The organism is Pedobacter sp. WC2501 (assembly GCF_052682415.1).
On the sequence record NZ_JBQZFI010000001.1, the window covers coordinates 4,841,835 to 4,899,505 of the forward strand.

Below are 57,671 nucleotides of genomic sequence, written 5' to 3' on the forward strand. Positions count from 1 at the left end.
CCTGAAATGATCAATATAGCTAACAATGAAAATACGAATAGCCCATCATCTATTTTACGGTATGATAGGCATCTAGCATATTCTTTGGCAACCCGAAGAAAACTTTGCCTTAGCAGAACTTCTTCAAAAAGCCTTTCGTAATGCAAGTCAAGCCACCCTCCACGTTGGAATGGGGCGTTAGGCATTCATCGACAAATTAAACGTGTTCCAAAATAAAGTTCGCATCCACTTTAAGCTCAGTATGCACCGCCTTTAAAAAATCCACATCCGCCTTCTGCTTACCGTTAAGAATAAGCGAAAGCTTGGCCGGGCTAACCCTGAGCTTTTTCGCAAGATCCACCTGGCGAAGTTTCATTTCGAACATACGCATTTCGATCATCCCCGAAAGAGTCGAAGGTGCATCTACCACATAAAGCTCCTGCTCATAAGCCTGCGCTGAAAGCGCAAGCCTGCGGATTTCAGCCAGCTCATCAGCAGAAACATTCCCACTTCCCTTGGCCATTAGGCCATCTATTTTTGCCATCACCGACTGATAGCTGGCCTCAGTATTAATCTTATTCACCTGTCCCATAGCTGAAGATATTAATTAGTAATAACGGCTATTTTCACCCAAGCCACAAAAGGGTTTCGGACCCCGCCTTAAACAAGCGAACAGTCCTTCAGCTTATCATATTCGGCATGAGTGCCCACAAAGCGCACATACACGGTTCTCACATCAAAAAAAATCATGGCGATCAGCCTAAAGCTGTTCCCCTTGATATTGAACACAAAACGGTCATTTCCAACCGCATCCACGCTACCAAACATCTGCTTCATCTCATGATAGTCCGACCAGTCTGCAAGGCAGACCGCTCTACACCAATTGTTGAGCGCATCCATAGCCCCTGCGTGCACAGTGAAAAATTCCTTAAGCGTTCCATAACTGATGACGACCATGGTAAATTGACTTGCTTGAACGAATATACAAATAATTTAGAAATCCTAAATAATATTTAGAAAAACAAACATTCAAATAATATCCGAATTGTTTCCCAGAAATTGAAACAGTCAAACCGATAACGATGAAATCCATTCCACTCAAACTGCCGATTATTCCAGCCGAGTGTCCGCAGGGCGCGAGGCTTCCGGTCGTCCAGTGGACAGCCGCCCCAGATTTTCACAGTTCACCTTAAAACAACCAGTTTCTGATAAAAATCCTCCCAATATCCACGCAACCTTTTGTCCAGCTCCGCAAACATTGGATCTTCGCAATACTGGTTTCTAAAACGTCTGCCTGCTTAATTGCTGCTTCCTGATCGTCTACCCTGATCGGACTGCCTGCAAGATCTATAACTTTTAACATCATTTGCATTTTTTTGTCTCTGTACGGGAAAGTTCAAAACATTGATTATACTATTTAAATTACCCACAGTTTTTTCAAGCTAAAATGGATTGTATCGAAACACCTAATATCAGTTAGGCCAATGACGACCTAACTGATTGCATCGTCCTAACCCTCCACAAACGGTTTCAGCGCAAAGCTACCGCTTGAAAGCCGTCCTAAGCTTCCACCGTTCCAGCTATAACCCTGCCCCAATAAACTGCATTGTTACTGATGTGCCGTTGCCATGCCCCCTCAGACCTGCACCAACGGAAGCCATGCTGTTTTAATTGGGTGATTACCTCCTGCACGGGCTTACCACCGAAAAAAAGCTGCAAGCGGTTCGCCTCCCTGTTCTCCAAAATACGCACCCCGTTGATCACCATATCAACTGCCACGGTCTGCCCCTGTTTCTTCAACGCCACCACCCGTTTTTCAATGCGCCTGATATTGGCACTATTATTTGTTAAGGTAAAATGGGCAAAGCCCTGCCCGCCAAACTTAGGCTCTATCAGCTCTTCCCACATACGGTCATTCCCAAACTTTAACTTTAAAAAAGCATCCTTATCATCCTTTCTGATACACTTATTGGCCGCCTTCATAAAGTCCTGCATCTCCTTTAAACTGTTCAGCTTCTCTTCCAGTTTCGCCACCGCCTCAGGGTCATCCGAGAAAATGGCACCATTATTTTTGATGCTCTCTGCCTTATCCGCATAATAGGCAGCCTTACTGTCCGCCTCAACCGACCGTCTCATCGCACCCGATATCTTATCCCTATACCTGCGGTCAGACTTTTCGGAATGGTGACCAATAAGGATAGGCTGTCCCATCGGGATCGCATCTGCCATTTTCTGGCTTAACTGATATAACCTGTCCGATTCCGCTTCATTCTTTAAAGCTTTTTCTTCCGCACCTGCAATGCGGTTTTCCCTGCGTTGATGAAAATCATGTTTCATAATCCAAAATGCAATTCTTCGGCTGCACCATACCGTTTCTAAAATAAAAACCCTATTCATTATCTTCTTCCCCTTCCTTTCCCAAAAAATCTTTTCAAAAGAAAAAACGGAAAAAAAGAAAGTCCAGAAAAACGGGTGCAGAGAGAACGGAGAGCTATAAGTCCCGGAGGGTGTTCTGGTATATCCAGAACATTATGCGCTCGCAGAGAAAGGAGCGCCCGAAATTCACGGCCTTTTTATCCGTTTCGATTGGAAAGAGTACAAGCGCGTTTAATCGGTCAACAATTGAGAATTTATGTGTTAGGTTAAATATTTGAGAAAACAAAATACTTGCCTCAATAAATTGTATCACCAATCTATCTTTCCTATATTCATATGACAGACGTTTTTATATAGGTTACGCACGAGTTATCACAAAAGACCAAAATTTGGATTTACAAATAGATGCCTTAAATAAAGCAGGTTGCGAAATTATTTTCCAGGAAAAAAATTCCAGTAAGTCTAAATAACGGCCAGAATTGATTAAATTATTTGAAAAGTTAAGAAAAGGTGAAACTGTTCTTGTCCTTAAATTGGGTAGGTTGAGCATTAACCGGGGAACTTGCTCGAGATACCTTAAATTTATGATGGGTTAACAGAAAAACAAAAATCTAAGTAAATGAAAGATTATCTATTGGAAATAAGCGGCTCAATATGGCTTTTGGCTCTTGTTGTGGCTTTTATCTTTTGGCCAAAGAAACGCTAAACAAGAACGGTGATTAATATATCAGGCTTAATATCTGACCTAAAATTAGGTAACCATACCCAGTTGGGACAAACCCTACTTTTTGGATGTAAACAAAGTGAAGAGGGTCAAACCAGAGGTTTACAGAAGTCTTATTAGCGGTAGGATTGCACTGAGAGATGGAGATTCATTGATTTTGGATCTTTTGGTGGCAGATGAATACGGTGAAGCTTGTTACAGATCTTATTAAGGTGTACATCTACTCCATTATATATCTGGGATATAAATTTAATGCTGGTTCGATAGATCCATACCTTGTTCTGGTACATATTTATCGTATTCTATTTGTTTGGCAACTGCTTGCGCTACCTCTTTACCTTTCAGTTTTGAAACCAGGTGCAGCGCTCCATCTATACCAGCCGATATTCCTGCGGTAGTAATTACTCTTCCATTATCAACATAGCGAACATTTTGAAGCACTTTAGCTTTAGGTACAGCCCTTTGAAGATTTGTTATGCTTTTATGAAAGGTGGTAACGGTAAGCTGATCAAGCAGACCTGCTTTCCCAAGGATAAACGCACCGGTGCAAACAGAAAAATAGTTTTTAGTAGCACTGTCCCTGGATTTTATCCAGGAAATAACTTCGGGATCATTTGTTGCCACCTCGTCTGAACCACCAAATACTGCAAAAATATCTGCCTGAGGAGCATCCTTAATGCTATAATCCGGGATTATCTTTAAAATTCCCTGAGACAGAAGAGGCTCTTTGGTTTTTGCAACAGTGATAACTTTGAAGCCTGCATAGGAAAATACTTCCATAGGCCCCGCAAAGTCAAGTACCTCTATTCCCTCATATAAGTAAAAGCAAACAGTTATTTCTTTGTCCTTTTTTACCTGAGGGTTTTTCTTCACTAACCTCATTCCGCAACATGTACAAACACCCGATTGATCATAAGTAATGGTATCACATGGATGGTTACAAGGCCGGCATACATATGTGTTTGCGTAGACTTGCGTAAATGCCAGGCAAGGGATAAAAAATATCAGACGTATTAACTGTTTCATATATGTATTATTGAAATCCAAAATTAACTGGATACAGCTAACAAATCAGGACAGTTGCAATAACAATCCGGCCATTCTACAAATACAATATTTTAATCTTATACATCTTTGACCAACTTTCTTAGCTGAGCAGGGCTGCTAAAACCACATTCTTTTACTACCCAGGCTAACTTATGTTTGGTTTTAAGCAAATGCTTTGCCTTTTCCTGTCTTAACGACAGGATATATTGACCGATTGTGGTTCCTGTAGCAGACTTGAATACACGCGTGAGATTCCGGGGACTGACAAAGACCAGTCCTGCCAATTCTTCTATTTTTAATTTATGATGTAAATGCTTAATAATATGGTCCTGAACCTGATGGATATGATGGTTAATGTGTTGCCTGTTTTGCAAATAAATGCTGTTTTGTGCCTCCGTTCCGTCTCTTCGAACGTAAACAACCATGTCTTTTGCTACGAGGCATGCAAAAGCAGCTCCGTGTTGCTCTTCAATAAGGTAGAGTGCGAGGTCAATACCCGTAGCAATTCCTGCACTGGTAAATATCCTGCCACTTTGCACAAATAATTTATTCTCCATTACTTTAAGCAGGGGGTATTTTTGTTGTAAAGTGGTTGTCCACGCCCAATGCGTCGTGCAATTATGCCCATTTAAGAGCCCGGCAGCAGCAAGTGCAAAAGCCGCTGTACAAATTGAAGACACGGTAGCACCGGTTGCCGCAGCATCCTGTAGCCATGGTATCCAAAGATGATCATCTGCCCTGTTCCATTTTTTAATTTCCATTCCGGCTACAATAACAATGTCATCTTTGTTTACTGTTACCGAACTGAGTGGCTCAACGTTTGAAAATCCAATACCAGATGAGGTAGCCGGATTTTGATATGGGGAAACATAACGCATATCGTAATGCTTTCCGCAGCACCCGGACTCATAAAAGACGGTTACAGCACCAGCCAGATCCAAAAGGTGAACGCTATCAAATATGAAAAATATAACACGATCGGAGCCCATTTTTCAAAGGTAAGAGATAGAAGGTAAATTATACATAGTCGGACAGGATATATAGTATCGTCCCTTACGAGACGCAAGTGATCAAACTTGTAAAAAGAACCAGGTAAATTTATCCTGGCAACTATTCTCAGCATCCGGAAAATAAGGCGGGTAAGATGGTATTGAACGTACCATTTATCTCCAGCGATGTTCCGGATAAAAAATCCATCAGTAGCTTTTCCCCCGAAATGTATCATCAGCAGATTCGCCAGTAGGGAAAAATCTTTTCCTGTCAAATTGGAATGGCTATTCCATATTCCTGGTCAACACTAAGAACCATACTGCTAAACCAGTATTCAACCCTGGAGACGAAACAATCCGCACGAGAGTATCCAGGCAGGGATATGTTGCAATTTTCACACCCCGTGTCAAAAAGTTCTACTTACTGAAACTCTATAAATCTTAACGATTATGAAATACAAATTTTTCCTTTTTTCCTGTGCTGGCTATTATTGCTTTTGTTGCCTGCTGGCGCCTGATTCAGCCTCAGCAAATGCAATGGAGCGCTCAATCGATACCGGCCTCCGATAATTTTTGGATCGTGGTATATTGATGGGACTTACATTGATTCCTCGAAGTTTACGAGCAGAAGAGAGTAAGACCAAATTTGATAATGATGATGAAATACGGCTAACTACATGGATGAAGACTAATTTAATAATGCTTTGCTTATCAGTAACCAACTGCATTAAGATAGAGTTAGATTTGATTGCCAAATATCAACCTCCACTTAATATTAAAAGTAACAAAAGCCCTGATAACATCTTGTTTAGACAAGATCTCAGTCTGTTGAGGAACTTAACAAAGTTAGGTTCTAAATCCTAAATCCATTCTACACCCTCATTCGGTGGCTTACCAAGGGACATGGAATGGTTTAGTCTTTGTTCTCATTCTGACGCTTGAGTTCGTCATAAATCCCCTTCAAAATCTCGTTGCGTTGGTAATTAGATTTACTGATATTATCCAATCTGCTTAATATAAAATAAATGATAGTTACAACTACAAGAATTTGAATAGTTATAATAGCGACATACATAACGAGAGTTAATTTAATTTTGAACTAATACAAAGAATAATATCATCCTAAACCAAGCCTTTCCTCAAAAGCGGTTCATCGCCATTTTAAATTGCCAACGGAATGTTTATATTTGATCAAAACGCGATCTATATGACAAGGCAAATCTTACTCACCCTCTCACTCTTAATCCTGATTATTATCAGCCAAAAAGCCAGAGCCCAGGATAGCCTGAAAGTAAATCCCCCGGTCGATACCACCATCTACGATGATAAATTGTCTTCTGAAGGACACCTATACAAGTTCCCATTATCACCCCTTAGTCAGGTGGAATATACACAGTTCATGAACAATTAATATGCAACCTCGGATGTGATTAAAAAAAACAAACTCTACACCAAACTAGAGGTAACCACAATAGTGGAAAAAGACGGCAGTGTTTCTAAATACACTGTAAAAGGAACAGGCACCGAGGCCATGAAAAATGAAATCGTCAGGATCCTTAAACTCCTGCCAAAAAACACGCTCGGCACTAGAGATGGGAAAGCGGCAAGGTTTCGGCTACACCAGCCTTTTGAGTTTAAATATGAGTGAGGGTTTGGAACTCCAAGCGCTTATCCTAATTTCGAATTACCTAAGGAACTTTCAAATTCATCTTTACGCTTTTGTTCATATTTATACTTATCTTTTAATAAGGAAATCTCACGTAATCTTTACTGGTATCCATAAAGCTAAAAATACGAAACCGATTGTACTGTTTGGCTTCACAAAATGCCTACCCTACTCTATTTCTTCTGTCCATGATACTCTGGATGGCTTATTTACAAAAAGCCGTTTTCCCGGGTACTGACCAGGTGCAGGGAAAAGCGATCCAAAATCCTGCCCTAATTCATAAAGATAAAGGGTGGCAATATTATCTGGAAAATGGATAATTGGTACAACTATGATTGAATTTTTATAATTCTGGAACAGATCTTTCTGACTTTTACAATAGGCCGAAATTGCAGTTGGATTAATGAAGTCTTCCAACTGCAACGGATGCATAATTTTCGAAAACGCTATAGAATCAGCCCTCCCTTTTGAGTCAACTGATATCCATACAGAAAACAAAATCGTCTTTTTGTCAATTGGCTTTTTATATGTTGCGATCATTGAATTTATAATCACCTTATACAGCTTGTCAATCTGTATGGTTTGCGCCCGGCTACTTACAGAAAGCGAGAGGAGTATAATAGCCCCGAATGTTCTAAATATTGTTTTCATATAGCTTAATTGCAATAAGTCCCCATTTTATCAACGCGTGTTTTATCCTGGTGTAGAGTGCTAATTGTATTGATGGCAAGTTTCTCATCATCGGTTTTAAGATTCCAGAGAGATGTGTCTTTCAGCCCTCCCCACGCCAATGCATTTGCCTCTGTGAAACTCATTCCAAGGAACTGGCTCGTGAGGGCCGCAGTCATCACAGTGACGAAATTGTTCGCAATGTACTCATGCTGGGATGGAATTAATATACGCCCCTGTTGATCCGAAGGAAACATCTTACGAAGATAGGCGTGAAATACTTCATGATAAACTGTTGCGACATTGTATTGTTCTGACTTCTTATTAAAAGACGCAGAATTGAACTTAATATAGATGTCGCTTCCTGCAGCTGTAGTCGTTCTAGTTTTTGCATCTATAGCATCTGACATTACCGTATCCTGCATAATCACATTGCTGCCTGGAAGCTGGAATGCATATTGGAACATAATTCTGATATCGCTTGGTGCTCCGGTAAATAACGCTCTTCCCACCGCAGATTGTGTGCAGGGATTTTGGACCTGATTACTGACATTCATATTGGTATTACCTCCATATGCGCTACCTCCAGTCGTCGGTGTAGTATTAATACCATCTGTATTCCCTCCTGTGTTGCCTCCTGTATTACCACCGGAATCCCCACCAGTATTGCCTCCTGTATTACCGCCTGGTATACCTGTCGGTGAGCAATTGCCTTCAAAATATAGAAATTGGTAATTTTCATTAAAGATCGTACCATCAGGAGCAACCTGCCAAGTGTACCAATATACCAGTGTACATGGTCCATTCGAATTGATTGAGGTCGAACCACCTGTATCGCCACTTCCACTTGAGTCTCCGCCAATCGATGTGCTTGTACCCGAACCAGATGCCGCTTTATTGGCGATAAGCTTTGGATCAATATTCTTGAAATTCCCTTTTAAATCGCTAGGTTGTCCATTTCTGTACATCTTGCTGCTTTTAAAATAATAATTAAGGTCATATCTCAAAATAGCTCCTGTAAAGTCGCAAATATTCGTCTGATCAAATGATGAAACCACCTCTTGCAACTTTTCATTAAGGCGATATTCCATACCTACGATTTCTATTATTTCACCATCACTAACAGAACCACCAGAGGTATGAAAAACAAAGAAACGCCTAATATTTAACTTCTTACTATTGATTTCTTTCTCGGAACTTGGAACAACAATAACCCTGCCATTACGGGTATCCAAACTTTTGGCTTCAGTCCAAAGTGGCTTGAGCCTAACTATTTTTTTTCTACTGGGTCTGCTCCGAAGCTTCAATACTTTAACCTCATATTGTCGATACAGATCTTCTGTCATCGTTGCATGACTTAGGTAATAGACTTTTGCACTTTCAAGGGTATTTTGAGGTATGCTGTTTTCGCCGCCCACCAATGCATTGATTTCTCTACGACAAGAAAAAATAATAAGAGATGCTAGTAAAAGCACAGACCCGACAAGAAGGGATTTTTTGTTCATTGAGCATTAATTAAAGAATTTATCTGTCCCAAAAATATCCTGTATCGAATAAAAAAACTAAAAATCACAGTAACAATTATATTACTAAAACATTTTAGTAATCCCAAAAACACAACATCCTGTAAAGTAACATGTTTTCCCAGTGTTAATAATGGCCTTACATAATAATATTCAACATATTTCACAATTCTATTTAGATGGAGCGGTTCGACGAAAAAGCAGGTGAATTTTATACCCTATGCAAAGGAAATAAATTTTCATTAAAATTGCATCCCGGCGATATTCAAAATGCTTTCACAGCTGTTAATATAATGAGAAGCTCAATCAACGAACTAGATCAATTTTTAAAGGATTCTGCCAACAGAAATTTTTTCTTGGTTTCCTTGATTTCATTTTTCATCTATTGCTTAACAGCTTATTTTAGTAGCGGCTACCATCAGGCTGATGAACATTATCAAATTGTACAGTTTGCAAATTTTAAAAGAGGCCTTATCCCTAGCAGTGAACTTCCATGGGAGTTCGCTGCAAAAATAAGATCTGGCTTACAACCCTTTATATGTTATGTGATATTTATTTCTCTACAGGCAATAGGTATAGACAATCCATTTATCGTAACTATAATTCTTAGAATTGTAACTGCTTTTTTATCAATATTTGCCATTAGTCGACTAATAGTCGCCTCACAGATACAATTGAAGGTTAGGTTCAACGTATTCTGGTTCACCATGTGTTATCTCATATGGTTCCTTCCTTATGTTAATGTCCGTTTTTCATCAGAAAGCTGGTCCGGAATCTTTTTCATACTGGCCTATTCTATGGCAATCAGATTGAAAAAAGCAAAGCCATCCCGCTATATAGCCATTGGGATTTCCTTGGGAATATCAGTCCTTTGCAGATATCAGTGCGCATTTCTTATGCTTGGATTGTTATCATGGTTGTACTTTATCGAAAAAAAAAAGTGGGAAACACTTGCAACTATTATCAGCAGTACTCTAATTGTATTAATTTTGGGTATTTTTTGTGACAGGTGGCTTTACGGAGTCTATACATTATCAATGTATAATTATTTCAATGCCAATATCGTGATGGATATCGCTTCCAAATTCGGAACCTCACCATGGTATATGATAATAGAATATATCTTTTATAGCCCTTGGTGGCCAATTGGCGCTACCTTAGTCACCTCTTACATTTTTCTTGCATTCAGGCTGCCAAAATCTCCCATTATATGGTGTACTTTACCCTTTTTGGTAATCCATATGCTCATACCCCATAAAGAACTCCGTTTTCTTTTTCCGGTAGCCAATTTTTGTCCCCTACTGGTAATTTCCGCCTACTATCGACTACCTAAAAAAATCAAATCAGCACTGTTATTCAGATACTTATCAGTCCTTGTCTTAATTACTGATCTTACACTTTTGTCAGTATTCAGTAGCAGAAGCACCAGGAAAGGTGAAACAAAAATAGCTCAATATATTTATACACACTATAAAGACAAAAAAGTAAACCTTCTTACTTCTTTTGAAACTGATCCTTATGACCCATTTATGGAGTACTCCCACAATTTTTACAGGGAACCGAATGTTGAAGTAACCAGGATAACCTCGATCTGGCAACCAGATTTCATTACTAAACTCCAAAATGGCAGTGTCAATCTCCTAATCCTACCCAATTCAGAAATAATTGGCAATAAAACCACCGAAAAGCTAAAAAAACTACATGCTATTCCTTTAACATCGCAGCAGAACAGATTCCTGTATTTTTTTGCAAGGTTTTATGATTCCTCTCTCGAACAGGATGATCTTAATCTCTTTCACATAAAACCATAACATCACTGACAAATATATCGACTATGCGCATTTTCTCAAATCCTATTAACGAATATGTATATATCTTCCTTCTAACTCTGATTGCTTCAATCTGTTATTTCAAGCTTCCATCGTTTGATTTCCAGACTGGCTGGGATGATCATTGGGTTGTCATCAACCATTATACAGAGAAGGGATTGACAGCAGATAATTTTATGGCAATCCTTCAGGATTTTTACCACGGCCAGTATGCTCCTGTCAACCAACTTTATTATACTTGTATTTATTACTTATTTGGATATAATGCCGGCGTATTTCATCTTGCGGGACTGATCGTACATTCACTAAATGTTGTTGTAACATTTTATTTTATTGCTATGCTCTGTAGGCTCGCGTTCAGAAAGAGCATGATTGAGTCTCAAAAAATTGCTTTCGTTTCAGCAGTGTTATTTGCGGTTCACCCAGTTAACATTGAACCAACAGCGTGGATATCAGCTTCAAAAATCCTACTATACTCTTTTTTTTACCTACTGGCACTTCTTGTGTATCTAAAATATCTTATTTCCAAAAATACCTATGTCTTCTACCTATGTATAATACTATTTGTGATTTCATTTGGTGCTAAGGAACAGGCTGTTTCTTTGCCCCTATGCCTTTTGCTGCTTGATTATATCTGTGGCAGGAATCTGAAGAATCAGATCATTTGGTATGAAAAGCTTCCTTTCCTGATTTTTTCTACATATTTTGGGATTGTTTCCATTTCCTCACAGGAAACTGACGGAACACACTTTTACTATACCTATGCAATCTTTGAAAGATTTGCCCTTGCAGGATACACGGTGACTGAATATCTTACCAAGTGCATAATGCCTATAAAACTCTCTTACCTTTATCCATTTCCTTTTGATCCGAACCAGCGATGGCCTATCTGGATATGGGTCTATCCCTTCACGATCCTTATCTCCCTTATTTTGGTTAAAAAATACCTCAGAAAAAAATGGATTTTATTTGGTTTTCTTTTCTTTTTCATACATATTTTAATTGTTTTAAACTTGCTCAATCTTAACAGGTATGCGGTTGTCGCCGACCGATATGCATATCTTTCCTCAATAGGCATCTGCTTTCTCTTTGGTTATGGCTACAATATGTTAGGTTCGGGTTCTTTTGGTTTAAAGAAAATCGCCAACTATGCTCTGGGGATAGTAGTGGCTTATTTTACACTATATGCTCATTTTCATGCTGATGTCTGGAAGAATACCCAGACACTCAAAAGTGATTTTAGGACTATTATATCTGACAGAAAAGACTTTTCAGAGTTAAAAAACAAAATAAATTCCAAAGATGAATAAGGAAAAGAACAAACTTATAATAGGAGCAGCAATCATAGTTTTGACGCTTATGTTAAATTTATCAATTAGTTTAACTGATTACAGGCTTTCCAATATCACACTCAGCGATTTTTATATGTACCAGGCGTTGGGCAACTGGGAAGGACGCCCTAACGAGAAAAGAGCGACCTACCGTTCAGGCGTGGAAGAATCAATGCAAGTCTTACAATCTCTAAAACAGGACGCCACAGGTAAATCTGAAAAAATCAGAATAATAAAAAGAAAGAGATCTATTCAGTATTTTAAATATCCAAAAAAAATTAGGCTGTGAAAATAAAATTAATCATGTTGTCCATTCTTGCCACGGCCATTTTTGCATTTTTGATAAAAATGGTTCACAAACAGAAGACAAAAGTACTGGTGATCAGCCATGATCATTCAGTAAATCTAAAAGTAGATTTTATTAGAAAAACATTCAACATCGATAGCCTTATAGATTCGGTATCGTTTGTTCAATTGGAAGGATGCCCAGATGGGATCGAAAAAATTGAAAGGCTTGAGTTTTCCGCAAGTAGGATTTTTCTTCTTAACAGTGACCATAATAAAATTTATGCCTTTGACATAAATGGAAAGTTTAAGTATCTGATATCGCAAACCCCTATTGATAATTTTCAGATTATTAAAAATAAACTTGCAACTTTTGACCATGAAGAAGGTAGGTTCAATTTTTACACTTTAGACGGCAAATTCCTTTATAAAATAAACATCGGCTTAGAAAGCCTTGACTGTATGGCCATAAGCGATTCGACCTACATCTGTTATACTGCTGGGCTCAAACTAAAGGATAACGGACAGAAACAGCACGAGTTTACCATTGTAGACCAAACATCCAAAATTACGGGGTATCTTCTACCAGTACCGCAGGAAAGAGTTGACGCGGATTATTATCCGGGAAGGAGGCTATATTCGGTTGGCAGCAAAATTTATTTCATTCCAACGTTTAATACCACCCTTAATTCAATTTCATCAAAAGGTGCGCACCAGATTCTGCGTCTGGATTATGGAAATTATGGTCCTTCAGAGGATGACCTCGCGTCAATACTCGGAGCTGGCAATCTTTACATTTTCCCATATATTTTCGACTCACAATTACTCGCAGAGACAGAAAAACACAGGTTCTACACATTCGTCTATAAAAGTGAAAAAGGCTATCTTATCGAAGATAAAGATGCACACCAAATTACCGCAGGCATAGGTTTATCAAGTGGAAAATCCGCCGGCTTTAACGATATCATGCCTATAGGAACCATTGGAAACCGATTTGCCGTACCATTATACCCTGATATCAATAAAAAGGAAATCCCTAATAAAACCCTTACCCTGATGTTATACCACTGCCGGTAATTAATTATTATATCTTAATGTCTTCCACTTAATTTATCTCCAGTTTTTAGGAAATGAGTGCAATATCACAAATTAAAAAATAATGCTTGGTACACCAAGATTTTCAAAGTGCGCCTTATCCCTATCATCCGGAAAAAAAAGATTTTTGTGACTTGTGACAATGCAAGATCGGTACAGCTCAAAGCTCAGTATGTTGAAGAAAAATCGCCAGGAGACTAAATCCCACGCGGTACTATTTACTATATAGAGATTACTTTTGAACCCTTTTGTTAAATTTTCTTATCAAAAGGTTCTCCAGCCGTCCTTAATCTGTATATTTTTTGCGTTTATCTAAGAGCAAAGACAATAAATCAAGCAGAAACAAATCCATCTTCAATCTGCCGATTATTCCAGCCGAGTGTCCGCAGGACGCGAGGCTTCCGGTCGTCCAGTGGACGGCCGCCCCCGATTTTCACAAATCAACTTAAAACAACCAGTTTCTGATAAAAATCCTCCCAATATGCACGTAGCCTTTTGTCCAGCTCTGCAAACCTTGGATCTTCATGATATTGGTTTCTATAAAGGTCTGCTTGCTTAATTGCTGCTTCCAGGTCGTCCACCCTGATCGGCCAGCCTGCAAGATCTATAACTTTTAACATAATTTGCATTTTTTTGTCTTCGTACGACACAGTCAAAACATTGATTATACTATTCAAATTACCCACAGTTTTTTAAGCTCAAGGAGATGACATCAAAACGCCCTATATCAGCCAGGCCAATGACGGCCTAACTGATTATAAATTCTTAATTGTCTTAAATGCTTAGTCAGCGCAAAGCCACCGGCTTGAAAGCCGTCCTAAGCTTCCACCGTTCCAGCTATAACCCTGCCCCAATAAACTGCATTGTTACTGATGTGCCGTTGCCATGCCCCCTCAGACCTGCACCAACGGAACCCATGCTGTTTTAGCTTTGCGATTACCTCTTGCACGGGCTTACCACCGAAAAAAAGCTGTAATCGGTTCGCCTCCCTATTTTCCAAAATACGCACCCCATTGATCACCGTATCAACTGCAGCAGTCTGCCCCTGTTTCTTCAACGCCACCACCCGTTTTTCAATGCGCCTGATGTTAGCACTATTATTTGTTAAAGTAAAATGGGCAAAGCCCTGCCCGCCAAACTTAGGCTGTATCAGCTCTTCCCACATACGGTCATTCCCAAACTTTAACTTTAAAAAAGCATCCTTATCATCCTTTCTGATACATTTATTGGCCGCCTTCATAAAATCCTGCATCTCCTTTAAACTGCTCAGTTTCTCCTCCAGTTTCGCCACCGCCTCAGGGTCATCCGAGAAAATGGCACCATTATTTTTGATGCTCTCCGCCTTATCTGCATAATAAGCGGCCTTACTGTCCGCCTCAACAGACCGTCTCATTGCGCCCGATATTTTATCCCTGTACCTGCGGTCAGACTTTTCGGAATGGTGGCCAATAAGGATAGGCTGTCCCATCGGGATCGCATCCGCCATATTCTGGCTCAACTGATATAACCTATCCGATTCTGCTTCGTTCTTTGAAGCTTTTTCTTCCGCACCTGCAATGCGGTTTTCCCTGCGTTGATGAAAATCATGTTTCATAATCCAAAATGCCATTCTTCGGCTGCACCACACCGTTTCTAAAATAAAAACCCTATTAATTATCTTCTTCCCCTCCCTTTTCCAAAAAAATCTTTTCAAAAGAAAAAACGGAAAAAAAGAAAGTCCGGAAAAACGGGTGCATAGAGAACGGAGAGCTATAAGTCCCGGAGGGTGTTCTGGCGCAGCCAGAACATTATGCGCTCGCAGAGAAAGGAGCGCCCGAAATTCACGGCCTTTTTATCCGTTTCGATTGGAAAGACGCTTAAAGAAGATCGAATAACGACCACTTCTTAGCGTGGGACAATAAAGCCTACAAGATGCTTGTTTGGCTCACACTCATAAACTAAAAAAATTAGTATTTTTCAATTACTTTATTTAACTTTGTGCCATGCAAGGATTTAACGTTGATAAAAACAAAACTTTGAATGCTGCGTTGTACGTCCTGAACAACCTGGGTGAAGCGGACTACCACAAAACCTTCAAAATCCTTTATTTTGCGGATCAGAACCATCTCAAAAGCTATGGCAGACCGGTGACCGGTGATACTTATCAAGCTATGAATTTTGGTCCTGTACCCTCTTTCCTTTACGATATTTTCAAAGCCGCTGAAAAGGGATCGCACCCTTTTCAGGAAGCCATGGATATGTCTGGCTCATTTGCGGTGCGCCGTGAGGGTAATGTGCCAATCGTAACTGCTAAACAGCAAGCTGATGTGGATGAACTGTCTGATTCAGAGATTGGGGTGCTTAATGCATCGATCGAAGAGAATAAAGGGCTTAATTTTGAGCAATTAGTGGACAAATCCCATGATGATGCCTGGACTGAAGCTGCTGAAAAGCAGGACATCGAAATGTCCTATTTAAAAATTGCAAAGGCGGCGGGCACGAGTGATGATATGATTACCTATATAACACTCAACGCAGAAAACGATCAAAACATTTACTAAATGTCATTTGCGGATCTTATACCTGATGAACTTAAAGAAGGTTTCGCTGAGCGGAACATTCAGATCGGTTCTGTAATCAAGGTATATGTCACTGACACCAATCCTCCAAAAGAGAAACGGCTGATTTTAGTGGGTGCTTCCTGGGATAAACTGCACTTCGCAACCGTATACATCAATACAGCCATCAATCCCAATATTTTTACCACCCATGAGCTTATTGATCTGAACTATGAAATAGCTTCAGAGGGTTGCGATTTTCTTGACTACGATTGTTTTGTTGACTGTTCGAAGCTCAAAAGCCGCCCGGTCAATTGGCTACAAGATATTTTAAATAACGAACCAACAAGATTATTGGGTACCGTACCAGAGGATGACATGAAAGAAATCAGGAAACGGATAAAATCAGCACCAACAATCAGCAAGAACGAAAAAAAGAACTTCGGTTTATCCTTATAGATACCTAAGTATTTAGATTTCGCTTATGGTTAGGGATAGCGAAAATTGACCTTCTGAAAGAACAGTGGGAAAAATCTGCCCCTTGATCTAAATATTGCAATAGAGCTAGATATTCCAAAATGGTAAAAGTATTATTGCACGTTGACAGTGGTAACCAGCCCTATCTAAACCAAAAAATAATGAGCCAGATAAAAAACAATATCCCAACGGTTAAAGATGCCGGCAAATATCTCGAGCAGATTGCAGCAAAACGGACAGGTGGAGCAATAAATCTCCGCGGAATCCATTTTCAGGTATTGTATTCGGCCCATACCATCCTCAGCCATCTGACCCAACAAGGCAGTATGGCATCAGTAAGGCTCGAGGGCATTGAGGATATTGATGTGAATGGAACGAGGCTCAACCTGAACGAGGATCTCTACATTCAGCTGAAAACATCACAGAACAAACTCAATGCATCATCATTCTGGGACATGGGCGTGTTGCAAAACTTCCTGGAGGTGTTTATCGCAGAACCCCGCAGCTATTTTAAGCTTGTCCATAATATGGGAATCGCTGAAGGGCATCTTGCTGCACTGGCAAACCAGCGGCTTGATGAAAAAGCTTTACAGTATTGGGACGAGAGATTAAAGTCACTGAAAACTTATGGATCATATAATACCAGGGACTTTCTTGATGCAATTACCTTCCAGCGCAAAGATATAGAGGGATTATACAAAGATATATCATCGCTTTTGCTAGGCGCCTGGAAAGTGAACAAAGGCACAGAAGCTGTTTTTCTCAGAACATTGTTCTATCACATTTTCGATTGGTCCACCAATAGAAAAAGGATTTTACATGAAGATTTATCTGCACTTTTTACGGAGATAACGGACAGCTTTTCCAAAACGCCGAGCAATTCGGCCATTAAACACGAGTGGATTTCCCTGATCGATTATGGCGTAAACAGGACCGAAAATCTAGAGGGTTATTTTGACGGTAAGGCCTGTAAGCCTGTCCACATCGCAAATAGCCTCCCTGCAAGAAGGAAGAAATGGGAAAAACTGGTCTGGGAAAGCCTGAAAACAAATGATATAACCGTTATCCGTTCCTCGAGCGGACAGGGTAAATCTACCATCGCCTGGCAGGTTGGATTTAATTCTCGTAGCGAGTATACCATTTACCAGCTCAATACCTGCAGGAACTGGGAAGAGGTTAATTCACTTACCGAATTTATTACTTCAAGGGTACTTTTGGGTACAGTACCGGTTATCATATTAGATGGCTTACACGCCCAGACAAAGGAATGGGGCGCTTTGGCTGAAAGAATAGCCGGGCTTCCGGTGAAATTCATTGTAACCAGCAGGCATGAAGACTGGCAACGCTATGGAGCAGATATCTCCAGATTGGGCATCCAAATTATTGATATTTTTCTCACCCAGAGCGAAGCGCATGACATATTCCTGCAATTGAAATCGAGGGGAAAAATCAATCCCGCGGTGAGATCCTGGGAGCCAGCTTGGGAAAGCGTACACCGCAATGGACTGCTCATCGAATACACGGTACTGCTTACCAGTGGACAAATGATCGAGGATAGACTACGCTATCAGATCAATACACTATCATCAGATAACTCAGCAGCCGCAAAACTGGAAATTCTCCGGCTGGTTTCCCTGGCCGATCTGCTACAGCTATCAATCAAAACCGAACACCTTATCCATTATATAAAACAGGAAATTGGTTTTGAAACAGACCGAGAAATCGTGCTTAATTTTCTGGAAAACGAGTATTTTATCAGTTTTTCTGCGCAGCACATCGTGGGCCTTCATCCTGTGCGCTCCAAATACCTGAACGAACTGCTAAACCGACACAGCGGTGCGCTCCCAAGCCTGGCCAAGCTTTATGATATCCTCCAAGAAAGCCAGTATCACGAGTTCTTTGTTAATGCCCCACTGTTACTAGCCGGCGATGAAAAAAAAGATTTTTACGCTTCATTTGCGGAGAAACTGGCCGATGGAAACTGGTCGGAAATGGTTACGGCAATGGATGGGATCGTTCACGGTGAGCCCCAACGCTACTGGTTGGACAATAGGGAGGTTTTTGATGAGGCTTTGAAGGCAGGGGGCATTGAAATTTTTATTATCGAAAGTACACCGTTTTCCAATGTGAGTGTTACCGAAGATCTTGCTAACTCCCTGAGCGAAGAGATGGCGCCTGCATTCAGGGCTTTTACAGAGCGAAAAAAAAAACTTGGTGACTTTAGTATTAAGGATACCGATGTATACCATTTCGCACAGCAGCTTGGAAAGTCGCTCCGTAAACGCACAGACATGCCGGATTCGGTCAAAGGGATGGAGTTTCTTGTACGCTGGTTTGATTTGCTGGAAATCGACTTTGATTTCGAGTGGTCATACAACAGCCACGAGCTATTGGCCTATCTCGAACAAAATGACCTTCAGGATTCCAAAGACCTATTTGGATTTCTGCAACTCCGCAAGCCAGATACCTACAATAGATTTGCTTCGGAACATGGTGGGGCTATTATGAGCCTGTTAAAGGTCAAAACAGATTGTATCCGTATTTATGAAAATGGAAAAAACCTACATATTGAATATATACTATCCAGTAAGGATGTTGGTGAGGCCAACGACTTGAGCGTTCAGCGGATTACCGACATTTCGCAAATTCTGCCGGGATATGAGCGTTATTGTACCGATGTCGAAATACTCCCCTATCCGAGTATGGAAATCGTCAAGTATTCAAGGGACAATGCACATAAAACCATGCCTCCACAAAACATTAGCAATGCTTTTGATGTCCACCTCAACAAAATTTGGATTTCGGTGATATCTTCCAATTATCAGGCCGCATCAGCATTTGAATGGCAGGTGCAATTATTGGAATTGCGAAGGGCAAACCTGGATTTTATTATGGATACCAATAGATATATTGATCTGGTCTTTGAAGGGAAGGGGGAAAAAGCAATGGCCTATGGCAAAAAGATTGACCTTGCAACAAAAGACTTATCTGGCCGATATGCAACCAGGGGAAAATACCCCAACTTCAATCGGTTCGTGGATCAACTTGCTAAGTTTTCGGCTGAACAGCGTGTTGTCGACAAATGGCTTTCATCTATGAGCAACGTCTGGACACAGATTCCGAACCTTTTTCTTTCCGAGGATGCCCACAAGAAAAAACTCGTCCTGATTAACTTTAAGGAGGTTTTTCTGGATCTGAAGAAAATGCAGACAGCATTTGCAGAAATTGAGATTGGATCACATGTCTACTTCGAAACTTCAGAACTGATTTCAAAGGAACTTGAGGCATATGAGAGACTTTATCATGGAATATGCTATGTACTGGAACATCCCCTACACCTGCAGCAACCTGTTGCAGTGGGCAAGAAAGCTATAGCAGAATGGTGGCAGCAAAGCCAGAATCTCATCTTAGGCAGTTTTCAGCGTTTATTTGCAGAGATCGAAAAAACCGGAAAGTTCAAATTCTATCTACCAAGCAGTTTCAGGGAAACCCAAACCCTGACGTATGTGACTTTTGGTGTAGAAAGCAGTGATCTAGGCGACCCTGAAAATATTAGATTGTTGCTGATGTACATTAGTCCCTTAGCCCATTTTCCTGCGGATTTCTTTACGATTGTTAATGTCGTAAATGGAACTTCAAAAGGGGCTTTCCGTGTACAAAGGGAAATGCTGACTGAGCTAAATAAAATAATGGATGAAAAAGAAGGTGATATCTCACATTACATGCCATTGCCCATCGCAGTTGACGAGCAGACAATTGAGTTACTGCCAGGCGTATCCCTTCCACTTGTCGATCCGAATGCAATAATTGAATCTATAGCGATGGCTATTTCTGAACTCTGGGAGTTAAATACTTATAGAAAAAAACTGGACATCTCATATCCAGCTGAAGATAGGTGGTTAAAAAAGCTTGAGAAAAACATCGTCCGATCATTGAACACAAAATTGGCGAAACTTTCCCACCCACGTTACCTGGATTTTATTTCATGGATCAATCTTGGCCTGAAGGATAAATCCGTTTATCATGAACAGGAATATGCAGAAAAGATTATTGAGATGGCTAAAGGCCATGTCGAAACAGTGAGTTAAAACAAATAATTTCAAATGGAAGATATAAACTACTACAAAGAATTACTCAATAGCGATTTGGTCAGCGGAGATGGATCTCTAATGTTCACATTTGAGTTCACCCGCCACATGGGTGGCATTATCAAGGTGAAGGTTAACGCAAATGATGATGTTAAAAACGCCACTTTCGGGTTGAAAGAGAATGATGGCAAATATTTTTTAAGGATTATTACTAAAGATTTTTTGATTGTCTATCCCAGCGGCTCGACAACGGAGATAAACATGGAAATACACGCGGTAATAGAACTCATCACAAATGGCCTGTTCTCATTATCAGAACATTAAATATAGGATAATACAATTTAGAAGGGTATTTTTATCCAGTTTCAAACTGATCAGCTTGAAACCGTGCATTTTAAAATCAGACAAGGCAATAGAATTGAGAGTGAATAATTATATTGTTAAATGTAGGATTTTACGCCCGTAAAAAAATAGCTCTACAATTGTTAAAAAATATCGCAACGAAATAAATGTTCCCGAAAAGGAACACAGTTGACAACTATACCTTATCCCCCAAGTCTTTTTATTCCGCGGATAGCACTCGAACCATAAAAAGAATGACCAATCCTCAACTTGTAGTATCTGAAATTGCAAAATTCTTTTGCAAACACTTTGGGACTTTGAAATTTAGCTGAACCTTTACATAGCACAGTTAAATTAAAGCTGATAAATAATATTTGGATTATGCGCATAAACAGAACCATATTTCTCCAGTATATCCTGCACCAATCATTTGTGGAGTATTTGGGCTTGCGGGAATTCTCCTAACAGGAGTATTCACTATGGAGGCGGGCAAACTTGCTTCCCGTGAGATTACGGAAACCAGAAATAAGGATGGTTCGGCAACGAAAAGATCAATAGAGGTTTTTAAGTAAGAAATACTAAACATAAAAACCTGATAAATAAATGAAAAACTTTAAAAAATTTTCCTTCAGTTATTTGTTTCAATGGTCAACCGTATAAGAAACAAAAAGCAAATACCGACTTATGAAGCCTAGCTTTCCCCAACAGTATGACGCTGTTGAACAACATCCCATATCATTCCTGAAGGATAAAAAAATATTCTTTTGGAATCCAGGAAAGGCAACACAGTCAAGAATCCCCCTGACGCTTTAACTCCGCCTGTTCCTATTTTTGATAAAGCCATAAAGATCCTCGACTATCAACTTTAACGTCGACAATGTTGCGAGTTCATCCCAGGAATATCTTCCAGACAAAATGTTTTCATGTACAAATTGGGCCAATTTTGATTTATAGGCGGAGGAAAGTGTCCCCCCGGTCCTTGCCATTATCTGGACGGGCTTTTTATTGCGCATAACACCAGAAAAGATCTTTCCAAGCTTTGAGCTATGTTTGATCGGGAAAATCCCCTCAAGCGACCCCGGATCACATTTCACGGCTTCCAAAAGAAAATCTTTCAATATACTGTCTGGTAAAAGATTCTCTATTTCAGGCAGATCGGTTTTTCTGTACATAAAATTTTCATCCTGTCTCTCTTCATACTTGACATGTTTTGCAGAATCAAAATCTGAATCTGCCAGTAAAAACACATTTGAATTGATAAAGTACGCTGCGATATTATTCTCGGAACTGCTGTCAAAATCATAGTGCACCAGGTTCTTTCCTCCATATTCGACAAAACTAAAATCGTAGCCCTCGCTCGGCGCATAACTTCCTGATGCTAACTGCTGGACAAATGCATGTAAAAACGCCCGGAGGTAAAAACGATCGGTCACCCCTTCCACCCAGACACTACAATTGGTGATCAGTACCGAGGTATTCATTACACCTAAAAGCTCAAGCGTCTTGTACTGATTTTGATCAAAATAGGCAATATTGGAAGCATTCTCATCTCTTTTTGAGAACACGAATATTCCCGTACCACTTCCTGAAAGAAAGGATTCAGAAAGGATATGGTTGGAATGTGTATTAATGAAATAACGGAGATTCTTTGCCTTTAAGTATTCATTTTGCGTAATTGCCTTGACAAAAATATTCTGAAATCCTGGATGCAGGTGATTTTCCGGCTCATCGATATATATCCATTTTCCATCCTCCGCCGTAAATATGGGAAATAGCAGATTGATGATGCTCTGCACCCCCTCGCCCAGATCATACATGGGAATGTCCTCAAGTTCATCCGGTAAACTTATCTTGATTACATCACTTCCCCCACTTCGTGCCCTGTAGGCAATAATATGGATGTCGTCCGAGTCAAAAAATGTCTGACCGATAAATTTTTCGAAGGCGTGAAAATTCCGGATCTCATCCCTATTACCATTCCTTGCATAATTGATGTTCTGGTAAAGCTTTAACCCAGTCTCAATCTGGAGAATAGCTTTTGTTCCCTTAAAATAATTGTCCCTAAGGATATCTTCAAAAACGTCACTCGAAGATACCCCGGTAAGTTGCCGGGAACTGCGCAACGCAGGAATATAAATATTCTGGCTGTTGTACTTCGACCAGCTTAGATCATCAATCGCCTTAGTCCAGTCCAGCACCTCTTCCAATCTGGACTGCACTTCATCCAACTTATCCAAAGGCACTGAAATCCCCATTGCAGGCATTGAGGGGCCTAAATCTCGCAATTGAGAGGCTGGATAGGAATTGAAGTGAACTACCTTATTACCATTGTTCCTAAAATGCGCATACATATAAATCGCCGATCGTAGTATTGTATCAAGCTGTTTAACCTTTCTGACAATTGTTTCGAATGTTTTTCCTTCAGTAAAACTTAGCAATTCCTCAGAGATCGAATTTACTAAAACCATAATCTCCTGATAAGTTACGATCCGGTTATGTTTCTTGAAGTCACCTAAAAAATCATTAACCTGGTTTCCATCATCAGACTGTCCATGAAATGTTTGAAACTGGATCATACCCTGAGGGTAATGTTTGTCGCAGAACTCAATATCAGATAGAATTTCATCTTTTTTGGAAAGCACCACGTTGATATCGGATTTGGATTCGATGAGTATCTTGTGTCCGATATTGATTATTGACCTCAAAAACCTGCTTTTTCGGGTATTATTTGCACCAACTATGATATTTATATTCTGTAGGCCAGATAAAAATGAAACAGGAACATTACCGGCATAAAACTCGTGGATTTTCCCAGCTTGTTCTTCAGTATTGATTAATCGTAAGTTGACCATTTAAAATAGAGTCATTAATTTTTCGATGAAGCTAAAGAATTTCTGTTAAAAATCTTCACTGGAAAGTAAATCAGAAATAATATATCCAGGATGCAATTCTTTTTTGCGGATATTTTAGGGCTGCAGCATCGTTTTGAGAAGTTAGGTAGCTGTCAACGAGACTGATGAAACGCAAATCATATCCAGACTATTAGCTCAGAATTAATTGTTTGGTTACTAAATCACTGATTTGCAATTCTGATATTTATGGATAAATTTGGTTCACTACAATCGCTCTCCGATTGGACGTTAAAAGAAAATGGATCCAAAAAAGAAAATATCGCCGCAAGCCATACTTGCACTCAGTAATATTTCTTAATTGAGTAGTCAACCAAGGTGAAGACGACTAAAATGTCTCGAAAAATTTTGTATCTGTTTCTTTCATAATCTTTAAAAAAATCAGCAAATTAGGCTAGCATAATCAAACTGCTAAATCGTTAACGATGAAAGAACTTCTCATTTTAAGATTATTCAACTGCGACAATGGACTCACAATAACTATAACAGATCCCCAGCAGAAAATTTCCAAGGTGTCTCCTATTTGGTTTGAAGGAGATCCAAAGCTTGATCTAGAGCTCATCCTTCAGGAAGTGGCGATTAGTGAATCTCCAACAGCTCCCTACTCTTTCTATATAACTGGATGGAGCACAAGGATGACAAAAGCGAAATTCTATTTCTATCTAGAACAAAGAATTATTGACGTTGGTGGATCGGTAGTGGAAAACAATATTATCGGTAAATTCTACGCACACTCTCTCATAACCAATAAACTTGATAGTTCTCCTGTATTTAACGATGCATATATTCTGTTTAATTTTAATTATTGTCATAAATTCTGGGACAGTAGTGGTTATCAATATAAGCTGAATATAAACAACATAAAAGAAGACTTCAATATCTTAACCAATTATAATTCTAATGACTTCCTAAAAACAGCTGATCTGATATACTACAATCAGATTCCAAGTGTTATTAGGTTGCTAAGAAAAGATGATTTCCCCCCGCACCAACTAGACTTTACGGATAAACTTGTTAAAGGAAATAATAAGGTTTTATTCACTTGCAATCAATATGGAGATAGCTCCGCAGATACAACAACGAATGTAGGAATTGGAAAAACTTGGTTTACATTATTTCGTTATGGCGATTCAATGATATGCAATGTTGAATATTATGCAATGACGGTAGGTTATTTTTTGGCATACGAGAGCTATTTAATCAAATCATAATACGCCAAAAAAAACATCCTTCTTAATTCAGAATCAAATACTTCTAATAAAGCTGCGCTAAAAAGAAAAGTAGCTTGAAAAAAAAACTAACGGCCTTTCGGAAGTACGATCTTTGATGCTTTCCATTGTATAGGCTCATCTTTGGCTTTTTCAATGCTATAGAATGGCCTGGTTCCCAGTACAATTGCTTCGAGTATCACCACATGGCCTGTTGGAACACAGGTAAATGCCGAAAAACGTGTTCCTTCCTCTGGTGAGATATTTAACAACCTGTTACCAGCTTCGGGCTGCCATGTTTGGTCATGTTGTAAGGTTCTGTTTATACCCACCGGTCTGATCAGAACCGGGTTGGTGCTGGCAGCATGGATTGCCATTTCGTCGGGTACACCCGGACAGGTTTTAACGTTAATCACAATATCTTTAAGCCACACGCTGTCTGTACGGCCTTTTGATAATAGTACGTGGACAGCTAAATAGTCGAGCCCATTTTCACCAGTGATTCTTTCGGTTTCCAGATCGACCGTCAGGTTGATAATAAGCCAGCCTGTAAATAGTTTATATATGAAAAACCAGAATGCCGCGTATAAAGCGATGACCTTGAAGACAGTTTCCAGATCATTGAATTGATCGGTCTTGTCTATGAACAAGCATACAATGCCCAATAGAAAAACAAGTGGAATGAAAAATATCAGAATGGCGCTGATTGATCTCGAATTTAGTTTCATGAGTGATTGGTTAAAAGTTATTGGCAGCATTGATTACTATTACAAGATACTAATAATCAACCTAAATGACTTTGGTTTAGATGGTAATAACCTATGCTGGTGGAACGAAATTAAAAACTGACTTCTTATTAGAAATTTAATTCGTTAAGAATTCTAAAGGCGTCATTTTTATCAGATTAAAGAAAATGTATCTTCAGTTCAAAACAAAAACCCAATTGGCAATTGAACATGTCCGCCAGTCCGGGAACGCTCAGTACAGGAACAAGGTTTCCAGGCCCAGATGCGGAAAGAAGCCCAAGCTCCCTCGGCAAGACCTCTCCACCACAAAAGCTGCCGGAAAGATCAAATATCAGCCTGGTAAAGAGCCATATACGGAATAACCACCGGCTGCCCATGAAAAACAAAGCGCCCAGAAAAAGACCGATCGCAAATCCAATAAAATTTCGATCTTCACCTCAATGAGGACATTCTGAACCTTACCTGCTCCATCGGGGAAACTGCTCCCGCGCCAAACATCGAATACAGCGAGCAAAAAGATCAGCCGCCATGCCAGATCAAGGCAAACCATCTAATTCAGGCATCATCTATGTTTTGCAACTTCTAGGTTTTCCGGACTTTGTCTTGGCAGCTTCCTTTTCCTGATTATACTGACAATGAACCACACACACATTGCAGAAAAGACAATGGTAAAAAACATCCTATATTCGTATATTACACTTTTAGGTGCTTGGGACCAGGGTAGCGCTACAAGGAGCGCCATAAGAACAGCGGAGAAAAAATCTGATTTGTCGACGCCCTTATTCACATAGATCTCGTCCAGTCCTTTTCGGATCTTCCTCTCGATGTCATCGTAGGTATCGTTGTAAGGAGCCGAATCGGCCGGTGATGCTTCTTTCAGACGCTTAAAGATTTCCAGATCGTCTTTCAGTTTGGCCCTCCGGCCCGCTGAGCGGAAATTGACAATGGCGATAATCGCAGAGCTGATAGCTGCAAACGCAGAGATAAGTTTGGAATAATCGGTGGGTTCTATCATTTTGAAGGTATTTAGATTTGGTATACACGGTTTCAGTACGCTGAATAAATTTAATCTGATTAGCTTCGCCATCTCTCCGGTTAGGGAGGGATGCATCACTATACAGCTGTTATGTAGTAATTTTGCTTAACGATTACGACTGATAACGGCCACGGGAACTATTTCTTTCCCGAATCTCCGGAATAGGCTTTGAGTACCTCTGAAACCATATTCGTCGACATAATGGTGGATGCTGTTCCTCACCTCTTGTTCAATATCATCACTAATGGTCTGCACCCAATACCTAAGATAGGGCTCAAGTTCCTTTTCGCTAATGAGCCCTGCCTCAATATATTGTTCAAATACCTCAAAGTAATTCAGGAAACAATCGAAATGGTCGCGGATCGCCACCTCTACCGGAGTAAAGCGCCGCTTTGTGGTGTGGGACTGCAGGGCAGACCGTAAGCCCCCCCTGGTCACCTTGGCAAAGCGCTCCGCGTAGACAGGGCTCTCGGGAAACAGCTCGACATACCTTGAGCCCCAGTCGAGCATGTACATGGTATTGCGGACCAGTTTATCCGCATTAAACTCCTTGGCCTGCGCGGCCACAAATTCGTTCCGTTTCCACTTTTGGTCTTTTCCATATCGCTTTAGGCCGATCAGAAAAAGGTAGAAGGCTCCGATGCCGCCTAAAAGCTTTAAGATAAACTCCAGTAAAGGAAGCAGTTCTGTGTTGTTCGATTCGATAGCCAACATATTTGGGTTGAGTTAAGGTAACGTTGTCTGCTTAAGGCTGGCCAACTTTGCATTCTGATCCATCAATGTCTCCCATAATGTGTGTTATAGGTGTCCACACGTGGGACACCTTGGCCGTGCGATGCGAGAGAACCTACCACTGGACACAGAACAATCCCATTTTTTAAACAGCCCAGGCCGCAATCCTTAGATCCAGGCTGGATCGTTCCATTCTACCTTCGATTTTTTCCATAGCCGGCGCAGATTCCAGACTTAAAGGAACACATGTGCACCGCTTGGGCCATCGCCCTGACCATCGCCGTGGACATGCTGCAGCTCGGACAGCGGCATTTTACTCGGCAACGCCTTGCCGTCCACGCCGTGGAAGAATTCGTCATAGTAGCCACCACTGCTATAGACCGCATGGTAGCGGTTCCATACAAGCACATGTTGCATCCGCGACAGGGCAGCTATGGAAACATCAGCGACCTGTGTCGCCGGAAGCCCCAAAAGCCTATGGACTTCATCTGCGCCTTCGGATTTGTTCAAATCATTGATCGCCCTTTGATAGCGCCCCCAGCCGTACATCGTTCGTTTAACCTCGGCCATTACCGCAAAGCAAAACCTGCCGAACTCCAAGATCGCTCCCGCATCCCCTCCCTGTGCGAAAGCTTCGAAGGCGGACTTCTCCACCCCAGTGCGATAGTCCTCGAAGGATAGCGTATTCACCTGCCCATCCCTGAGCCCTACCAGATACCGCTCGTTGGTATAATCTACTCCAATCGACCTGAACACACCATCCAGACCGTAACTGGCGATCGCCACCTTGACCAGGGCGACCGACGCGCAGTTTCCACCCCCGCCAATACGCCTGGGGAAGGGAAGGGCCACTGTTCCCTGCTTGAAGGCATCAAAGATCTGCTCCGGTGAAAAACGCTTTCCATGGAAATCCCCGGCGTTAATAGCCGCTATCAGTTCATTTATTTCTGTCATACTATAATATCTTAAAGCCTTAACATACGATCATCTTGGCATAACAGAGGGCTTCTTCCCCCTACCAAGCCCAAAAAACCCTAACCCGGTTCCGAGTCCAAAATGGCCCAGGTCTTGGGTCCCACGATCCCATCGGCAACAAGCCCTCTCCCCGCCTGGAAGGCACGAACGGCAGCTTCGGTCTTGGGGCCAAAGAATCCATCAGGCTCTACACCCAATTTTCCCTGCAGCTGTCTGACCAGTGTAGGGTCATTAGCGGTCCCACGCCGCAACGTGCCCCTTTGCATCGCACCAGGTTCGGACTTTGGAATGAGTATGGGTGAAGGTGCCCGGCCCTGCAGAATATCCTCAACAGCCGCCCTAAAGCCCACCATATCAAAATTGGGATCATTCTTTATCCCCTTGGGCAGCCGGTACTCCTTGTGTCCGGCACAAAACTCCGCTCCCTTTCCCAGGTGCCGCAAAATTGCCGCAACCCCGCGCCTATAGGCATCCATCTGGACTTCGCTCCAAGATTCGGTCCGCTCGTCGCCGGTATTTTCCGCTTCGATCCCGATGAAATGTGAATTTCCCGCCGTAATACCTTTCCAGTTTCCAGGACCGGCATGGTTGCAGATCCCGGCAGCGATGATATAGAACGTACCGTCCCGGCCCAGTCCCAGTTGGGCCAATGGGCCGGAAAGCGGGTTCTTCCCCGTCCTTCCGTGGATCAGGGTATGCAGCGAAGGCATATTCCCCTTAAGAGTCGTCGTTGCGGTATGGTGGCAAAGCACACCCTCTATGCTCCCCATCTTCCCCTTCCCCAGGGTTTTCCATCCAGGACACTCGGCGACCTTCAGTCCCGCCGCCTTGAGCACATCCGGTAACCAGTTTAATGAATCGCTCATGGTTCCACCCCTCCTTTCGATGCGGGAAGATCCTCATCGGGCGTATCGTCCCCGCTCTGTATCCCGCAGCAGTCCCCATGCTCCTCTATTGCGCCACCGGCCTCTGGCAGTGGCGCAGGCCCAGTACCGAGAATGATCGTCGGCGTCGCCGCCTTATTGTCCTTTGAGCCCTCCTCGCCACTTTTTTCATTGGGTTTGACCGTAGACCTGATCACCATGAATTTATTGAGCAGATCAAACCAGAACGGCGCACCCAAAGTTGCCGCCAATGCGGTGATGAGCCAACCGAAAATCGATTTCAACACGGCTACGGCCACCGTGGAGCCTTTCATCTCTGGAAATTCAAAAGAAAAGTCCGTAGCCTTCCAACCTATGGGAAGTGCAAGTTCCCCTAACTGACGGTTCGCCAGTTCATAGGATAGTTTCATGCTTGCGGAATCTGCCGAAACGGACGAAGCCTTTTCCACCAGCACCTTCCTGGCGGTATCATTACTGGAGAGATAATCGACAATGGTGATCGTATTGACGTTCAGCAGCACCGCCACCGACAGACCGATCCAAAAGATCACCCACTGGGTCGAACGTTTGTACCATCCCGAAATGCGGTCCATACTTCCCTCGAACCAGCTCTCCAGGTTGTCCTGGGCAACCTGGATGTCCCCTTGGGCCAGATCTATGGCATTGAGCAGGATCCGCTGCACCTGTGGGTTCCCGATATTGGAGATATTGGAACGCATCTCAGCTAGAGAAAGTACCGGCGTACTTTCACTGTTGTTCAGCGCGATGTCCTTGCCGTTGGCGGCAATGTCCATCATTGCCCGGGCAAAGTTTTTCGCCGGAATGTAAGAAGGCAGGTTCCCCCCCCTTGCAAAAAGATCAAGGGAAGCATTGTTGCCGGCTGTATATGGCCCGTTGAACAATCCCGAAATCAGTGGATGCCCGTAAAGGGTCGAGGCGAGCCCGGCTCCCCCAGGATCGGCCAGCAGTTGCCGTAGTCCCTGTTCCAAATAGGCGGCACGTGTCTTAAATTTTGCCTCTATCCCCTCCCGGATAGCGGTGCAGATGGTACTGACTACCATAAAGACCAATATCAGGCCAATGGCGATTTCGATGGTGTTGGATCCGAACATAGTTAGAGCGTTATAAAGAATATATTAGTCAAAAATTTAAAAGGGCCGCTGGACATTCCCGGCTGCGATCAGCGCGCTGTTAAGACTTATCCCGTCAAGTTTTAATAGTCTCGCGACAACCGACAACTACTGACCGATCTTGCAGGCAAGGCCCGGACCATCAAATTACAGGATATCCAGCGGATCTACCACTTCGATGACAAAGGGATTTTTTTCACTTGTGTCCTTGGACAGGTCCAACGAAAGCGCCGTGCCTTTCGTTGCCGAGAACTCCCGGTATTTGCTGAATTTTTTCCTGAACCTGACCAAAGCAAAGAATACCGGCACATTGCTCGACCAGTCCTTGATGAACGAAGCCTCTTTGTACCTCGATATCTTCAGGTCTAGACTCGCATCAATGTCCCGTACAACTTGTCCGGCGGGCACCAGCCCATTGACCTTTCCACCGACCTCAAGACTCGCTGTCTTACTATTGGACTGCATGATAAGTGCCCTTGCAGCGGTAGTGACCGAAACCACTACAAAATAGTCGCTCCACTCAAGGGTCCCCTGGTGCGGCACGAGCTTTGCCTCCAGACCAATGATGCTCTTAAAGCGCTGCTCCCTGCAATCAATTGCCGAAAGATAGGTCGAGCCCACCTTGCTAAACCCAATGGTAAGATTTCCCTTACCGACCGAACCCTGCGTGAGATCGGCTTCGAAACTAACGCTCACCGCACCTTTGCTTGCATATACATACGAATCCAGTGAGTCTACCGGCTCGTGCTCCGTCTCCAGCACTACGCCCAGGTCAGAGAGGTTGCCGTAAATGGAAAACTCCCCAAAAGGTTTTGGCACCCCGAAGATGTTCCGGTAGTCAAATTTGATGATATCTCCCGGCTTCACGCTTGAGCCGGGCATGTAGACAGCATTCTGGCGAAGCTGCGTTGCGATTTCCTTGCAGTAGTCGATAGCTAATGACATGATGTTTGGTTGGTTAAAATTTGTCTTCAACGAAAATTTTCGCACGGTTAAAAACTAAAAAACCTGAAAATATCGCCGTTTTCCTACGTCCAGCGCTAGCAGGGACGAACAGAGACATAAGATAGCCAAAGACAACAGCCGGGAAAAATATTTGGTACCAAACCCGCCTGTTTTGTTACAAAGGATACCTTTCCCCATTACAAAGACAGGACTTGTCCCAGTCGACAATTTTAGGTAAACTTGTATCGCTAAACACCTCTCCTTATGCCTCTTAAATGCGTCATCATAGACAACCAGCAATATGCTGTGGATGCCCTTTCCGGCTACATCGACCGAATGTCCGTACTTACGCTGCATTCAACCTACACCGACCCGTTATTAGCGCTCAGCGAAATCGACAGCGCCATGCAGATAGATTTCATCTTTATGGACATTGAGATGCCCGGCATCAGCGGCATAGACCTGGCCAAAAGCCTTCGCCCCATGACCAGGTTCTTGGTTTTCAGCACCAACCATCCGCACTATGCAGTAGAGGCCTTCGAAGTACGGGCCAGCCAGTTTTTGCTCAAGCCCTACACCTTTTCTCATTTCGCACTAAAGGTGCAGGACCTGATCAACAGCCGCCAATTCGGCACGGACATACCGACTAAATCCAGCAGCACCACTCACCGGTTCATCAAGGGAGAGGGCAAGAACAGTTTTATATCGATCGACACCGCAGACATTTCCCATCTCAAGGCCGACCGGAACTATGTAGAAATCTATACCCGTGACAAAAACGGACCGCAGGTACTTCGACTGGGCATCAATCAAGCGCAGGCACAATTGGGCTCACATGACTTCATACGGATCAACAAGTCCATACTCGCCGCCAAACAGCAGATCGCACGGATAGAGGGAAATACCGTCACCATGTCCAACGGAACGAAGTTTTTTATCGGTCCGAGTTACCGACGGACATTTATCGAATTTTTAGAGCATAGGCTTTTGCGTTAACGGCCAGAGGCCAAATTAAAAAAATCGGAAGTAGAACAATCATTTGAGCAAAATACTATTATATTAGTAACCAATAAAGGATAACTAATTATTATCATGCTTCTTCAATTAACTTCTGCTCTTCCTGAAATTGACAAGACCATTCTTGACTACCTCGATGCCGTAGGAAAAATAATTGTCATCTTAGGACTGCCATTGGCCTATATTCAATATAGGAGAACCAAAAAAAAGGAGAAAAGAGATCGGGAATACGGAACATATAATGCCCTCGATGAAAAATATCTGGAGTTTCAGAAACTTTGTTTGGAGCACCCTTATCTAAATATATTCGATATTCCAGATAAAAACCCAAAAAAATTGGATGAAAAACAGCAAAAGGAAGAACTTATCCTCTTAACGATGCTGTTTTCGATTTTTGAACGTGCCTATTTATTGTATTCTGACCAGTACTCTGAAATAAAAAAGAAGCAATGGATAGGCTGGGATTCTTATATTCGTTCCTATTGTGAAAGGGATAATTTTTTAAGGGCATGGGATATTAGTGGAAATACATTTGATACCGATTTTGAGCTATACATGAATGAGTATATCAGTAGTGGTAAAAAGTCTTCGACCGCTAAAAGTAGCTCTGAAAACTAACGCCTTCTGAACAAGTTTGGCATGTATCGGTGTAATCGATGAAAATTTCTTCACCTATTTGTATGTCGACGGACGTCGTCGAAAACTGGACAATACCTTGACTATCAAAATGATTTTTCGTATTAGGATTATCTGAGTGGTTAGTGAACCTAGCATTGTCTCCACATAAGTACCAACTTCCATTAATTTCTAAAAACCCATGATACATGACATAATCCTGCACAAGTTGATCAAACTTGGCCATTTGATCAATATCAAATATTCTATCAAATCTATCATTTCTTTTCCAATAGACTGTATCCTTGGGAATGAAGTTTTTGGCGAATAGACCGATGCCACGGCTAGGTGATTTTTCGAGAAACGTTGCGACAAGAAGCATGATAATAATTAGTTATCCTGCATTCATATTAGATAGCCATGGAAAAATCCATCCTCGGATGCTTGTCCCTCAAAATCTGCTTCTGCTTCTCACTGTTCACTTGGGTATAAATCTGCGTTGTGATGATCGAGCTGTGGCCCAAAAGGGATTGGATATACTTGATGTCAACGTCGTTCTCTAGTAGCAGGGTCGCAAAGGTGTGGCGGAACACATGGGGTGTAACCTTTTTATCTACCTTCGCGACCTTTGCAATCCCATCTATCATGTTCCTTATGGACTGATCTGAGAGTTTGTTATTTAGTCTATTTACCAAAAGATAACCGCCTGAGACCTTGATCCTCTCGTCAAACAGAGAAACATAGGTTCCTAACAACGCCAAGGCATCAGGATTGCATACCTGAACGACCCGCTCCTTGTTCCCTTTGCCCTTTAGCAGCAGAGCCCCTGATTTCAGATTTAAGTCCGTTTTTTTTAGATTAGCAATCTCCGATACCCTGGCCCCACTGGAGAACAACAGCTCTAGCACTGCTATGTTCCTTATACTTTCAAAATACGCATAAGATGTACGTGGCGCTTTGGAAACGAGCCTATAGGCCGCATCGAAGATCGAAGCAGCTTCGATCTTTGTTAATGCCTTTGGAAGAATAACGGGCTGTTTCAAACTCATTTTCAGCCGTCTAACCGGGTTGACCAAAATCAAATCCTCATCTTCTAAATAATTGAACATCGCTTTCAGTGTAGCCACCTTCCTTTTTACCGTTCTTACCTTCCAAGAGGAAATCTCCCTTATGTAATGTTTTAGCTCGGTTTTGGAAATCTGCTCCACATTAACTGGATATTTTTGGGTTTCGATAAAAGCGTAGAACTGAAGCAGATCAATCCTATAAAAATAAATAGTCTTCTCGCTTAAGTTTTTCTCGTAGCGGCAGTACTGCAGAAAAGTGTTGACTGCTTGGTTCAATGTGGTCATGGGCTCAAAATTTAATTGGAGCGAAAAGTCGTTCTTTCCAGCTCACCAACCAAATAATTTTGAACCCAGCTCTAGTTAACATTTTCTAATAGGGATCCATAATCAATATTCGATTGACTTAACAAAAGCATTTATCCGCATTGCGTTCGAGGTTCTTACCCAAGGCATCCAAGTTGCTGTTCTTGTAAATTTCAACCCACCGTCTGTCATTCTTTTACAGAACTCGCTTTCTGCAGCCGTAACCTTACAGTAAGCTGTAGATGTTTCGTCGGGTTTATAATATGTATTATTCAAAATGATGGTTTTGAAGCGATCCAGGGAGCAACGCCAGATTCTGTCAGGTAACCAAAAACATCATGTTTGTTTTTCACTTCGTTAAAGCACGGGTATACAAAGGAGCCCCATAAAGCGTCCCATTTTGCCCCGCCGTTTGATCCTTGGCAGTTCCAAGCAAATAATATCATAATTAAAAACAAAAAGCCAGCTTTTGACTGGCCTTGATATATTTGATCTGCTTCTCATTAACTTGTTGGTGGGGAGCGGTTAGTTTAACCTAATTCAGCAATGATTAACAACCTTAGATCGAGGATGAATATTGCTTTTCCAAATTGCTCAAAATATTGTTGGTCGTTGGCATCTGGCCTGACAGGTATTTCTCAACATCAGCAATTGCGGTTGTGTTGCCGTCTATTGTTTTTATCACTTTTGCCTCCGTTTTTTGGGAGCATGCCATTACCGGATAAAAAGCCGCCAGAAAAAGCTGTAGGATCACAAAGCCAAAAGCTTTAACCTTTCCTATTGTTTGATCCACATGAGTTGACTTAAGTTCAGCACCGATATTTTTGAATTTTTGTCCGTGAGAAAATTATAATTGACCTCATGCCCATTCAGCCCGCTTGACTTTAACGAATTATTGCCTGAAAAAATCAATGGCTGCAGCGGTAAAACATCCGCGAGGTAGGTAGAGTACAATTTACCATCCTTTAAATACAATTTGATGCTGTCCGCGCCGCCCACCAGCGAATACGTTCCTACATACTGGTTGGGATCGGTAACCGGTTGTTCGGCAAACAGTGGCAATATCAAACTGGAGACATATTCATTGATCCTGTTAAAGTCAAAATCGGTCACATTGGTCAGTACAGCCCAGCCCAGTTCCAGTTTAGGGTGAATCACAATTTCAGTACGCGCACCGAGCATCGCCCCTTCGTGCTTCACGTAAGGATAAGAACGTTGCCAACCGATACCAAGTGATTGCATCATCCTGATGGATTTTTCTGAAAGTACGCCGTTTTCTGTATTAAACTGTGCACTGATGAATTTGGCCAGATCTGTTGCTGTTGAATATATTCCGCCCGCCGGTGCCATCGCATTTGCATCATAATCGGGGGTTTTAATGAATTTCTGCGCTTCATTTGAGTAAGAATATCCTGTTGCCAACACCTTATCCTGATCGCTGACGGTGCCGAACCCGGTATTATTAAGATGGAGGGGTCCGCAGATCCTAGTTAAAACAGCCTCCTGGTAACTTGTTTTTGCCGCTCTGCCCAAGCCGAGACCAAGTAGTGCATAGCCCATGTTGGAATATTGACGCGAATCCTGGGGCTTTAATTCGTATTCAGGATATTCTCTTTTGGCCAATCTTAATGATTTTAGAAATCCATCCATAGAAGGCGCCTTGATGGAGGCCATTTCCCTGTTGGTAAGCATCCAGGTGTCCGCCTGCTTAGCAAACCCAACATCCGCCTGCGAATTTCTCGGGAGCCCGGAACTGTGTGTGGCCAGTTCTAAAAAAGTGGTTTTACCAGGTTTGCCTTCAATATCCGTAATCCTGTATTCCGGAACAAATTTCCCGACATCACCATCCAGTTTTATAATCCCCTTTTCCCACAAGTTCATGGCCAGTGTCGCTGTGAATAGCTTAGTGATCGACTGAATCTGATATTTGGTATCTACGCTTGCCGGAACCTTCTTCTCCAGATCGGCATATCCCGATGCCTCACTGAAAATCACCGTTCCTTTGTGGACAACTATCAATACCAAACCTGGCGAGTGGTAACGGTCCTGAAATCCTTTAACACCTGCTTTCAATTGACTGCTGATTGAGTCACTGAGCGTTGTTTGTGCCGATAGGGCATTACTGCCAAGTAGTAATGCCAACAGCAAAATTGATCTGTAACGTTTAATGGCCATAGCTAATTTTTTTTCACAAAGGTATCCTGCTAACCTAAAAATAATCTCGCCAGGCCAACGTCAATATTACGCCATCTTTATGCCAACTCCCCTTAATATCGTTTAAATGATATTGGGAATAAACGGGATAGGGTCTTTGCCCATATTTAGCCGGGCAGCAGCTAACATTGTAACCAGCAGGTGTGAAAATAGCAGCACCAGGTATATCCAGATAAATAAGGGGATTTCCAGTACTTCTCCGACATGCAAAAAACAATAGTCAATCAATGGCGTAAAGATCAATATGAATAGCGTGGCTACTGACCATATGATCTGAAGACTCAGCATTTTCTGGGCAGTGGCCCGGTCGTTCGGGAAAACAAACTTTTTTTTAAAGATCAGATAGGTTCCGGTCACCACCACTACATTTAAAAATGGGAATAAGAGCACAGAAAGTGAGCTAAGGTTAATATACTTCAGGTATCTGTCCGGGGGAACGGACCCGATAACCTCCTGAAATGCCCTGGATCCCTCATGATCTGAACTTTGCGAAAGACTATTCGTTTCAATACCGAGCGTTTCGCACAATGTCCGTATGACGTATGGGCTACCCGGTGATTCATTTTTTTCGACCCTTTGTACAGTCCTCAAAGAAATTCCGGAACGGTCGGCAAGCTCCTTTTGTGACCAGTGTTTTGCAAGCCTATGTTCCTTAAAGTTTTTTTGTAGCATTTCAGAAAGAGCTAAATAAATAATGCACACGTATCTCCGGACAAGCTTTCAGTTCTTTATCCCTTTGAAGTCGTTTTTTAAGTTTCGGGCCGGCACCAAATTCAGTTGTCATATACGTATCCTATAGCTAATATACAGTAGCAAAAAGGATTACCCAAATTGGCGTGCTTCAAAACAACACCCAAGAATTAAATGCATTGATATAAAAGTACACCAGTGTGTACATTTTGGTTAAAATATACACATCAAAAGATACACATAAAGTTGGATTAAGATTATTTTTCAGGCTTGTTCTTATTCAGGTAACCACACCCATACATCTCGTAAATCTTTGATAGTGGAAACTCTGGACTTTCTTTCTGGGTAAGTCTACGCTGATACTTTTTCTTAAAGTCCATACTAAGTGGGTCTGTAACGGAACCACCACCCAATGTCTGGGCATTTTGGATCCCCCACGCTCTTGCCTGTTACTATTCGTATTTGATGGCCTTTACAGGATCAGATTTCGCGGCATTGATGGCCTGGTAACTCACGGTCAGGAAGGCTATTAAAGTGATCGAGATTGCCGATAAGCCCATGATCCAACCATTGATCCTAATGTGAAAATCAAACTTCATCAGCCAACTGTCCATTAAATACCAGGTAAGCGGCGCCGCGATAACTATCGAGATCAGTACTAGTCGGATAAAACTCCAGATCAGCAGTCGTACAATGTTTACGTTGCTTGCCCCCAGAACCTTGCGAATCCCGATTTCTTTGGTACGCAATTCTGCACTATAAGCAGACAGGCCCAGCAGCCTCAAGCATGAGATGAATATTGACAACCCGCCGAAGATATTAGACAGTATGGACAAAGTCCGCTCCCTCTCAAATTTTTGCTGATATAGGGCATCTACAAACTTAACTTCCACAGGATATACCGGGTTGAGTTCTTTAGTAATCTTGTTAACTGTTGCCAGCGCGTCCGCGGTTTTCCTGTTCGGATTTAGCCGCACGGTAATTAGATCTGGAATAAAAGATACCCAGGCAATCACCATAGGCATTTCTCTTTTACTCGGATCCGCCCAGATGATGTCTTTAAATACCCCTACTACTGTTCTTTGAATGACAGCAAAGAATATCCGTTTTACCCGATAAAGGATCAAATTTAAAGTTTTGCTGTTGCAGATCGGAAATCTCGATTGCCTTTTGACCTGGAAAGACCTCGAACATTTTAGCAGTCAAAACTTTTCCCGGTGAGACGAAAGAAGGTACCTTGTCCTGCCCAATGGAATCCAGGGGTCTTTTGAGTCCGAGAAAGTGTGCCATATGGCTTTCTTCGGCGCTAAAATAATTGTTGCAAATATCACATTCGAAATCAGAAATGCCGTAATTCATTTCGAAAAGCTTGGAAATAACGTGTGGATCAGATCTAAAGCTCACCTGCGGCATAACTCCGCCACAAAACCGGCAAGACATATCCGTCCTATGCTTTCTTTTGGGTTTTTCATTTGCCTCTGGAGGAAGGTAAAGCTTCTGTATTTCATAAACAGAAGTGAAAATTTTCCATTTCTTCTGCAAGCTTGGTAAAGGTCTGAAATTGGAAAGAGGCTGGCATAATCTAAGCTGGGTTTAACAAAATAGCTTTTCAATAGTTTTGTGCATAATATTTCTTAATTATTTTGGATTCATGGTCAAACCCGTTTTCCGTTAAGAGTTGCTCCAGTTGCTTTTTTTAAGTTTTTAACAGCAAAAGGACTTTCTTATCAGGATACCCCATTATCGCAGTTCGGAAAAAACGAAAAGAAAACCTGCAGAAAAAAGAAAACTTAGTTTTCTATTGCATCAATCTTTCTAATAGGTCTTTCCAGCCACTTAATAAAAAGGCCTACAGTAGCATATAATGGTTAAAATTAAAGAGGTAGCGTAAAATAAAAGGTCGATCCTGATCCGATTTCACTTTCAACCCATATCGTCCCCTTATGCAGATATACAATTTCTCGGCTAAGGTACAATCCGATCCCAAATCCGGACACATATCTTGCATCAGGGCTTTCCACACGATAATAACGGTCAAATAGCTTGTCCTGGTCCTTCGGGTTGATACCTATACCTTCATCCCTAATGCTTACCGTTACTGTGCTGCTGTCTGCAGAACAGTTGATATGTATTGGCATGCCCGGATCAGAATATTTGATTGCATTATTGACAAGGTTTAACAAAACGTGTTCAATTTTCTCCCTATCCATTAGCAAGGAAATATCATCGTAATCACTAACTAAAATCCTAACACCTGGATGGATTTGATTAACATCAAAAACAACATCTTTGATGAGGGATGACATAGCTACTTCTGTTAGATTTAAGTTCAATTTGCCCGATTCGAGCCTGGACAGATTTAAAAAGTCATTAATCATCCTGGTCATTTTAACAACCTGCTTGCCAGCCTGTTTTAATAAACTATCGTCTTGTTCGCTCTTTCCTGCCTTTCGTTCAAGGATCTGAAGACAGGCCAAAAGTGAGGTAAGCGGAGTTTTAAGCTCATGACTTGCCATAGCAATGAAGTCATTTCTGAGCTGTTCCTCATGCTTTTTATCGGTAATATCCAGTACAGAACCGATAAACCGTACAGGTCTGTCATCGCCGTCGAAATAAACTTTGCCTTTAGCTCTTACCCATCGAACTTTATTGTCTTGAACTCCGACAGTTCTGTATTCGACATCATAATTGCCATTACTCTCTTCCTTATTGAATAAGGATGTGATTACGGCCTGTATCCTTTCCCGGTCATCCGGATGTAGGCCGGTAAGGAAATCCTTGTCATAGGTAACCTCCGAATCATGACTAATGCCGAATAATTCACGACAGCGTTGGTCCCATTCCATGGTACCGGTTTTCAGGTCCATATCAAAGGTACCTAGTTGTGCTGCCAGTTTTGACAGGCTGACTTGATCATAGGCGCGCTCCAGTTCCTTAAGGGCAATAACTTGTTCACTCACATCAATTGCTGACACAATAATTGCGGATACCTCGGCTTTTTCATTAAAAACCGGATTTAAAAAGATACGCGCATAATTTTCTTTTTGGCCTTCTGGTGCATTTAATGGATATGCCACTTCATATTGCTTTTTTATACCCGTCTTGAAAACAGTATTAAGTAAAGCTAAACGCTGAGTATACAGATCAGGAAATGCATCGGTCAATTTTTTACCTATCCAGTAATCTAAACTTGTACTTTAGGTTCCTGATTGGTAATGTTTACCCCAGAGTTTAAGCATTTGTGGATTGGCAGCATCTATTATCAGGTCCTTTCCCACTAATAGCGTTTTGGCTATAGGGGACTGCTCTATTAGTCCGCGGTACTTTGTCTCGCTTGCGACGAGGCCTTCGGTTCTTTCGGCTACCAGTTTTTCTAATTTTCGCTGAATATGTATTTTTTCCCGCTCTTGTCCGATACGTTCTGTAATGTCATTTGTTGTTACCAATAAGTACTTAGGCTTTGGCCCATCCCCACCGACAGGCATTATTTCTAATTGCCACCATTTCTCTACCGTCCCTTTACCTTCGGGTGCACTCATGTCGTAACGGAATGGCGGCATGAGTACCGTCTTATTTGTCTCCTGTGCTTCGGTTAAGGCTTCGCTGAGCAGCACTCCTCCATTGCCTCCGGATTCGTTCGGATCGAATATTTCCCAAACAGATTTCCCTGAGATATCGCGCCCGGTAAGGTTGGTGACGGCCTTGTGCGCATCATTACTCGTTAAAATTGTAAAGAAAGGAGCATCTGCCAAGACGATAATCCGGGGGACAGGCGAATTAAAAAGTGCTTGAAAAAGTGGGTTGGTAAACAGGTGTTTCATAATGTTCGCTAAAGATACTCATTGGGCTACGATAATGTTGGGTTTTTCAATACAATATAAACGGTAGCCAAGGAAACGGAATAACTGGAGGGGTCCCATTTATGGGGAGGAAACCGTTTATGCCGTCCCTTTTGATTGGAAGAGTGTAGTGGGTGGCCGCAGTATCTTGGCTGCCTTTTTATCCATTTCTTATGAAAAACTTTTTCATTCCAATTCCCATTTTAGAAAAACCAGATTAAAATATTATCGATAAGAATGACGCATGTTTACCGGGCGGAGGGCTACATTGGAATAATAAAGAATGAATAACGTGATTAGTGAAGGTTTTACAGGATAAAAAATAGCTATATAAAAAGAGTTGGTTCTGCTTATGTATCCCTGACAATGTATCCCTGGAAAAATACCATAATAAAAAAGTGGTAAATTTTATTTTTACCCTATAAATATTTAACTTTTTGCAGGTTACATAACAAAAAATTAATATACACTATGTTGTGATATGTGTTATTTTAGACAACCAAATCAGATAATGAAATTACCATTATACACAACCATTTTAATGGTATGCCTCATCATCACGGGGCTATCCTGTAAGAAAAAAAGTGATAACCCTATCGCCAATACTTTCGGATGCCTGGTTAATGGCATGGCATTTTTACCAATGGCCGCTGGCGTCAGTGGTAGAGAACCTTTAAACTTTTCGTATGGAGTTGAAAGTGGTAAACATAGCCTTATTATCAGCGTAGAAAATAGTAGATCGAAGAGCTCAGCCTATATTCGTCTGTTCATTACTGCAGCAGTGATTAAGCAGGGTGAAGAATACACCTTGGTAAAAGGTAATCCAAAGGACGATACCCCTTATGCGTATTATAATTATAGCGGTGCTAAAGAGTCTTATGGTACTGACTATAATACAAATAATCAGTCGATAGGAAAAATACACTTGACCTATCTTGATGAGAAGATTGCTTCCTGAACGTTTTGGTTCGATGCAGTAAGCGATAATGGGGATAAAGTGGAAGTGAGAGAAGGAAGGTTTGATCTCCGGCTTAGAAATTAGTAGGCTCAATATTACCGGTAGGGTCGCCTTGATGTAGGATATAAAAACTAATATTAATTAATCATGAGAAAATTAGCAAAATCGAAAAATCGTCATTATTTAAAGAAATTAACATTGTTCATTGTTTGTCTAATTTCCATAATGATCTGTGCACAGTGTAAAAAAGGCCGAAATCTTGATCCAGATGGTTTGCCAAAAGCTACTCAAATTGGGGCAATGGTATTTGCATGTAAGATTAATGGTCAAAACTGGGTAAGCAAAATGTCTCGTGACAATACTGGCGGCGGTCTTCAAGGTGATACGCTAGCAGTTCATGGAACAAATTATCCTGAGGGCGCCCCCTTTGAAATTTTATCGATTGTCATCAAAGGTTTAAACAGCCGGAGCACTTTTGCGCTCAACGAGCCCCAAAATCAATATGCTGAATTTATCAGCGAAAAAATTTGCTCAAATAGTACTACCGGTAACGATTTAAAAAGACTAAAATCAAGTGAAGGTGAATTAGTACTCACACGTATTGACCGTGACAAAAAGATTGTGTCAGGTACCTTCTGGTTTAATATTCCTACCGATAAATGTGGCAACCTGAAAATTACCGATGGCCGTTTCGATATACAGTATAACTAAATTTTATTAATAATCATGAAAAAATTAACGCTTCTCTTATTAACATTTTTTTGCTGCATTTGTACCTATGCTCAGCAAGACACCTTAACCTACTACGGTAAATCTAATTATTACTTTGAAAAATTAGACAAAAGCCAGATCACATCGGGTTTGATGAGTGATTATGGAATTGAATTTTTGGATTTGGAGAGCTATAATGGCGCGACAAACAATACCGGTAATTTCGTTGGCCTTCAAGAATTGCGTTTGCTTTATGCGAGTTTATATAGCTCGCAAATTAATGGCAACGCAAATCTGCAACCTCTGGAAAATGTAAATTCCATACTTTCTAACAACATTGCACTAAACAAACCTATTACATTTGCCGTCCTGCTTTACAATTACCAAAACATGAGGACAGATGCGGTGAGTGCCAATTTAATTACCGTTAGCAACGACCAAATGTATGATGTGCCAGGACGGCAGCAAAGCCCCTACAAAACCAACCAGGTCTTTGCTGCCGCCCCGATAAGGCAGGCCGTTACCTTAGGAAATAATCAGATACTGTTTAAATCTGATTTATTTTATAGTAATAGTGGTAAGACATTGCAAAGTGCAGCTGTTGATATTGGTGAAACAGGATCTTACCAAACTGTGCAGTTAAATTCTCCTTCCACCGTTAATTTTACTCAAACGGGCTTTGTATCCATTGCTATCAGGATGACATTCTCTGACGGAACGATTTGTAACGGACATACCAAGGTTTTGGTTTATCCGTTACCAGATTCTTCAACCAGCAATACCGCAAGCAAAAACACTGGCAACCAAACACAAAGATTTGGTTTAGGCAGAACTGTTACGAAGGAGACCGTTGTGGCAACAAAGAGCTATCTCGGCAAGCAGGGTAAGGGAGACATTACGATACAATTATCTCAGAATAATTATACCGGACAAATACGCAAACCCTTGATAGTTGTAGAAGGGTTTGACATGGATAACACCTATGAATTCGAGGACTGGGCAAGAAGTACGCTGATTGACCAAAGCGGCAATAACCCGCCACAATATATCAGTTTAAATGACGATCTGGATAATAATAAAGAGTATGATCTAATCTTTCTAAATTTTGAGGATGCGACTGATTATATTCAGAGAAATGCTTTTCTGCTGGAAAAGGTTATCGAGATCGTCAATAGTAGGAAAACTACGTACAATGGTGTAAGGCAGGATAATGTTGTTTTAGGTTTAAGTATGGGTGGTTTGGTTACACGCTATGGTCTGCGAGATATGGAAATTAGCAATCTTGCCCATGAAACCCGTTTGTTTATCAGTCATGATACACCGCACCAAGGTGCAAATGTACCTGTAGGTGCACAGGCTGCTGTTCAGCACTTGGGCGCTTTTAAGATTGTTAATACATCTTCCAATTTTCCTTACATTAAATGGGTAGATATGTTTCCTGATTTGGCAACATCAAACGATGCCTTTAATACGCCTGCAGCGAAGCAAATGATTATACAGCGCTACGCGCTTAATCCATTTAACTACACGCTTTCTGCTGATAATGGAACCTACAATAATTTTTTTAATGAGATTAATAATTTGGGCTGGCCAACCAACACCAAAAATATTTTGTTGAGTAATGGTACATGCAATGGTACACAGATCTTTCAGGCTGGTGAAAGAATTTTTGAGCTGATCGGTGAGCGCCCAATGAGTTATGGGGGTAATTTATGGCGGTCTTTTGCAATGAGTAGTTTAGCCTGGGTTACTCCAGCAATTGTGTATGGAGGAAACGTTAACCCAGCGGTATTGCTTGTACAATTCCCACTAAGTCTCATTAGTACCAAGTCGGCGGTTAATCTTGATTTCAGACTTAATGCTGTTCCATCATCAGGTACTGCTGAACTGTATCGGGGAGATGTCTATATAAAAAGGAAGTTGGTTTGGTTCATTAATTCCAATAGCTATATCATGAAAACACGGGTTCAATCTATCCAGGGTATGAAGCCTTTGGATAATGCTCCAGGGGGCGTTTATGATATGAATACATTTGGTGTCAATCCCAGTGTAATTTCCTCACAGTTACCAGATTTTTTTCAAGGCATACAAGCTGTAATAAAACAACCTAGATTTTGCTTTGTTCCCACTGTAAGTTCATTGTCAATATCCAATCCATGGCAAAATTTAAATCAGAACTTATGTTCAACTGTCAACTGTTCTAACCCAAGTACTGTTAGAAACTTTTTTGCTCAACAGGCTAACCAATTGCATATATCTTACAGCCAACCATCTGCTAATTGGATTTTGCAATGGCAAGAACCGGGATACGACTGCATCAAGTTTTGTAAAAGTTCACTCGGTATTACGGGGCCGCCTAATGTTTGTAATAGTTCAACTTATAGCATCTCTAACCTGCCTTCGGGTGTAAATATTAACTGGAGCATCAACGGAATTGGCGCACAGATTGAATCAAGCACCAATAATAGTGTTACTGTGAACAAAGTAGATAATGGCGGTAAATTTAAGATCATAGCATCCTTGCAAACTTCATGTGAAACGTTTAGCACAGAAACTGCCGAAATGGATAATACTGTTCCACAAGGTTATGTATCATATGCCAATGCCTACTGCGAAGAAGGGTGTGCTATGAATAAACTTTGCTCTAATATAGGTCCTTACAGCGAAGCCAAAAACACACTTACTTATCAGCTTACTGACATAACTTCATATCCGGTGCGGGTTAATTACAGAATTTATGGTCTTGATTATATCAGTCCGACTTACCATTTTAAAGCATATTTGAGTAGTGGATATCAGTACATAACCACTGATCTTCCTCCTAATGAATGTTCTATAAGCGTTTGGATCAGTAATCAAAATTGCGAAGATTTTCCTGCTTTAGCAGAAGAAGTGTATGAAATTTCTTCTGAGGTTGTGAACTGCGGGAGCAGCTATAGGTTTGTTACCTATCCAAACCCAGCCAGTAATACAATGACTATAACGCAAAACAACCAGGAAGCCGGCAGGGCTGAGGCGGAGCTAACGAGCAAGATGTCTTTTTCCATACTGTTGCTTAATGTGAGAGGCCAGGTTTTAAGGTCAGCAGAATCCAGAGATGGAAATGATATTGTAATATCTACTGATAAAATAATGGATGGTAACTATTTCCTTCATATTATACAGGGGAAGGATAAGCATAAAAAACAGGTTGTTATAAAGCATTAACCAGCCAATAACAAAATATTTAATGAGCTGCTTATTTACAGCTCATTATTTATTATTAGAATGGCAAGATATCCCAAATATTGCCGTAAATGAAGATTTGAATTAGATACAACTTTTCTATTGGGCTTTTGAAACTGAAGAAGATGAGGAATTTGGTTTATAATAAGCAAAACGGATTATTGCTGTGAACTAAAAACCCAATGGCTACAATATGACCCTATCCACAAGTTATATGAGCAGATCAATTAGTTCACCACCATCCAGTAATTATTGCATCAGGGATTGAAGCGGCATACTCCTGCAAAGGAGATACAGCGAAAAAACCGGTCTTCTGGGATGCCATAGATGAATCCTATATGATGTAAGACACAGGTGCTGACAGAAGCAAAATTTACTTTATACGATCAGGCGAGAATTAAAAGTTGCTGATTATTAAATAGAAAGTGAGATCATTGACGGTAAATTTTATTTACTTTTATGTTGAGAGCGTGAATAAGCGGGAGATTAATCCATAGGGTTTCTTCTGCTATTTGCTAACTATTTCACAAGGGCTATTTTTCCACTCCCTAATCCATGAAATAATCCCTGATTTTTTTACGACTGATCCAGACGGGGCTGGAAAAACAGGTATAGATTATTGGTTAACACATTTTGCTATGGCAAAAGAAAATGATGGACTTTTTGGAAATCAATAGAATTATTAAACTTCTCTAACTAGTGGCTGAAAATTTTCTAATTTACCATTTACGATATGAAGATTTGAGGTAATTTTCTACATACCGGGGGAGCCTCTGGCTTAAGAGATGAAACTTTGCCTTAAAATAAATAATATGACTAAATTAGTAACATTAGCAGAATTAGACAAAGATGTCTTGACTGAAAAAATTAATGATTTTGAATTGAAATATGATCTGGAACTTCCTATCAGCTTCAAGCAACTCATACTGGATTATAATGTCTGTAAGCCCGTTAAAACATTTTATAAAAAGAATGACCTTGAATTTAATTTAAATTATTTTTTTGAAATTTCAGAAGATGAATACCAAAGTTTATCAGCGAATTACGAGACCTACGTAAATAGAATGCCTGATGAAATTTTTCCTGTAGGAAGTGTAGCTGGCGGCGATTTATTGTGCATGAACAAGACGTCTGAAGAGCTTTATTATTGGTTTCATGAAACTGATGATTGGGGACTTGATGGAGTTGATAAATGGCCGAGCAAGGTTGCTGAAAGTATAGAAGAATTTACAAACCAATTAATTTTACCTGAACTTCCTTCTCAACAAGAGATTGAAATAGCAAAGAAGAGTAGTAGAGTGAAGATTACACCAATTTCAGTAAAAATTAAAAATGAGCAGAGAGAGAAACAAGGCTTACCCCCTCTTTCTTTTGAAGAGTGGGAAGTATTATTAAATGGATAGTAAATATTGGTATTAGCGTAGTAAGCTTTTTGTCTAATCAATACACCTTAAATTCTGTTTCTCGCGCTGGAATGTAGAAATACCTGTTTAAGAATATCGCCCTTGTGCCCTGGCCATCATTCACTTTTGCCCACAGTGCCGTATTTCCGCGTAGCTGGTTATCATTTGTATCCAGCATCAGTGCCGCTAGTTTTCCGCCAGCAAAATATGACAGTTTGTATTTTTTTAGAGGCTGCATTTCAAAAGACGAATTTTTATAGACCTCTTTAAAAAGGGTATTGATATTTTTACTGACGTTTTCCCTACTTTCATAGGTAGAGACATACATGTCTTTCAACGAGTTATATTCAAGCTTTGCAATATTATCCTGATCACCGTTGCCGTAGATTGATGAAATCTCTTTATATTTTTTAAGGAGTTTTGCCTCAAGTACCTTTTCATCCATTTTTCTTAAATCCTGTGCATTTTCAAATGGAGATTGTGTTTGATAAGGAACGGTAACATTAATATCTACGCTACCTTCGTAAAATGTTTTTCCTGCTCCTATAAAATTTTGTTTTACATATCCTTTTGTTACTTCATTTTTTGTGGTAGGCAAGCTGTATTCCATTAGTATTTTGTCCGATGCCTCATCATTCTTCAGATCATATGAACCCAATTTTAAATTAAGGCTAGTTTCATCTGTTAATGTAGGGTAGTTTTGTTTATATTTATTTTGATTTCCAAAAGGATATAACTTATATTTTAGAGTATGTTTTCCACTTTTAAAAATCACTTTATTGATATCAAAACCTTCAGGTGCCATATTATCAAAATTTTTAAAAACAGGAATATCATCTATAAATATTTCATAATAACAATAGTTTCCTTCATGTGATATTACATACATTGGCTCTATTGGATAGTGTTTTACCTGCTTCAAAATTTCGTCTGATATATTTTCCGCGGTAATGCTTGAGTTTTGATTACCCTGGGTTTGACCGTCAGTACACCCGGTAAGATTTCCAATGACCAGCAATGCTACAATGATGATTTTCATAAATTTTTATTCATTTACTTGTTGTGTTCTATACTTTAATTATTGCTGTTTAGCTGATCCTAGCCAAGTCAGGTTATTGTTATGGGAAAAAGTAATGTCCTTTTGCCACGTTGCCTCTCCACGGCATGAGGACATATGCCTACGAAAACGATAATGCCAGCACGAATACGGAGGGCAACTTTTCCAGCATCTTTTTAGTTTTACATTTTTTTCGGCATTTATTGTGCCATTAATATTAAACGTATTGTGGTAATTAACCAATTAAAAAATCCTGTTATTGCATCAGGGATTGCAGCGGCATCCTCGTGCAAAGGAGATACAGCGGAAAGCCGGGCCTTATGGGATGCCATAGGTGAAATGCTATTTAATGTGAGACATTAATGTACCTCTTCAAGAGATTTAGATAATATGGGTAATGATGTTGCAATGTACCTGATATCACTGAAAATTTATCCATTTGGACAGGAATCGCGGAAGAAGAACTAAAAATGTGAGCGCTTGTTTTTAAAGAATTTCACTGCTTTCTACAGGAGTGTTCGATTTTACTATATTCCCCATATCGTCATAATAGTTATATCGCTCAAATTGACAATCTTTTAATTCATAATTTTCTCCATTACTGATTACAAAATATTCCCCGTTTTTTATTTCTGCACTTTCCACACTGAGCAAAGCTGCTCCTTTTTCAATCTGCTGTCTCCATCCACTTATATCTTTTGAATATGATAATCCATAAAATCGTTTTTCATCAGGGGTAATGATGATAAAATTTTCATTTATAACACCTCCGCTTTTAGGAATCAATGGCTTATTAGCATCTGTTATTGCACTGACAAAATTATCTTTATTAATTCCTCCCATATTGCTTTTAATGTGAATATATCTATATTCTCTAAATTCAAATCCTTCTTTTCCAGGAAGATACATTTTCTCTACTTTCATAATTTAAGGTATAATTTCAAATTTTAAATTAGTGATGCCATTTTGACTAAAAACTTGTGAATAATGGCCAGCTAAATCCTGGCTATTTAAAAGATATATTACTTCGTCAGATGCATTAGATCTTTTTTTGCCTGACTAAGCATTTTGTTTTGCTCTGTAATTGCCCAAGGATGTGTATCAAGAGGATTTCTCAAAGTTTCGTTCCAATCTTCCACAGATTTTGCTTCAATAGCTACGGTTTACCATTTATATTAACAACATTATCGGTAACACCGTTGACCAATTGCCCATCTCCTACCGCAGAGTATTCTAATATAAAACTTTTCTATCACAAAAAGGTTTATTGTATACGCCCGGGACTTAAGTCTAGGTGATCACTACCACGTTCCAAATAACGGTTACATCATTAATCAAACTCCACCCATTTCGTCTCGAAATAAACCGTCGCAGGTTTCTTTCTGTTACCATTGATGTGGGCTTCGATAAACGATCCCTGCCCCCCTGGGAAAATCAATTTCAAAGCTGGATATAAAATGAGTGCCTGTTGCAACTAAAAAGAACGACATGTAAGAAGTTTAAAAAGAAATCATTTTAATATCTTTAAAGCATGAAAAATGTATCAATCCGTCCAGAAATTTCAAAAGCATCAAGATTATTGTGATATGAACAAAAAATTCGTCGATCAGGTTGAATCAACTGCAAGGCTTCACTTTAAGTTATTTGATGCTGAAAGGAAACTGGAAGAAATGATTGGTCAAGTTAAATCTTTTGATGTTTCAGATGACGTGAGGCAAAAACTATTTAATTGGATAAATGAAACGAGGCCTAATTTGATGAAGGCAATAACTTTAAAGGAAATACAGCAATAACCCCAGTTAATTCAATGAAAGAAGGTCGACCGTCCGTGGAGGCAAATGCATGAATGAAAGGTAGTGCACTAGGGATATTTTAGGCAACCGCAAATGCCGATCAAGCTGCTCATAACTGGGTGGCTTTTTTTATTTCCCTCCTAGCTATCCTATTATAGTGAAACTATATTTTCTATACATTCCAGATATTTATAATCATCGACTTTAAATATTTCTTTCCCTCCCAACATATATGCACTGATGAAACATTCTTTTGATTTTTCAGAATATCCCATCACAAAATAATTTCTTCCCAAAACATACCAAACATAAGTGTTTTCAAGTGCCGACTCACTTTGTAAAGCTTTATTGTAGTAGTAATCAGCGATACCAAAATCATTAGTTTTATGATAGGCATCTCCCAACGCAACAAAGACGTTGACACTGATTTGCCATTCTTCTTTTGGTTCGGGAATCTTTTCAAGTGCTAAATCATATAAAGTTATTGCTTGCTTAAAATCAGAGCTTTCAAATAAAACATCACCCTGATCAAGCTTGCTGATGATTTCCTGATAAATATGGTTAGGTATTTCTTCCATTACTTAGTGAATAAATTTATCTGGGTTTTTGTAGAAATCCAGATATTTAGGATCTTCATTTTCAAAATATCTTAATCCTGCATCTTTTGTGACATACTGCCACTTTTCATACGCGTCACCATAGTTTCCAATTTCAAAGAAGTAACGTGCTTCATTATGTTGTACCTCATACTCTGAAAGGTGCAAATGATTATTATTTTCAACCATTCTATTCAACCAAACCTTCGCTATCGTATAGTTTTTATTATCCATACAATGCTTAAAACACATTTTGCAAAAATTATACTCCTGGTTCCAGGAACTTCGAGGTTCAGGGAATTTTTGCCATGCCTCTTCTGACAATCTGTAAAAATCATCCAGATTTCCTGCCTTCAAACTATCTACAGCTTGCTTTCCTAAGCTAATAACATGCTGAAATAAATCTTGCTCTAATACCGCCATGATTTTCTTTTGTTTTGTACATTTATTTTGTTGCATCAGGTAAATCAGTAGCGGATTTCCTTAAAATTGACCCTTGCTTCTATTTGTGCTAAAATATTCAAATAGATAATTACTGTCAAGCATCCATTTTCGAGCCTCTTTTAACTCCGCACCTAAATAACGTCCTGTCTGATTCCAGTAAGCAGCATCATCATGTAAATCGGGTATATGTGATCAATGATATTCGACCATCACCTTACCACGCTTTATTTCTAACACGGGAACCACCAGTGCAGCGAATATAATTTTCCATTCTTTATAAAAATGTTTACGTGGCCGTCAGAAACATTGTCCTTATCCTCTCTTAACTGCATTACCTGTAGCACGCCTTCACCAGCTACATGCATAGCACCGATGTGTTCAGTCGCATTTGGAAACAACCTTTTAAGTTCAGCCAATGTGGTGTGCTTGTTGAGGGTTATGTTGTGAAAAACAATGAAATCGCCGTAGCTGAACTTTATCTCGTCGATAGCTACCTTGCCCCGGGAACACTCAAAGCGCGATCCATTTTTATATAAATATTGGGCTTCAGGATCAACTGAACCGTCGGCTTCCTGAAAAATGTTAGTGCAAGGTTCTTCATCGCTCAATAGTTTGGCACTGTCCGGCTCGCCCAGCACTGACCGGAATTCACTAAGAGAAAAAAAGCGTTTTAATCTGCCGTTAAAGCGGATCTCTTTTTGATCCAGCACTTCTATGGCAGTAGCCCTTATTGCTTTGTTTCCTGAAACCCTCAAAATCGGCGGTTTTGGGTTTTGGATAACCTGCTCCGGCCTACTTCCTTTTTGTGCTACCGCCTTAGAGGATTGTTTAGGATCGCCACTACAAGAAACGATCAGTAAACAGAGCATTCCACTTAACAGGTAAAGCAACCAATGGTTCCATGACCGCAGACTTGTCGGTTCGCAATTTTTAAAAGATTCGCAGGTAAAAGAGATAGTCTTAGGCATCCTACTGAACGGTTATAGTTATGCGAATATAAACGTTTCTATCGTAAAAATGTTTATTGTAGACACCGGGTGTACTTCAGCCCAGCTTAAAAACGCAGGTTGATCAATAACAGGCACATATGAACTAACCTGGTTCAGTTTTATGATCCGATTATAATCAATTCTGGTTAAAAATAACTTAATCATACGTATCGCAGCCTGGTTCATCACACCCAAGATGCTTTGAATAAAGGTTCCATCATTTATCAAACTCCACCCATTTCTTCTCGAAATAAACTGTCGCAGGTTTCTTCCCGTTCCCACTGATGTCCGCCTGGATAAAAGATCCATGCTCCCCTTTATATTTAATGACCAGTTCATCCCGCTGCGCAGAATCATAATAAGATCCGTAAGGACATTTAAAAGGATTGTCTTCAACATCTGAAGTGAAAACAGAAAACAACACCATCTTTCTGGCATTGGTATCAGGAGATTCGTACCCTATGATCCGATAGTCAGCGCGGATATTGCTGTACACATGAAAAATACTGTCATGTTTTGAAATCACAGCTCTTTGCATGGCTTCCTCGCTGATTTCAGGCGGAACATACGTCCTCCTTTTTGTAGTGTCGGGTAAATTTTCAACCTTTTGTAGGCTGGAATCTTTCCTGTTTTCAGCCTTATCGACTGGACAGACCTTCCGATTATTATGGCTGCCTGAATTACAGCCTGAAACGAATAACAAGCCTAAAATGACCATTGCATTGAAGCAAACGTTTCTTCGAAAATGAGTTGCATTTTTTTTGAGTTTATTCATTCGTTTTTCTATAATATCTATCAATTAAGCTGCTCCCACGCATCTCGATCTGTCGGTAATGTTTGATTTTATTTCATTCCCACAGATTTTTAAATTATCTTCCGAAAGTTTTTTCCGAAGGAAAACACGCCATAACAAACAAAGTATACATCCTTTAATTTCACTTGAACCCTTTTAAGGGAAATTACTTAAATCATATCAAGATATGAAAAAAATGCTTTTAATTTTAGCAGTTATTATAAGTTTGACGGCATGCTCTCAGGTCAAAGATGAGATGGCGCAGAACAAGAACATCAATGCAAACAATATAGTTGAAGAGATTACAAAACACATTAAACATTACCCTTCCGAAAAACAATATACTTTTACCTATAACAATCAAAGGTGCTATTTCGAAATCCTGGTCAATGATATGCCCTCATTCAAAGAATATGAAGAGGATCAAACCGGGTCTGCATTTCCAATAAATGATGCTATTTTTACAACTGGAAAACAAAAGATTAGCTTTAAAATCTATCCTGCTGGCTCAGAAGTGCTTCCAGAGAATACAGATCTGAAATTGACATTAAGTTCCTATGATCAAAAAGATAAGAATGCAGGTGATATAACCTATATGGAATACCGCATTCCAAAAAATGAAAAAAAGGTAACAGGGAATTATACTAAAAATACATTTTCGGCTGCAGGAAAGGCGTTTTATGAAGGTAGCTTTGATATTAATGTAGAAGTTCCGTATACCAGTCAACTTCCATTTGAAAAAGCACAGGATTTGCGTATAATGGATAAGAAAAAGCTGGAAGAAAAATTGGTGAATGAATATAATAAGGTCCGCGATATTTACCAGGGTAAAGACAAAGATAAAGTTGCCCGCCTTTTATTTGATAAATTAAAAAATCAGATGGTGGCAGAATATGCTTCACCTGAAAAAGTAAAAGCAGCCTGGAACGAGGCTGGGGAAATACTATTCAAAAGCGACTTCGAAATGCTACCTGTTGAAAAATATCAAATGCGTTTCTTTGCAGACGGAAGATTGGTTGCACTTTATACAGATGGTTCTGACCCGAAAACCAGAGGGGACAATGCGCTGATCTGTAATATGAAATCCGGCTTTGGAAAAGGACTGTTTGAACTAAAACATCTATTCTATATTCCGCAAGGCGAGACAGAGTTCAGGATCTATTAAAGTGGTATCGTTGGAACCTGACAAAAAATTTTGATACATTAGACTATGACAGTATCCGTCCTACCAAGTACATCTTGACTAGGTGATTTTCAGCATTTAGGTTTGCCTAAATGAATAACTTTAAAGAAAAGTGCAGCGCAAATGTGCGAACTTTTCATGAAATTAAATGGAGATGCAGAATTTATTTTGAAACACGCTTAATGGATTGATTCTTTAGAAAAAGAGAAAAAGGTCATCCCAAATTGATCCAAAGTATTCACGGTAATAATGAATAAAAAAACTAAAATAGCAATGGGGCTAATAACATTTCTAGAGGTAATCTTTCTTATAAGAACATGTGCCATTTATTCTTTTTATAACAACGATGAACTTTACGGAGACGGCGTCCCCGATACTAATAAATATGATAAAGAATTTATATCTACAATTCTGTTATCTCTACTAATAACGATTTTTATATGTTTGGTAATTGTTGTCGTTTTTAAGCAAAAAAAGGATACTTGAATATCGATGTGAGGATAAAATTATTTGTAGGTGGATAAATTTGCCGTTTATAGGTTACCAAACGGTGTAATTCGTATTAATAAATAGACCAACCTCAGTAAGCATGTATGACCGTTTAAAAAATCTCCTGTCGCCAATTTTCATCTTTTGCCTCGTGCTCTTGCTCCTCAATGACTTCGTGCTGAAAGCTACTTTTCATAATGTGCTTACCGGTAAACTGTCTGATTTCTGTGGACTGTTCATTTTTCCTGTTTTTTGGTCGGCACTCTTTCCCAAATTTAAATCCTGGATCTTTATCCTAAGCGGCATACTGTTCGTTTTCTGGAAAAGTGAATATGCTTCCGGACTGATTGAATTGGTGAATACCTTCTTTCCCCTCCAGAGGACTGTTGACCCTACCGATTTGCTGGCCTTACCGGTGTTGCTAGTGGGCTGGTTGCATGTCAAAGGTAGAAAACAGATAGTAATAAGTAACTCTCTATTGCCCCGGCTGGCCACTGCGTTTATCGCCATCGTTACCATTTTCTCCTTTTGCGCCACCAGCCAGAGGCCGTATCTCCAATCTTTTGACCATCCCCAGTATGTGCTTTTACGATCTGCTGTAACTCCGGACGTGAAGCTTTATGATGAATTTGAATTTTACCGGAAAGATTCGTTGCTCGTTGTTAAGGTCAACCATACGTACATCAGCCGGCCTGTTATGGACGACGATTATAACAAGAACCGTTCCCTGGAAGATCTTGATATCCATGCGCAGGGGCAGATAGACAGTACGAGCTTGATGCCACCAGGAAAAATCACTGCTCTGACCATAGAGACCCCACAGGGCAGCGATGCTTTAAGGTTTAAGGGCGGGCGGCTTGACGGCATGTTCACCAGGACAAAAAACGGTAGGATGATTATTGAAGGCTTCTATAAGATGGGTATTGAAGACTCCATCTGGACCTTTAAGGATAGCAGTAATACGGTGATTAAGCAGGCCATTGTGAATGGGGAGCGAACCAAAGTTGAGCAGTTCCGGGATTGTAAACTGGTTTCCTCAACTGGGATCAATACCCGGGCAGACAGCATCAGGAATATCTACATCAAGATCGGAATGCTGGTACTGTGCATGGTTGGCATTATCCTCTTGTTACGCCGGAATTACCGCAAGACCCCTCCTAACCAACTTGTGCTTAAAGCGGGCTGGAAATGGCTATTGTGCCTGATTTCCCCAATTTTTGTCTGGCTATCCTACCTGGGCTTAAACATATTGCTCATAGAGTACCGCCCTGATATCTTTGAGACGCTGGCGACTATTATTTTCATCTTTATGGCAACCTGCCCGCTGATGTTTGTTGCCGTCTTTCGGATCAAGCTGAGAAAGGAAGTCGACATTGTATGGTATTGCTTGTTGCTTGGGATTGCATGCAGTATATGGACAATAAGCGGTATCCTTATTGAGCTTGTTATTTAGCTTCACCTAGCTGTAAGTATTCCCTGAAATATCCCTTATGTTCTATACTTTATTTATTGATGTTTAGTTGATCTTAGCCAAATGAAGTTATCGTGGCGGGAGAAACTGTAAACATCCTTCCACCAGGTCGCCCCTCCGCGGCATGAGGACATTAAAAGCCTGTTCTTTTTATCCAGTACCACATCACAAAGGCCTGAACATTTTGCCTGGGGCGCATTGGGCTCAGCCAGTAGGTTAAAACGCTTCGATTTGGGATTGTAAAGATAGATACTGAAAGTCCTGTAGACGCCCATGCCCGCGTCCGGTATGGAAAATGCAACGTCATCAAAGCCATCGAAATTGTAATCGGCAATCGTGCCACGCCGCTGGGGATCGGGATGGTCAAATCCTGGAAGCTGGCTGGTCTTTGTGCTGCCGTCGCTATAGCTGAAGATCAGCAGGTTGTCGGATGTATGCCGGAAGGAGATCAGCACATCATGGAGAAGATATTTGTCAATTCTTGCCTCCTCTCCGGGCGCTATGATCTGCTCCAGCTGGAACTGCCTGCCGCCTTTACCTCTTTTATACCATACCCCTGACAATTTTCCAGCCTGCTGGGTAAGTCCGTAACTGCCGGTTGCCTTTCCTCCTATCACCTCATCCCATACATAGGTCACTTTTTTGGACTGCGCTGATTTTCCCGGGCTTTTCAGGGTTTTTAGCCGTAGCGCAATAAGGCCTTGCTGACCACGATATTGGACAAATGCCCCCTTGCCTTCAGTGCCAAAGTAAATGTCCAGGCTGAAAGGCTTCGTTCCATTTGTGGACTTAAGCGAAAAGGGCTGGGCCAATGCCTTGGAAAATAGTAATACCAGTACGAATACGGAGGGCAACTTCTTGAGCATCATTTTTTAGCTTTATATCTCTGTTTTGGCATTTATTGTGCCATTAATTTTAAACATATTGTGGTAATTACACAAATAGAAATCCGGAAATTATTTTGTTGTACGAATAAGAATTAGCGCTTTTTAACTCTTTTTTCATATAGTTCAAATATTCTATCAACCTCTTTGGCCACTGGATCATTTTCAAAAAGAGCATTTTTTAAGGTAAATTTTTTCAAGAACGAAAGTGCCTCAAATGAGACATTTAACGTTTGGGAACCGTCAATATAAAAGTCATCGTTTTCTTTAATTCCCGAAACAACCATCCAGTAGAAAGGCGGAACTTTTGTTTCCAACCGATAATTGTTTTCAAAATAGTCACCGAAAGTAAGTTTTAAGTTTCTGATACTGTAACCTGAAAATGTTGTAAGTTCCAAAACAGATTTG

Annotated in this window: 58 protein-coding genes (2 of these 58 cut by a window edge); 22 read left to right on the forward strand and 36 right to left on the reverse strand. The window is 40.6% G+C overall.

Annotated elements, in window-relative coordinates; genetic code table 11:
• From ACUN24_RS20405 to ACUN24_RS20425, 5 genes are all read right to left on the reverse strand, one after another.
• Window positions 1–185: the 5' portion of a hypothetical protein gene (locus ACUN24_RS20405; protein ID WP_445564180.1), read on the reverse strand. The gene continues 124 nt to the left of window position 1, outside the view; the window shows 185 of its 309 coding nt (coding positions 1–185); it begins with the start codon at window positions 183–185; the stop codon falls past the left edge of the window.
• 11 nt (window positions 186–196) lie between these two features.
• Window positions 197–571 carry a helix-turn-helix domain-containing protein gene (locus ACUN24_RS20410; protein ID WP_445564181.1) on the reverse strand — a complete coding sequence of 125 codons (375 nt, stop codon included), beginning with the start codon at window positions 569–571 and terminating at the stop codon, window positions 197–199.
• A gap of 68 nt (window positions 572–639) precedes the next feature.
• Window positions 640–936 carry a type II toxin-antitoxin system HigB family toxin gene (locus tag ACUN24_RS20415; protein ID WP_445564182.1) on the reverse strand — a complete coding sequence of 99 codons (297 nt, stop codon included), beginning with the start codon at window positions 934–936 and terminating at the stop codon, window positions 640–642.
• A gap of 232 nt (window positions 937–1,168) precedes the next feature.
• The gene (locus tag ACUN24_RS20420) at window positions 1,169–1,345 is read right to left on the reverse strand and encodes a hypothetical protein (RefSeq protein ID WP_445564183.1); all 177 of its coding nucleotides are present in this window, start codon (window positions 1,343–1,345) and stop codon (window positions 1,169–1,171) included.
• A 194-nt stretch (window positions 1,346–1,539) separates the two neighbouring features.
• Window positions 1,540–2,316 (reverse strand): DUF3560 domain-containing protein, encoded by a 777-nt coding sequence (locus tag ACUN24_RS20425; RefSeq protein WP_445564184.1) that lies wholly within the window; start codon window positions 2,314–2,316, stop codon window positions 1,540–1,542.
• Window positions 2,317–2,708: 392 nt separating this feature from the next.
• On the opposite strand from ACUN24_RS20425, the gene ACUN24_RS20430 reads away from it, so the two are divergent.
• Window positions 2,709–2,825, forward strand: coding sequence for a recombinase family protein (locus ACUN24_RS20430; protein ID WP_445565149.1), 117 nt, complete (start codon window positions 2,709–2,711; stop codon window positions 2,823–2,825).
• A 503-nt stretch (window positions 2,826–3,328) separates the two neighbouring features.
• On the opposite strand, the gene ACUN24_RS20435 is transcribed toward ACUN24_RS20430, so the two are convergent.
• Together ACUN24_RS20435 and ACUN24_RS20440 are read right to left on the reverse strand one after the other, a co-directional pair.
• Window positions 3,329–3,961 (reverse strand): DJ-1/PfpI family protein, encoded by a 633-nt coding sequence (locus ACUN24_RS20435; protein WP_445564185.1) that lies wholly within the window; start codon window positions 3,959–3,961, stop codon window positions 3,329–3,331.
• A 242-nt stretch (window positions 3,962–4,203) separates the two neighbouring features.
• Window positions 4,204–5,115, reverse strand: a complete 912-nt coding sequence (locus ACUN24_RS20440) for a GlxA family transcriptional regulator (RefSeq protein WP_445564186.1) — start codon at window positions 5,113–5,115, stop codon at window positions 4,204–4,206.
• A gap of 591 nt (window positions 5,116–5,706) precedes the next feature.
• Here ACUN24_RS20440 and ACUN24_RS20445 point away from each other — a divergent pair.
• The 3 genes from ACUN24_RS20445 (at window position 5,707) to ACUN24_RS20455 (ending at window position 6,763) form a co-directional block, all read left to right on the forward strand.
• Window positions 5,707–5,979 (forward strand): GIY-YIG nuclease family protein, encoded by a 273-nt coding sequence (locus ACUN24_RS20445; protein ID WP_445564187.1) that lies wholly within the window; start codon window positions 5,707–5,709, stop codon window positions 5,977–5,979.
• A 343-nt stretch (window positions 5,980–6,322) separates the two neighbouring features.
• Window positions 6,323–6,526 carry a hypothetical protein gene (locus tag ACUN24_RS20450; protein ID WP_445564188.1) on the forward strand — a complete coding sequence of 68 codons (204 nt, stop codon included), beginning with the start codon at window positions 6,323–6,325 and terminating at the stop codon, window positions 6,524–6,526.
• 15 nt (window positions 6,527–6,541) lie between these two features.
• A complete protein-coding gene (locus tag ACUN24_RS20455) occupies window positions 6,542–6,763 on the forward strand; it encodes a hypothetical protein (RefSeq protein ID WP_445564189.1) in 222 nt (73 codons plus the stop codon).
• A gap of 186 nt (window positions 6,764–6,949) precedes the next feature.
• On the opposite strand, the gene ACUN24_RS20460 is transcribed toward ACUN24_RS20455, so the two are convergent.
• Both ACUN24_RS20460 and ACUN24_RS20465 read right to left on the reverse strand, forming a co-directional pair.
• Complete coding sequence (locus ACUN24_RS20460; protein ID WP_445564190.1) at window positions 6,950–7,432, reverse strand: hypothetical protein; 483 nt, start codon at window positions 7,430–7,432, stop codon at window positions 6,950–6,952.
• A 5-nt stretch (window positions 7,433–7,437) separates the two neighbouring features.
• Window positions 7,438–8,955, reverse strand: a complete 1,518-nt coding sequence (locus ACUN24_RS20465) for a hypothetical protein (RefSeq protein ID WP_445564191.1) — start codon at window positions 8,953–8,955, stop codon at window positions 7,438–7,440.
• Window positions 8,956–9,266: 311 nt separating this feature from the next.
• Here ACUN24_RS20465 and ACUN24_RS20470 point away from each other — a divergent pair, with 311 nt between their 5' ends.
• From ACUN24_RS20470 to ACUN24_RS20485, 4 genes are read left to right on the forward strand one after another with little or no spacing between them, the layout of a single operon-like run.
• The gene (locus ACUN24_RS20470) at window positions 9,267–10,784 is read left to right on the forward strand and encodes a hypothetical protein (RefSeq protein ID WP_445564192.1); all 1,518 of its coding nucleotides are present in this window, start codon (window positions 9,267–9,269) and stop codon (window positions 10,782–10,784) included.
• A 23-nt stretch (window positions 10,785–10,807) separates the two neighbouring features.
• Window positions 10,808–12,112, forward strand: a complete 1,305-nt coding sequence (locus ACUN24_RS20475; RefSeq protein WP_445564193.1) for a hypothetical protein — start codon at window positions 10,808–10,810, stop codon at window positions 12,110–12,112.
• A complete protein-coding gene (locus tag ACUN24_RS20480) occupies window positions 12,105–12,422 on the forward strand; it encodes a hypothetical protein (protein ID WP_445564194.1) in 318 nt (105 codons plus the stop codon). The genes ACUN24_RS20475 and ACUN24_RS20480 overlap by 8 nt, the downstream gene beginning before the upstream one ends.
• Before the next feature lie 59 nt (window positions 12,423–12,481).
• The gene (locus ACUN24_RS20485; protein WP_445564195.1) at window positions 12,482–13,495 is read left to right on the forward strand and encodes a 6-bladed beta-propeller; all 1,014 of its coding nucleotides are present in this window, start codon (window positions 12,482–12,484) and stop codon (window positions 13,493–13,495) included.
• A 458-nt stretch (window positions 13,496–13,953) separates the two neighbouring features.
• On the opposite strand, the gene ACUN24_RS20490 is transcribed toward ACUN24_RS20485, so the two are convergent.
• Window positions 13,954–14,133, reverse strand: coding sequence for a hypothetical protein (locus ACUN24_RS20490; RefSeq protein WP_445564196.1), 180 nt, complete (start codon window positions 14,131–14,133; stop codon window positions 13,954–13,956).
• A gap of 197 nt (window positions 14,134–14,330) precedes the next feature.
• Window positions 14,331–15,107, reverse strand: coding sequence for a DUF3560 domain-containing protein (locus ACUN24_RS20495; RefSeq protein WP_445564197.1), 777 nt, complete (start codon window positions 15,105–15,107; stop codon window positions 14,331–14,333).
• A 388-nt stretch (window positions 15,108–15,495) separates the two neighbouring features.
• On the opposite strand from ACUN24_RS20495, the gene ACUN24_RS20500 reads away from it, so the two are divergent.
• The 4 genes from ACUN24_RS20500 to ACUN24_RS20515 all read left to right on the forward strand — a co-directional run bounded on the left by ACUN24_RS20500 (window position 15,496) and on the right by ACUN24_RS20515 (window position 20,939).
• On the forward strand, window positions 15,496–16,053 hold the full coding sequence (locus tag ACUN24_RS20500) for a Panacea domain-containing protein (RefSeq protein WP_445564198.1): 558 nt from the start codon (window positions 15,496–15,498) through the stop codon (window positions 16,051–16,053).
• Complete coding sequence (locus ACUN24_RS20505) at window positions 16,054–16,509, forward strand: hypothetical protein (protein WP_445564199.1); 456 nt, start codon at window positions 16,054–16,056, stop codon at window positions 16,507–16,509.
• Between the two features lie 179 nt (window positions 16,510–16,688).
• Window positions 16,689–20,615 carry a hypothetical protein gene (locus ACUN24_RS20510; protein WP_445564200.1) on the forward strand — a complete coding sequence of 1,309 codons (3,927 nt, stop codon included), beginning with the start codon at window positions 16,689–16,691 and terminating at the stop codon, window positions 20,613–20,615.
• 15 nt (window positions 20,616–20,630) lie between these two features.
• Window positions 20,631–20,939 (forward strand): hypothetical protein, encoded by a 309-nt coding sequence (locus ACUN24_RS20515; RefSeq protein ID WP_445564201.1) that lies wholly within the window; start codon window positions 20,631–20,633, stop codon window positions 20,937–20,939.
• Window positions 20,940–21,766: 827 nt separating this feature from the next.
• Here the strand turns inward: ACUN24_RS20515 and ACUN24_RS20520 are convergent.
• Window positions 21,767–23,809 carry an ATP-dependent nuclease gene (locus ACUN24_RS20520; RefSeq protein WP_445564202.1) on the reverse strand — a complete coding sequence of 681 codons (2,043 nt, stop codon included), beginning with the start codon at window positions 23,807–23,809 and terminating at the stop codon, window positions 21,767–21,769.
• A gap of 482 nt (window positions 23,810–24,291) precedes the next feature.
• On the opposite strand from ACUN24_RS20520, the gene ACUN24_RS20525 reads away from it, so the two are divergent.
• A complete protein-coding gene (locus ACUN24_RS20525) occupies window positions 24,292–25,077 on the forward strand; it encodes a hypothetical protein (RefSeq protein ID WP_445564203.1) in 786 nt (261 codons plus the stop codon).
• Window positions 25,078–25,163: 86 nt separating this feature from the next.
• On the opposite strand, the gene ACUN24_RS20530 is transcribed toward ACUN24_RS20525, so the two are convergent.
• From ACUN24_RS20530 to ACUN24_RS20560, 7 genes are all read right to left on the reverse strand, one after another.
• On the reverse strand, window positions 25,164–25,802 hold the full coding sequence (locus ACUN24_RS20530; RefSeq protein ID WP_445564204.1) for a hypothetical protein: 639 nt from the start codon (window positions 25,800–25,802) through the stop codon (window positions 25,164–25,166).
• Between the two features lie 580 nt (window positions 25,803–26,382).
• Window positions 26,383–26,835 (reverse strand): hypothetical protein, encoded by a 453-nt coding sequence (locus ACUN24_RS20535; RefSeq protein ID WP_445564205.1) that lies wholly within the window; start codon window positions 26,833–26,835, stop codon window positions 26,383–26,385.
• Between the two features lie 126 nt (window positions 26,836–26,961).
• Entirely contained in the window at window positions 26,962–27,570 is a 609-nt protein-coding gene (locus ACUN24_RS20540; protein WP_445564206.1) for a hypothetical protein, read from the reverse strand.
• Window positions 27,571–27,822: 252 nt separating this feature from the next.
• Window positions 27,823–28,542, reverse strand: coding sequence for a hypothetical protein (locus ACUN24_RS20545; RefSeq protein ID WP_445564207.1), 720 nt, complete (start codon window positions 28,540–28,542; stop codon window positions 27,823–27,825).
• Between the two features lie 80 nt (window positions 28,543–28,622).
• Complete coding sequence (locus ACUN24_RS20550) at window positions 28,623–29,429, reverse strand: peptidoglycan recognition protein family protein (RefSeq protein ID WP_445564208.1); 807 nt, start codon at window positions 29,427–29,429, stop codon at window positions 28,623–28,625.
• On the reverse strand, window positions 29,426–30,559 hold the full coding sequence (locus ACUN24_RS20555; protein WP_445564209.1) for a hypothetical protein: 1,134 nt from the start codon (window positions 30,557–30,559) through the stop codon (window positions 29,426–29,428). Before ACUN24_RS20555 ends, ACUN24_RS20550 begins: the two co-directional genes overlap by 4 nt.
• A 165-nt stretch (window positions 30,560–30,724) precedes the next feature.
• Entirely contained in the window at window positions 30,725–31,522 is a 798-nt protein-coding gene (locus ACUN24_RS20560) for a hypothetical protein (RefSeq protein WP_445564210.1), read from the reverse strand.
• Window positions 31,523–31,786: 264 nt separating this feature from the next.
• Between ACUN24_RS20560 and ACUN24_RS20565 the strand changes: the two genes are divergently transcribed.
• On the forward strand, window positions 31,787–32,518 hold the full coding sequence (locus ACUN24_RS20565) for a LytR/AlgR family response regulator transcription factor (RefSeq protein WP_445564211.1): 732 nt from the start codon (window positions 31,787–31,789) through the stop codon (window positions 32,516–32,518).
• A 96-nt stretch (window positions 32,519–32,614) separates the two neighbouring features.
• Window positions 32,615–33,157, forward strand: coding sequence for a hypothetical protein (locus ACUN24_RS20570; RefSeq protein WP_445564212.1), 543 nt, complete (start codon window positions 32,615–32,617; stop codon window positions 33,155–33,157).
• On the opposite strand, the gene ACUN24_RS20575 is transcribed toward ACUN24_RS20570, so the two are convergent.
• From ACUN24_RS20575 to ACUN24_RS20615, 9 genes are all read right to left on the reverse strand, one after another.
• Complete coding sequence (locus tag ACUN24_RS20575) at window positions 33,135–33,536, reverse strand: SET domain-containing protein-lysine N-methyltransferase (protein WP_445564213.1); 402 nt, start codon at window positions 33,534–33,536, stop codon at window positions 33,135–33,137. The genes ACUN24_RS20570 and ACUN24_RS20575 overlap by 23 nt on opposite strands.
• 28 nt (window positions 33,537–33,564) lie before the next feature.
• Window positions 33,565–34,506, reverse strand: a complete 942-nt coding sequence (locus tag ACUN24_RS20580) for a tyrosine-type recombinase/integrase (RefSeq protein WP_445564214.1) — start codon at window positions 34,504–34,506, stop codon at window positions 33,565–33,567.
• Window positions 34,507–35,083: 577 nt separating this feature from the next.
• Window positions 35,084–35,317 carry a hypothetical protein gene (locus tag ACUN24_RS20585; protein ID WP_445564215.1) on the reverse strand — a complete coding sequence of 78 codons (234 nt, stop codon included), beginning with the start codon at window positions 35,315–35,317 and terminating at the stop codon, window positions 35,084–35,086.
• Window positions 35,302–36,699: a serine hydrolase domain-containing protein gene (locus ACUN24_RS20590; RefSeq protein WP_445564216.1), complete on the reverse strand. Its 1,398-nt coding sequence runs from the start codon at window positions 36,697–36,699 to the stop codon at window positions 35,302–35,304. Before ACUN24_RS20590 ends, ACUN24_RS20585 begins: the two co-directional genes overlap by 16 nt.
• A gap of 102 nt (window positions 36,700–36,801) precedes the next feature.
• Complete coding sequence (locus tag ACUN24_RS20595; RefSeq protein ID WP_445564217.1) at window positions 36,802–37,410, reverse strand: helix-turn-helix domain-containing protein; 609 nt, start codon at window positions 37,408–37,410, stop codon at window positions 36,802–36,804.
• Between the two features lie 470 nt (window positions 37,411–37,880).
• Window positions 37,881–38,555 carry an ABC transporter permease gene (locus tag ACUN24_RS20600; protein ID WP_445564218.1) on the reverse strand — a complete coding sequence of 225 codons (675 nt, stop codon included), beginning with the start codon at window positions 38,553–38,555 and terminating at the stop codon, window positions 37,881–37,883.
• Window positions 38,488–38,970, reverse strand: a complete 483-nt coding sequence (locus ACUN24_RS20605; RefSeq protein ID WP_445564219.1) for a hypothetical protein — start codon at window positions 38,968–38,970, stop codon at window positions 38,488–38,490. The genes ACUN24_RS20600 and ACUN24_RS20605 overlap by 68 nt, the downstream gene beginning before the upstream one ends.
• A 332-nt stretch (window positions 38,971–39,302) precedes the next feature.
• Entirely contained in the window at window positions 39,303–40,592 is a 1,290-nt protein-coding gene (locus ACUN24_RS20610; RefSeq protein WP_445564220.1) for an ATP-binding protein, read from the reverse strand.
• A 33-nt stretch (window positions 40,593–40,625) separates the two neighbouring features.
• A complete protein-coding gene (locus tag ACUN24_RS20615) occupies window positions 40,626–41,180 on the reverse strand; it encodes a hypothetical protein (RefSeq protein ID WP_445564221.1) in 555 nt (184 codons plus the stop codon).
• Between the two features lie 598 nt (window positions 41,181–41,778).
• Between ACUN24_RS20615 and ACUN24_RS20620 the strand changes: the two genes are divergently transcribed.
• The 4 genes from ACUN24_RS20620 to ACUN24_RS20635 all read left to right on the forward strand — a co-directional run bounded on the left by ACUN24_RS20620 (window position 41,779) and on the right by ACUN24_RS20635 (window position 47,564).
• Window positions 41,779–42,225, forward strand: a complete 447-nt coding sequence (locus tag ACUN24_RS20620; protein WP_445564222.1) for a hypothetical protein — start codon at window positions 41,779–41,781, stop codon at window positions 42,223–42,225.
• Window positions 42,226–42,372: 147 nt separating this feature from the next.
• The gene (locus tag ACUN24_RS20625) at window positions 42,373–42,936 is read left to right on the forward strand and encodes a DUF6252 family protein (RefSeq protein ID WP_445564223.1); all 564 of its coding nucleotides are present in this window, start codon (window positions 42,373–42,375) and stop codon (window positions 42,934–42,936) included.
• Between the two features lie 15 nt (window positions 42,937–42,951).
• On the forward strand, window positions 42,952–46,143 hold the full coding sequence (locus ACUN24_RS20630; RefSeq protein WP_445564224.1) for a T9SS type A sorting domain-containing protein: 3,192 nt from the start codon (window positions 42,952–42,954) through the stop codon (window positions 46,141–46,143).
• Window positions 46,144–46,973: 830 nt separating this feature from the next.
• Complete coding sequence (locus tag ACUN24_RS20635; protein WP_445564225.1) at window positions 46,974–47,564, forward strand: SMI1/KNR4 family protein; 591 nt, start codon at window positions 46,974–46,976, stop codon at window positions 47,562–47,564.
• A 37-nt stretch (window positions 47,565–47,601) separates the two neighbouring features.
• Here the strand turns inward: ACUN24_RS20635 and ACUN24_RS20640 are convergent, their stop codons facing one another.
• On the reverse strand, window positions 47,602–48,603 hold the full coding sequence (locus ACUN24_RS20640; RefSeq protein WP_445564226.1) for a hypothetical protein: 1,002 nt from the start codon (window positions 48,601–48,603) through the stop codon (window positions 47,602–47,604).
• A 504-nt stretch (window positions 48,604–49,107) separates the two neighbouring features.
• Window positions 49,108–49,545, reverse strand: coding sequence for a hypothetical protein (locus ACUN24_RS20645; protein ID WP_445564227.1), 438 nt, complete (start codon window positions 49,543–49,545; stop codon window positions 49,108–49,110).
• Window positions 49,546–50,207: 662 nt separating this feature from the next.
• On the opposite strand from ACUN24_RS20645, the gene ACUN24_RS20650 reads away from it, so the two are divergent.
• Complete coding sequence (locus ACUN24_RS20650; RefSeq protein ID WP_445564228.1) at window positions 50,208–50,414, forward strand: hypothetical protein; 207 nt, start codon at window positions 50,208–50,210, stop codon at window positions 50,412–50,414.
• Window positions 50,415–50,566: 152 nt separating this feature from the next.
• Here the strand turns inward: ACUN24_RS20650 and ACUN24_RS20655 are convergent, their stop codons facing one another.
• The 4 genes from ACUN24_RS20655 to ACUN24_RS20670 all read right to left on the reverse strand — a co-directional run bounded on the left by ACUN24_RS20655 (window position 50,567) and on the right by ACUN24_RS20670 (window position 53,218).
• On the reverse strand, window positions 50,567–50,992 hold the full coding sequence (locus ACUN24_RS20655) for a hypothetical protein (RefSeq protein WP_445564229.1): 426 nt from the start codon (window positions 50,990–50,992) through the stop codon (window positions 50,567–50,569).
• 3 nt (window positions 50,993–50,995) lie between these two features.
• A complete protein-coding gene (locus tag ACUN24_RS20660) occupies window positions 50,996–51,469 on the reverse strand; it encodes a hypothetical protein (protein WP_445564230.1) in 474 nt (157 codons plus the stop codon).
• Between the two features lie 215 nt (window positions 51,470–51,684).
• On the reverse strand, window positions 51,685–52,422 hold the full coding sequence (locus ACUN24_RS20665) for a hypothetical protein (protein WP_445564231.1): 738 nt from the start codon (window positions 52,420–52,422) through the stop codon (window positions 51,685–51,687).
• Between the two features lie 238 nt (window positions 52,423–52,660).
• Window positions 52,661–53,218 carry a hypothetical protein gene (locus ACUN24_RS20670; RefSeq protein WP_445564232.1) on the reverse strand — a complete coding sequence of 186 codons (558 nt, stop codon included), beginning with the start codon at window positions 53,216–53,218 and terminating at the stop codon, window positions 52,661–52,663.
• 205 nt (window positions 53,219–53,423) lie between these two features.
• Here ACUN24_RS20670 and ACUN24_RS20675 point away from each other — a divergent pair, with 205 nt between their 5' ends.
• On the forward strand, window positions 53,424–54,401 hold the full coding sequence (locus ACUN24_RS20675) for a hypothetical protein (protein WP_445564233.1): 978 nt from the start codon (window positions 53,424–53,426) through the stop codon (window positions 54,399–54,401).
• 607 nt (window positions 54,402–55,008) lie between these two features.
• Window positions 55,009–56,361, forward strand: a complete 1,353-nt coding sequence (locus ACUN24_RS20680) for a hypothetical protein (RefSeq protein ID WP_445564234.1) — start codon at window positions 55,009–55,011, stop codon at window positions 56,359–56,361.
• A 53-nt stretch (window positions 56,362–56,414) separates the two neighbouring features.
• Here ACUN24_RS20680 and ACUN24_RS20685 read toward each other — a convergent pair whose 3' ends face one another.
• Window positions 56,415–57,248 carry an XAC2610-related protein gene (locus tag ACUN24_RS20685; RefSeq protein ID WP_445564235.1) on the reverse strand — a complete coding sequence of 278 codons (834 nt, stop codon included), beginning with the start codon at window positions 57,246–57,248 and terminating at the stop codon, window positions 56,415–56,417.
• A 110-nt stretch (window positions 57,249–57,358) separates the two neighbouring features.
• Window positions 57,359–57,671: the 3' portion of a hypothetical protein gene (locus tag ACUN24_RS20690; RefSeq protein WP_445564236.1), read on the reverse strand. Its footprint extends 170 nt past the window's final position; 313 of the gene's 483 nt are visible here — the last part of the coding sequence; its start codon lies beyond the right edge, outside the window — the gene reads right to left on this strand; it ends in the stop codon at window positions 57,359–57,361.

Coding starts and splice junctions, on each gene's coding strand:
- ACUN24_RS20410 (WP_445564181.1), bottom strand. CDS start 571: ATGGGACAGGTGAATAAGATTAATACTGAGGCCAGCTATCAGTCGGTG.
- ACUN24_RS20415 (WP_445564182.1), bottom strand. CDS start 936: ATGGTCGTCATCAGTTATGGAACGCTTAAGGAATTTTTCACTGTGCAC.
- ACUN24_RS20420 (WP_445564183.1), bottom strand. CDS start 1,345: ATGATGTTAAAAGTTATAGATCTTGCAGGCAGTCCGATCAGGGTAGAC.
- ACUN24_RS20425 (WP_445564184.1), bottom strand. CDS start 2,316: ATGAAACATGATTTTCATCAACGCAGGGAAAACCGCATTGCAGGTGCG.
- ACUN24_RS20435 (WP_445564185.1), bottom strand. CDS start 3,961: ATGAGGTTAGTGAAGAAAAACCCTCAGGTAAAAAAGGACAAAGAAATA.
- ACUN24_RS20440 (WP_445564186.1), bottom strand. CDS start 5,115: ATGGGCTCCGATCGTGTTATATTTTTCATATTTGATAGCGTTCACCTT.
- ACUN24_RS20445 (WP_445564187.1), top strand. CDS start 5,707: ATGGGACTTACATTGATTCCTCGAAGTTTACGAGCAGAAGAGAGTAAG.
- ACUN24_RS20450 (WP_445564188.1), top strand. CDS start 6,323: ATGACAAGGCAAATCTTACTCACCCTCTCACTCTTAATCCTGATTATT.
- ACUN24_RS20460 (WP_445564190.1), bottom strand. CDS start 7,432: ATGAAAACAATATTTAGAACATTCGGGGCTATTATACTCCTCTCGCTT.
- ACUN24_RS20465 (WP_445564191.1), bottom strand. CDS start 8,955: ATGAACAAAAAATCCCTTCTTGTCGGGTCTGTGCTTTTACTAGCATCT.
- ACUN24_RS20470 (WP_445564192.1), top strand. CDS start 9,267: ATGAGAAGCTCAATCAACGAACTAGATCAATTTTTAAAGGATTCTGCC.
- ACUN24_RS20475 (WP_445564193.1), top strand. CDS start 10,808: ATGCGCATTTTCTCAAATCCTATTAACGAATATGTATATATCTTCCTT.
- ACUN24_RS20480 (WP_445564194.1), top strand. CDS start 12,105: ATGAATAAGGAAAAGAACAAACTTATAATAGGAGCAGCAATCATAGTT.
- ACUN24_RS20485 (WP_445564195.1), top strand. CDS start 12,482: ATGGTTCACAAACAGAAGACAAAAGTACTGGTGATCAGCCATGATCAT.
- ACUN24_RS20490 (WP_445564196.1), bottom strand. CDS start 14,133: ATGTTAAAAGTTATAGATCTTGCAGGCTGGCCGATCAGGGTGGACGAC.
- ACUN24_RS20495 (WP_445564197.1), bottom strand. CDS start 15,107: ATGAAACATGATTTTCATCAACGCAGGGAAAACCGCATTGCAGGTGCG.
- ACUN24_RS20500 (WP_445564198.1), top strand. CDS start 15,496: ATGCAAGGATTTAACGTTGATAAAAACAAAACTTTGAATGCTGCGTTG.
- ACUN24_RS20505 (WP_445564199.1), top strand. CDS start 16,054: ATGTCATTTGCGGATCTTATACCTGATGAACTTAAAGAAGGTTTCGCT.
- ACUN24_RS20510 (WP_445564200.1), top strand. CDS start 16,689: ATGAGCCAGATAAAAAACAATATCCCAACGGTTAAAGATGCCGGCAAA.
- ACUN24_RS20515 (WP_445564201.1), top strand. CDS start 20,631: ATGGAAGATATAAACTACTACAAAGAATTACTCAATAGCGATTTGGTC.
- ACUN24_RS20520 (WP_445564202.1), bottom strand. CDS start 23,809: ATGGTCAACTTACGATTAATCAATACTGAAGAACAAGCTGGGAAAATC.
- ACUN24_RS20525 (WP_445564203.1), top strand. CDS start 24,292: ATGAAAGAACTTCTCATTTTAAGATTATTCAACTGCGACAATGGACTC.
- ACUN24_RS20530 (WP_445564204.1), bottom strand. CDS start 25,802: ATGAAACTAAATTCGAGATCAATCAGCGCCATTCTGATATTTTTCATT.
- ACUN24_RS20535 (WP_445564205.1), bottom strand. CDS start 26,835: ATGATAGAACCCACCGATTATTCCAAACTTATCTCTGCGTTTGCAGCT.
- ACUN24_RS20540 (WP_445564206.1), bottom strand. CDS start 27,570: ATGTTGGCTATCGAATCGAACAACACAGAACTGCTTCCTTTACTGGAG.
- ACUN24_RS20545 (WP_445564207.1), bottom strand. CDS start 28,542: ATGACAGAAATAAATGAACTGATAGCGGCTATTAACGCCGGGGATTTC.
- ACUN24_RS20550 (WP_445564208.1), bottom strand. CDS start 29,429: ATGAGCGATTCATTAAACTGGTTACCGGATGTGCTCAAGGCGGCGGGA.
- ACUN24_RS20555 (WP_445564209.1), bottom strand. CDS start 30,559: ATGTTCGGATCCAACACCATCGAAATCGCCATTGGCCTGATATTGGTC.
- ACUN24_RS20560 (WP_445564210.1), bottom strand. CDS start 31,522: ATGTCATTAGCTATCGACTACTGCAAGGAAATCGCAACGCAGCTTCGC.
- ACUN24_RS20565 (WP_445564211.1), top strand. CDS start 31,787: ATGCCTCTTAAATGCGTCATCATAGACAACCAGCAATATGCTGTGGAT.
- ACUN24_RS20570 (WP_445564212.1), top strand. CDS start 32,615: ATGCTTCTTCAATTAACTTCTGCTCTTCCTGAAATTGACAAGACCATT.
- ACUN24_RS20575 (WP_445564213.1), bottom strand. CDS start 33,536: ATGCTTCTTGTCGCAACGTTTCTCGAAAAATCACCTAGCCGTGGCATC.
- ACUN24_RS20580 (WP_445564214.1), bottom strand. CDS start 34,506: ATGACCACATTGAACCAAGCAGTCAACACTTTTCTGCAGTACTGCCGC.
- ACUN24_RS20590 (WP_445564216.1), bottom strand. CDS start 36,699: ATGGCCATTAAACGTTACAGATCAATTTTGCTGTTGGCATTACTACTT.
- ACUN24_RS20595 (WP_445564217.1), bottom strand. CDS start 37,410: ATGCTACAAAAAAACTTTAAGGAACATAGGCTTGCAAAACACTGGTCA.
- ACUN24_RS20620 (WP_445564222.1), top strand. CDS start 41,779: ATGAAATTACCATTATACACAACCATTTTAATGGTATGCCTCATCATC.
- ACUN24_RS20625 (WP_445564223.1), top strand. CDS start 42,373: ATGAGAAAATTAGCAAAATCGAAAAATCGTCATTATTTAAAGAAATTA.
- ACUN24_RS20630 (WP_445564224.1), top strand. CDS start 42,952: ATGAAAAAATTAACGCTTCTCTTATTAACATTTTTTTGCTGCATTTGT.
- ACUN24_RS20635 (WP_445564225.1), top strand. CDS start 46,974: ATGACTAAATTAGTAACATTAGCAGAATTAGACAAAGATGTCTTGACT.
- ACUN24_RS20640 (WP_445564226.1), bottom strand. CDS start 48,603: ATGAAAATCATCATTGTAGCATTGCTGGTCATTGGAAATCTTACCGGG.
- ACUN24_RS20645 (WP_445564227.1), bottom strand. CDS start 49,545: ATGAAAGTAGAGAAAATGTATCTTCCTGGAAAAGAAGGATTTGAATTT.
- ACUN24_RS20650 (WP_445564228.1), top strand. CDS start 50,208: ATGAACAAAAAATTCGTCGATCAGGTTGAATCAACTGCAAGGCTTCAC.
- ACUN24_RS20655 (WP_445564229.1), bottom strand. CDS start 50,992: ATGGAAGAAATACCTAACCATATTTATCAGGAAATCATCAGCAAGCTT.
- ACUN24_RS20660 (WP_445564230.1), bottom strand. CDS start 51,469: ATGCAACAAAATAAATGTACAAAACAAAAGAAAATCATGGCGGTATTA.
- ACUN24_RS20665 (WP_445564231.1), bottom strand. CDS start 52,422: ATGCCTAAGACTATCTCTTTTACCTGCGAATCTTTTAAAAATTGCGAA.
- ACUN24_RS20670 (WP_445564232.1), bottom strand. CDS start 53,218: ATGAATAAACTCAAAAAAAATGCAACTCATTTTCGAAGAAACGTTTGC.
- ACUN24_RS20675 (WP_445564233.1), top strand. CDS start 53,424: ATGAAAAAAATGCTTTTAATTTTAGCAGTTATTATAAGTTTGACGGCA.
- ACUN24_RS20680 (WP_445564234.1), top strand. CDS start 55,009: ATGTATGACCGTTTAAAAAATCTCCTGTCGCCAATTTTCATCTTTTGC.
- ACUN24_RS20685 (WP_445564235.1), bottom strand. CDS start 57,248: ATGATGCTCAAGAAGTTGCCCTCCGTATTCGTACTGGTATTACTATTT.